Origin of the sequence: Streptomyces sp. MBT65 (assembly GCF_016612545.1) — a bacterium.
Taxonomy (GTDB): Bacteria; Actinomycetota; Actinomycetes; order Streptomycetales; family Streptomycetaceae; genus Streptomyces.
In genome coordinates, this window is sequence record NZ_JAENRY010000104.1 from 1 (window position 1) to 46,901 (window position 46,901).

A 46,901-nucleotide genomic window follows, 5' to 3' on the forward strand; every position below is an offset into this window, starting at 1 on the left:
GGTTTGGCGGTACCGGGGCGGGCGGAGGGGGAGGCGTTGGAGGCGGAACGACCGCTGGCCGCAGGACCGTTGGCCGAAGTGACGCCGGCCGAGGCAGCGTTGGCCGAACCGGTGTCAGCCGAGGCGCCGGTCCGTACATCCCCCTCGGCACCCTCATCGTCGCCACCCGAGCGCAGCGCGCCCGCGTCATCGTCAGCGCCCTGGCCCGCAGTGCGCGGTACCGGCACACCACTGCTGCCACCGGCACCGGTGCCGGCGCCAGGCAGGCTGAGCAGCTCCGCGAGCCGCTCCTCCCCCGCCAGTCCCTCGGCGAGGCGCCGCTCCGCGTCGTAGGTCCGCTCGGCCGCGGTCGCCGCGTCGGACGCGCGGGCCGCGGTCAACTCCGCGCGGGACTCGGCGGAAGCCGCCTCGCGGGCGTGCTCGGCAGCCCGCCGGGAGGCCTCACGGGTCGTGTCCCAGGCGGCCACCGCGGTCTTCTCGGCGTCGCTCGCGGCGAGGGCCGCGCGGGCCGGGTCGGCGTCGGGGGCGCTGTCGTCGAGCCAGCCCGCGCGCACCGCCTCGGCGGTCTCCTGCTCGACCTCGGACAGGCGCTGGCGCAGATGCCCGACCTCGCTGCGGGCGCGCTGCGCCTCCGTCGCGGCGGAGGTCGCGTCCCGGTGGGAGGTCTCGCCGACCTCCTGGAGCGCGGCGGACCGCTCCTCGCCCTCGTTGGCCAGGTCCTCGGCGCTCTCGGCGGCCGAGTGCAGGGCCCGTACGAGATCGACGGCGGCCTTGGCGCGGGCGGCGAGCGCCGGTGCGGCGTCCCGCTCGGCCTCGCGGATCGCGACGGCCACGCGCGCGGAGCGGTCGGCGGCGGCCCGGTGGCGCAGGACCGCCTCGGCGGCCTGCCAGGCGGCGTGCAGTGTGCGGGCGTCGGCCAGTTCGCGTTTCTGCGCGGCGGCCGACTTCTCCATCGTGGCGAGCGCCAACGAGGCGTGCCGGTACGCCAGTTCGGCGGCGATCAGCGCGCTGCGCTCCCGCGCCCCCTCGGCGTGGGTGACGGCGTACGCGGCGGCGGTGACCCGCTGGGCGAGGTCGGCGGCCCGCACCCGCTCCTGCGCGCCCCGTGCGGACAGTCGGCGCGCGAGGCTGCGGGTACGGCGCTCGGCACCGGCATGGATGTCACGCGCGCGTGCCCGTGCCTCGGCGGCCTCGACGATCCGGCCGAGCAGGTCCACGGAACCGGCCGTGAAATCCCGCTCGGCGATCAACTCGGCCCGCCGCCCCAGCTTGTTGCCGAACCCGCCGACCAGGTCGGCGAGGCCGTCGGTGTCCCGGGTGTCGGTGACCGCGCGGAGCAGCAGGTCGGTGAAGTCGGAGTCCTTCTTGACCGCGAAGAGACCGGCGGCCTCGCCCTCGTCGGCGTTCATCTCCCGCTGGTAGCGGAAGAGTTCGGGGTCGAGACCGAGGTCGCCGAGGTGCTCGATCCAGCGGTCGTGGATCTCCTCCCAGTGCACTTCGAGGTGCGGATACGCCTTGCCCGCCTCGGTGATGGCGTCCCGGAAGCCCTTCATGGTGCGCCGACGGCCCTGCGCTCCGGACACGCCCTCGACGGGCGGTCGTACGGAAGTGGCCTCGGCGACGGGGAGGTTGTCCAGGCTCAGCCCGGGGCCGGGCCGGAACGAGTACCAGGCCTCGGCGAACTTCCGCGGGTCGTTGGAGACCTGTCGCCCGCGCCACTCGCTGACCTTGCCGACGACCACGCACTCGCCGGTCAGGGTGTGCTGCCACTCCAGGGCGACATGCCCGCAGTCGTCCGCGAGGAGGAACTTGCGCAGCACTCCGGAGCTGGCGCCGCCCAGGGTGTTGCGGTGTCCCGGCAGCATCACCGAGAAGATCAGCTTGAGCAGGACGGACTTGCCGCCGCCGTTCTCCAGGAAGAGCACACCGGCGGGCGCGGGGCGGCGCGGCGGCCCGACGGGCTCGTCCTCGAAGAACTCCGCCTGGGTCGGGGCGGGGTCGGGCACGGGCTGCCCCACGCCTCGCAGGTCAAGCACGGTGTCGGCGTAGCGCGCACCGGCGGGCCCGATGGAGTAGAGGCGGACCCGGGACAGCTCGTACATGGCGGACTCTCGTCGTAAGTCTTCGGCAGGTGTGGGGGGTTCGTAGTTTTTCGGGAGGTGCTGGGGATCAGGAGTGGAACGGCAGCCCGGCGTCGGCCACCAGCTCCAGGTCCTCGGTGTCCTCGGCGGGCAGCAGGCTCGCGGTGCCGTCGGTGACCGGGACGACGCCCAGCTCCAGCAGCTCGGCCATGGCGGCGCTGCCGGCCATGTCGCGCACCTGGAGCTGATAGCGGGCGGTCGTGCGGTAGGTCCCGCCGTTGTCGTCGCCCGTGCGCTGGAGGAAGCCGGAGTCGGTGAGGAAGGCGGCCGCCTTGCCGACGATGCCCGTGGTCGAACCGGCCAGTCTGCGGGCGTCCTTGGTGGCTCCGGTGGCGCTGCGTCTGACCCAGATCCGCCAGGCGGCCTCCAGTCCGGGCGCGTCGGTGGCCGGGTCGGTGTTCATGCCCTGCTCGTCGGCCCGCTCCTCCAGCCGCCGGCAGGCTTGCCGTACGAAGGCGTCGACCCCGTTGACCGTGACCCGCCCGATGTAACCGTCGTCGGCGAGATCCTCGGGCCGCGGGAACGCCATGGCGGCGACGGCGAGATGCGCGAGCCCGTGCAGGAACCGGTCCCCGGAGTCGGCGGCCGTACGGCGTGCGTAGTCCCCCATGCGCACGGCGAACACCGAGTCCTCGGCGGCGGTCACGGCCATCCCCGCGCGCGGGGACACCTCGAGCACGACCAGTCCGAGCCCGGCGGCCACGGCATCGGCGAGCCGCGCGAACGGCGAGTCCTCCCGGTAGCGCCGCAGCAGTTCCGCGTACTCCTGGTCCCGCGCGGGCTGCAACTTCGGCTGCAACCCGAAGGCGACAAGCCGAGCGGCGTCGGCAGCGTCGGCGGGCGTGATGACAGCGGTCACCGCCGGGGCGGCGGCCTCCGGCTCACTCCATTCGACGGTCTCACTCACGACGACAACTCCCTGAACTTGAAAACGAGGGCGAGGACAAGCACCCCTTCAGGGGTGCGGGGCTGTGACATCCGCAGCTCCGCCGCGTGGGCGCGACCAGCCACAACGGACCCGCACCCGAACGACATCCGAACCATCACGCCACCTCACTCCGACCCGCGGCCATCCCCACCGCGTCCAGCAAGGCCATCCCCACGATCAGATCGGCCCCGCCGAACTCGGGATCGTCCAGCTCGGTCCCGTCGTCCACGGCGAACAACAGCTTCTCCTCGCCCTGCCGATAGGCCGTACCGAACGGCGGACTGGCCGCATGCACAGCCAACAACGCCACCAGATAAGGCAGTTCCGCATCCTGCCGACGCGCGTCCGCAAGCAGTCCCGACAACCGCCGAGGCGCGTCCGCGGGCAGATCCAGCAACTCCATCGCCGCCGCCAACTGCTCCTCGCTGAACCGGCTGTCGTCCGGCGTGGCGATGAGATCTGGCTCCGGCATCTCCGCCCCGAGATGCTCCCGTTCGGCGGGCGGGGTGAGCAGTATGTCGACGAGGTCCCCCACCCGGACGGACACCGGTGTACGCAACCCGGTCCCGCGAGCGAAGAACGCGTCCGTGACCCGGATCGCCTGCTCCAGGGGCAACGGCAGGACGGGCGCGACGAGATGGCCGTAGAGGTCGATCCCCGAGGTGGTCATGGGGGTCGCGAAGGCCTGCCGGTCCTGCTCCGCGCGGAACAGCGGCCCGGCCTCCAGGAGGCGCGACTGAAGCTGTGTGTGCCGTCGGATGCAGTCCTTGACGATGTCGACCAACTCGGCGGCACGACGCTTCTGTTCGGGGTCCTCGGACTCGTCACGCGCCTTGCGGATGTTGGTCAGGATCGCGTTCTCGTGCCGGTAACGATCGGCCACGTGGTCGAGGGCCTCGGCGATCATGTCCGGCACGGCGTTGAGCCAGTCCACCGCGCGGACGTTGCGCCGCGTGGCGTCCAGGGCGCGCCGGAGCGTCTCCGAGTACTGCACGGTCCGGTACCGGGCCTGTTCCGCGGCGAGTTGCGCGTCGGCGAGCCGGCCGCGGCTGATCAGCACCTCCAGCTTGACCTCGGCGGCGATCTGCGCGCTGGTGACGTCGGTGTCGAGGGCGCCCACGAGGACGTTGACCGCCTCGTCGGTCGTCCGGAGGTAGACGCTGCCGCCGTAGCCGGGGACCTCTTCGATCAGCTTGAAGTCGTAGTCACGGCGCACATAGGTGCCGTCCTGCGCGAACGTGCCGTAGACCGTGCGGAAGCCGCGGTCGACGCTGCCGACGTTGATCAGGTTCTCCAGGACCCAGCGGGCCACGCGCTCGTGCTCGACGACGGGGCGCCGGGGGGCCTGGGCGGCGATGCGCGGGATGAGCCTGGCCACTATCTGGTCGTGGTCCGCGCCGGTGTCGAAGTCCATGTTCAGGGTGACCAGGTCGATGGCGGCGAGGGCGACCTCGGCCATGCCGTAGACCGAGTACTCGCCGGCGAGATTGGCCTTGCGTGCGTCGAGGTCGTGCAGCGGCGCGGTGCAGGCGAGCGCGCGCAGTCGCCGCGCCAGTCCCTCGTCGGCGGCCGGGCCCGGGGCGGGGCGCGGCCCCGCGCTGAACTGGGGCGGAACGCTGTCCGTCGAAGCAGGCGAAGTCACGCTGCACAGACTAGGTCCTCGGTCTGACAACGACCCAAACGACGCAGAAGCGACTACCGCCACAGCCGTGTGCGCGGGGTCCGCCGAGTGCCGGGCCGTCCTCGGCCGGGCCTCATGCCCTTGCCGGTCGAGCGCCGTGCCGTCCTCAGTCGAGCGCCGTGCCGTCCTCAGTCGAGCGCCGTGCCGTCCTCGCCGACCCGCTGCCGGTAGGCCTCGACGACGCGTTCCAGCGAGTCGTCGAGGTAGACCGCGAGCAGTCTCTCGGCCTCGGCGGCGTCACCCGCCTGGAGTGCCTGGAGGATCAGGCGGTTGCGCTGGAGGTACGGCTCGTGGAGCGCCTTCGGGTCGTCCACGAGGTGGAAGGCGAGCCGGAGTTCGGCGAAGACGCTGCGCATCCACTCGCCGGTGCGGGCGCTGCCGGCGAGGGCGACCAGTTCCCGGTGGAAGTGGATGTTGGCCGTACCCACGCCTTTCCAGTCATCTTCGACGGATGCCAACTGCCCCTCGGTCACGGCCGCGGCGAGTTGTTCGAGGGCGTACGGCGGTTCGCCCAGGCCTCGTACGACGGCGCACTCGACGAGGCGGCGGGTGCGGTAGATGTCCTCGACGTCCTCGACGCTCAGGACCCGGACGAAGACGCCCCGGTTCAACTCGTGGACGAGAAGGCGTTCATGGGTGAGCAGCCGGAACGCCTCGCGGAGTGTGTTGCGCGACACTCCGAGCGCCCCGCCGATGCTGTCCTCCGAGAGCCGGGTGCCCGGCGGGAAATAGCCCTCGGCGATCCGACTTCTGAGGATGTCCGACACGCGCTCCGCGGTGCTCGTACGGCCCAGGAGGGCGCGGTCGTCGGCCAGTCCCGCCATCTGCTCTGCCATGCCCGGAATTCAACCGCAGATACAGGAACGAAACAACATGGGTATTGAAGGATCGTTCAACGATCCTCTAGATTTCTCGGCACGGCGTCTCCCGCTCACCCCGGCGCCGACGGCTTCCGCACGGCACTGCTCAGTCCCAGCACCCTCCGTCCTCCTTCTGCGAGGTGCACATGAGCACGACCCCTCCACCTCAGGCCCTGAACACCGGCGCGCACCCGGACACGGACGAACTCACCGCCGACGACGGCGCGTTGGCCTGGTTCCGCGCGCTCGGTCCGAACGGCCGCCGCGCCTTCGCCGGCGCGTTCGGCGGCTACGGTCTGGACTCCTACGACTACTTCACGCTGCCGCTGAGCATGGTCGCGCTGGCCGCGTACTTCGGCCTGGACAGCGGCCAGACCGGCCTGTTCACCACTGTCACGCTGGTCGTCTCCGCGGTCGGGGGCGCCATCGCGGGCGTCTTCGCCGACCGGGTGGGCCGTGTCAGGGCCCTGATGATCACGGTGGTCACGTACGCCGTCTTCACCGTGGCCTGCGGCTTCGCGCCCAACTACGAGACCCTGTTGGTCTTCCGTGCCCTCCAGGGGCTCGGTTTCGGCGGCGAGTGGGCGGTCGGCGCGATCCTGGTCGCCGAGTACGCGAGCCCCAGGCACCGCGGCCGTACGCTCGGCGCGGTCCAGAGTTCCTGGGCGGTCGGCTGGGCGCTGGCCGCGGTCGTCTACACGCTGGTCTTCTCGTTCCTCGGCGACGACCTGGCCTGGCGGGTGATGTTCTGGACCGGCGCGCTGCCCGCGCTGCTGGTGCTCTGGGTGCGTCGCCGGGTGCACGACGCCCCGGAGGCGACGGCCGTGCGCGAACAGAACGCCCAGAAGGGGTCGTTCGCGGCGATCTTCAAGCCGGGTACGGCGCAGGCACCGGGCCTGCTGCGCACGACGGTCTTCGCGGGCCTGCTCTCGACCGGCGTCCAGGGCGGCTACTACACCCTCGCCACCTGGGTGCCGACCTACCTCAAGACGGAGCGCGGCCTGTCGGTCGTCGGCACCGGCGGCTATCTGACGTTCCTGATCTCCGGCGCCTTCCTGGGGTACCTCACCGGCGGCTATCTCACCGACGTGCTGGGCCGTAGGCGCAACATCTGGCTCTTCGCGCTGCTCTCGGCGATCTGCATCCTGGTGTACACACACATCCCCAACGGCGCCAACACCCTTCTCCTGGTGCTCGGTTTCCCGCTCGGGTTCTGCATGTCGGCGATCTTCAGCGGCTTCGGCTCGTACCTGAGCGAGCTGTACCCGACGGCCCTGCGCGGCACGGGACAGGGCTTCACGTACAACACCGGCCGCGCGGTCGGCGCCGTCTTCCCGACCCTGGTGGGCTTCCTGGCCGACAGTTGGGGTGTGGGCGGAGCGCTCGTCTTCGGGGCGATCGGATACGGCATCGCGGCTCTGGCGCTCCTGGGGCTGCCGGAGACCCGCGGAAAGGAACTGGCGTGAACCGTACGGAGGATCGTCCCCTGACCCTCGTCGACGAGCACGCGCACGCGTGGAGCCCGCGTTCCGCCCGGGCCCGGTTCCGGGCCGGGCTGACGGGTCCCACGGCAGGGGTCGCGGCGGGCCACACCCAGGTCAACCTGATCTCGGTGCCCGCCGACTGGGCCTACGACATGCTCCTGTTCTGCCAGCGCAACCCGAAGCCCTGCCCGGTGCTCGATGTCACGGACGCCGGTTCGTGGAAGACGGTTCTCGCCGACGGCGCGGACCTGCGCACCGATCTGCCGCGCTACCGGGTGTGGCGGGACGGCGAGTTGGTGGACGAGCCGACGGATGTACGGGCGCACTGGCGCGACGACCTGGTGTCGTTCCTGATCGGGTGCAGCTTCACCTTCGAGTGGTCCCTGAGCGAGGCGGGAGTCCCGATCCGCCATATCGAGCAGGGCCGCAACGTCCCGATGTACGTGACCAGCCGCCCGTGCCGTCCGGCGGGGCGGCTGCACGGCCCGACGGTGGTGTCGATGCGCCCGGTGCCGCCGGAGCACCTGGCGACGGCGATCCGGGAGACCGCGCTCCTCCCGGCGGTGCACGGCAGCCCCGTACACTGCGGCGATCCCTCAGGGCTCGGCATCGCCGACCTCGGCCGTCCGGACTTCGGTGATCCGGTGGACGCCGCGCCGGACGACATCCCGGTGTTCTGGGCCTGCGGAGTGACCCCGCAGGCCGCGGTGATGGCCTCCCGCCCGCCGTTCGCCATCACCCACGCGCCGGGCCAGATGTTCGTCACCGACGCCCGCGACGAGCAGTACCGCGTCGCCTGACCAGGAGAGATGATGATCGATCTGAACGCCGACCTCGGCGAGGGCTTCGGCCGCTGGAACCTCACCGACGACGAACAGCTCCTGTCCGTCGTCACCAGCGCCAATGTGGCCTGCGGCTTCCACGCCGGGGACCCGGTCACCATGCGGCGGGTGTGCGAGCTGGCGGCCGAGCGCGGGGTGCGGGTCGGCGCGCAGGTGTCCTACCGGGACCTGGCGGGCTTCGGGCGGCGCGCGATGGACGTGCCGTCCGCCGAGCTGGCGGCCGAAGTGGCGTACCAGATCGGCGCCTTGGAAGTGTTCGCCCGGGCGGCGGGCACGCGCGTGTCCTACGTCAAGCCGCACGGAGCGCTCTACAACCGGGTCGTGCACGACCCGGAGCAGGCCGCCGCGGTGATCGAGGGCGTGCTCCTGGCCGGCGGCTCGCTGCCCGTGCTCGGGCTGCCCGGCTCGGTCGTGCTCGACCTGGCCGCGAAGGCCGGGCTGCCGGCCGTCACGGAGGCGTTCGCGGACCGCGCCTACACCGACGAGGGCACGCTCGTGCCGCGCGGCCGGGACGGCGCGGTGGTCACCGACCCGGAGGCCGTCGTGGAGCGCTCGCTGAGCCTGGCCCGCTCCGGGACGGTGGAGGCGCTCTCCGGGGCCCGCATCGAGGTACGGGCCCGCTCCCTGTGTCTGCACGGGGACACGCCCGGCGCGGTCGAGCTGGCCCGCAGGGTCCGTGAGCGGCTCGTGGAGTCGGGCGTCCGGGTGGAGGCCTTCGTATGAGGGCCCTGCTCGTCGGCGAGGACGCGCTGCTCGTCGAGGTGGCCTCCGGGGAGGAGGCCGAGGCCGTTCACGCGGAGCTGCTGCGCCGCCGCGCGGAGGGCCTGCTCACCGTCCGCGAGATCGTCCCGGCCGCCCGCACGGTCCTCCTCGACGGCCTCGCCGACCCGGCCCGCCTGGCCTCCGAACTCAGTACCTCCGACGTACCCCCCGCTCCCCCACGCGCGCGTGAGGCGATCGAACTCCCGGTGCGCTACGACGGCCCGGACCTCGCCGACGTCGCCGCCCTGTGGGGCGTCCCCGAGCGGGAGGTGGCCCGCATCCACGCGGCCACCGAGTTCCGCGTCGCCTTCTGTGGGTTCGCCCCCGGCTTCGGCTACCTCACCGGTCTCCCGGCCCGCTACGACGTCCCGCGCCGGGCCACCCCGCGCACGGCCGTCCACGCCGGCGCCGTGGGCCTGGCGGGCCCGTACACCGGCGTGTATCCCCGTGCCTCGCCCGGCGGTTGGCAGCTCATCGGCACGACGGACGCGGTCCTGTGGGACCCCGCGCGCGAGCCGGCCGCGCTGCTGTCGCCGGGCACGCGCGTGCGCTTCGTCCCGGTGGCGGACGTATGACGGACCGCGCCTTCGCCGTCGTACGGTCCGGGGCCCTGACCACCGTGCAGGACCTGGGGCGGCCCGGACACGCGCATCTGGGGGTGCCACGTTCCGGGGCGCTCGACGGGCCCGCGGCGGCGCTCGTGAACCGGCTGGTCGGCAATCCGTCGGAAGCGGCCGTCCTGGAGACGACCCTCAACGGCTGTGCCGTACGGCCTCGTTCAACGATCCTCGTGGCCGTTGGCGGTGCCCCCTGCCCGGTCACGGTGAACGGACGGCCGGCCGCCTGGGGCGCACCCGTGCAGGTGCCGGCCGGGGCGCTCCTGGACATCGGAACGGCCGTCTCCGGAGTGCGGAGTTACATCGCCTTCGCCGGTGGGGTCGGCGTCGAGCCGGTGCTCGGGAGCCGGTCCACGGATCTGCTGTCCGGGCTCGGTCCGGCGCCGCTCACGAACGGCGCCATACTGCCGGTGGGATCCCCGATGACCCACCACGCGTACGTGGACGTCGCTCCGCAGCCGGCTCCCCCGGTCGAACTCGTCCTGCGGGTGACCTTGGGGCCGCGCGAGGACTGGTTCACCCCGGAGGCCGTACGCGCGTTCACGTCACGCGCCTACCAGGTGTCCTCGGCGAGCAACCGCATCGGGCTGCGCACCGAGGGGCCCGCCCTGGAGCGGGCCCTGACCGGTGAACTCCCCAGCGAGGGCATGGTCCTCGGTGCCGTGCAGGTGCCACCGGACGGCCGCCCGGTGGTGTTCCTCGCCGACCATCCGACCACCGGCGGGTACCCGGTGATCGCCGTCGTCCGCCCCTCGGACCTCCCGGCGGCCGCCCAGGCGGTGCCGGGCACCCCGGTCCGTTTCGTGGCCGTACGGCGCCGCTGAGGCCCGTGACGCCCTATGCGGCGTCCGGCTGCTCCTGCTGCACCGACAGGGAGGCCAGTGCCATCGACACGGCGTGGGACGCGCTGAGGTCGAGCCGGGCGCTGGTGCCCCGCGCGCGGTGGCGCATCTCGTCGGCGGCCAGCCTCAGGAGCTGGGGCAGCAGGTCGGTGCAGCGGCGGGCCACCCAGCCGGTGCCCGCGGTGGCCAGCCACCACAGGCTGGCCGACTTGGTGGGGACCGGGAACTCGGGCTCGGGCGAGGGCGCGACCCCCGTGGCCACACCCTCCTCGGCGAGCAACGCGTGGAACCGCAGGGCCAGTTGGCGGTGGCCCCGCTCCCCGGGGTGCAGCCGGTCCGCGCTCCAGATCGCGCGGTCCATGATCCACTCGCCCTCCGCGGCGTGCAGATGCACGGCCCCGTACCGCTCGGAGAGCGCGTGCACCACGGTGTTGACGGCGCGCTGCCGACGGGCCAGCGGGCGGGCCAGCGCGCCCGGGAGGCCGAGCATCGCGCCCGGGTCGGGCAGACAGGCCGTCAGCAGGACCGCGCCCTGCTCGGTGAAGGCCGCGTAGACCTCGTCGAGCCGGGCGGCCAGGGCCTGGATGTCGAAGGTGCAGCGCAGGGTGTCGTTGACGCCTATGACGACGGACACGATGTCCGGGTTCAGGGCGAGCCCGGCCGGGGTCTGCCGTTCCAGCACGTCCCGTGACTGCGCCCCGCTGACCGCGAGGTTCGTGAACTGCACGGTCTCTTCGGGCTGTTGGACCAGCCCGTCGGCGAGCAGCGCGGCCCAACCGCGCCACGCCTCGCCGACGGGATCGCCCACGCCCTCGGTGAGCGAGTCACCGAGGGCGACGAAACGGACCGTTCTCATGCCACGCCTCCGGGCACGAACCGCCGTACCGGAACATCCGCGTCGTGGGCCCTGAGGAACGCGTCGACCGCCGTGTTCCAGCCGAAACACTCCGCACGCGCGCGTGCGATCTCCCGCCGCTCCACCTCGGAGCGTTCGAGCAGCATGTCCACGGCGTCCGCGAAGGCCCTGCCGTTGTCCGCCGCCGTGGCCCCGGCGGAGCCGATGACCTCGGGCAGTGCGGACGAGGCGCTGGCCACCACGGGCGTGCCGCAGGCCATGGCCTCCAGGGCGGCGAGCCCGAAGGTCTCGGCGGGCCCGGGTGCCAGGCAGACGTCCGCGGAGGCCTGGAGCGCGCCGAGCAGCCGCCGGTCGGAGACGTGTCCGAGGAAGGTGACCGGCAACCCCCGCTCCCGCGCCCGCTGTTCGAGCCGGGCCCGCAGCGGCCCGTCCCCGGCGACCACGAGGACCGCCCGCCGCCCGCGCCGTACCAGCGCCTCCAGGGCGTCGAGCGCGGTGCCGGGCTTCTTCTCCACGGAGAGCCTGGTGCAGGTCACCAGCAGCACCTGGTCCACGCGCGCGTACTCCGCGCGCACGACCGGGTCCCGCAGCGCCGGAGTGCGGCCCACCAGGTCGACGCCCAGCGGTGCCCGTACGACGTTGCGGGCACCGATGCGGACGAACTCCCGCTCGGCGAACTCCGTGGTGCACACCACGCGCGCGTAGGTGTGCGCCGTACGGACGTTGAGGGCGTCGGCGGTGCGCCGGGAGAGGTTCTCCGACAGGCCCCAGGTGCGCAGGACGCCGTCGGCGGTCTCGTGGGAGACCATCACGGCGGGGACGCGGGCCCGCCTGGCCCATTTGCCGGTCCAGCGCAGGGTCGTACGGTCGGAGACCTCCAGGCGGTCGGGGGCGAGCTGTTCCAGGAGGTGGGCCACGCGCCGCTTGTCGGCGAGGACGCGGTAGCCGCCGGTGCCGGGCAGCAGCGGGCCGGGCAGGGTGATGACGCGGCCCTGCTCGGTCTCGCGGTCGGTGTGGCGTTCGCCGGGCACGATGAGGACCGGGTGGTGCCCGGCCTCCTTGAAGCCCTTGCCCAGCTCGCGCAGGGCGGTGCGCAGCCCCCCGGAGGAGGGGGCCACGAAGTTGGCGAGCCGCACGATCCTGAGGGAAGCGGTGTTCATGCCGCCACCACCAGCTTGCGCGCGGCCAGGACATCGCCGTAGTGCGCGATCAGTTGGTCGCCGACGGCCGCCCAGGTGCGGCCCTCGACCATGGCCCGCGCGGCGGTGCCGTACTCGGCCCGGAGCGCGGGATCGGCGGCCAGGGTCCGTACGGCGTCCGTCACCGCGTTCTCGTCGCGCGGCGGGAAGAGGAACCCGGTGCGCCCGTGGGCGACCAGGTCCAGCGGTCCGCCGGCGGCGGGCGCGACGACGGGGACGCCGCTCGCCATGGCTTCCTGGACGGTCTGACAGAAGGTCTCAAAAGGTCCGGTGTGCACGAATATGTCCAACGAGGCGAAGATACGGGCGAGCTCGTCACCGGTACGCCGACCGAGGAAGACCGCGCCCGGCAGCGCCTCGTCGAGGTGCGGCCGGCTGGGTCCGTCGCCGACGACCACGACCTTGACGCCCTCGATGCCGCAGGCTCCGGCGAGGAGTTCGACCTGCTTCTCGGGGGCGAGCCGGCCTACGTAGCCGACGATCAGCTCGCCGTTCGGGGCGAGTTCGCGGCGCAGCGCCTCGTCCCGGTACTCGGGGCGGAAGCGCTCGGTGTCCACACCGCGCGGCCAGAGCCTGACCCGGGGCACGCCGTGTGCCTCCAGGTCGCCCAGGGCCGCGCTGGAGGGCGCGAGGGTGCGGTCGGCGGCGGCGTGGACGGAGCGGATGCGCCGCCAGGCGGTGGCCTCGCCGGCGCCGACGTACGTACGGGCGTATCCGGCCAGGTCGGTCTGGTAGACGGCCACGGCGGGGATGCCGAGCCGGGCCGCGGCGGCCATGCCGCGGACGCCGAGGATGAAAGGGCTCGCCAGGTGCACGATGTCGGCGCGGTGTTCGGTGATGGCCGCGGCGACGCGTCGGCTGGGGAGGGCGACGCGGACCTGGGGGTAGCCCGGGAGCGGTAGGGAGGGGACACGGATGACGGGGCACGGCGACTGGGCGTCGGGCCCGCTACCGGCCGAGGTGGCCGGCGCGACGACGAGCGGATGATGACCGCGATCCACGAGGTGTCGGGCGGTCTGGAGCGCGCAGTGGGCCACGCCGTTCACATCGGGGGGAAAGGATTCGGTCACGATGACGACACGCATACCCGTGTTGTCGCCGCGCTGGACGTGCCCGCGTCAACGTGGATCTATGCGAACGGTGAACGTCCCATGAGCGTTGCGCTGCACACCCGAGCAGGTCAGACGGCGTCCATGCGCGTCTGACCCGCGGGTCATCCCACGTTCACACTGCGGGGGCGTCGGGCCCGATCCGGCTCCGTACGGCTGTCTGGACCTCCGCTTCCTCGGCCGGGTCGGCGGCGAGCCTGCGGAGCTGTTCCACGACGCGGGCGTCGGCGGTTTCTGCGTGCCGGGCGGCGATCTCCCGGGTGGTCTCCTCGCAGTCCCAGAGGCACTCGACGGCGAAGCCGGTGGGGTACGAGGGGTCGGTGGCGGCCAGCGCCCGGGCGGCCCGGCCGCGCAGATGGGACGAGGCGGTCTCCCGGTACACATGGCGCAGGACGGGGGCGGCGCAGACGATGCCGAGGCGTCCGGCGCCGTCGACGAGTGTCCAGAGGGTGGGGGCGTCGGGTCCTTCGCCCATGACGGCCTCCCGCAGTGCGCCGAGGACCAGGTCGCTGTCCTGCGTTCCGCCCCGGCAGGCGAGCATCCGGCCGGCGGCGGCCCCGAGCGGATCGGGGCGGCGGGCCCAGCCGCGGGCCCGGTCGACGGCGGCGACGGAGCGCATCCGCTCGAAGGCATCGACGGCGGCCTCCACGACGGGCGCCGGGCCGGTGGCGACCGCTCGTTCGATCAGTGGGAGGGCTTCGGGATCGTTGCTGTCGGCGAGATAGCGCAGGGCGGTGCAGCGGGCGCCCTCGCCGCCGTCCTTGGCGGCCTCGACGATCTCGGGCCGGTCCTCGGGTCCGGCCACCGCGGTGAGGCAGCGGGCGGCCGGGACGTGCAGGGCGGCGCCGCGTTCGAGGCCCTGTTGGGCCCATTCGAACACCGCTTGCACGCTCCATCCCGGACGGGGCCCGGTCGGTCGCATCTGGCGTTGCCAGAGGTCGAAGCAGCCGGCCTCCTGGGCGGCACACACGCGCGTGCCGATCGATTCGCGTGAGTCCTCGGCCCACAGTCGCCAGGGCCGGGGTTCGAAGGCGTCCCGCACGGCGGTGGCCAGTTCGGCCTCGCCCTCGGGGTCGGCCGGGAAACGCGCCAGCACGGGGGCGGCGAGGGCGCGCAGGCCCGCGTCGTCGTCCCTGAGCGCCAGCTCGTCCAGGGCCCAGGCCCAGTTGCTGCCGGTGGCCGCGTACCTGCGCAGCAGTTCGAGCGCGTCCCGCCTGCCGTAGGAGGCGAGGTGCCCGAGGACGGCGAGCGCGAGGCCCGTGCGTGACTCCTCGGTGTCGAGGACGTCCTCGGCATCGAAGAGGTGGGCCTCGACGGTGTCCAGGTCGCCGCCCAGGTCGAGGTACAGGCGGGCGTAGTACAGGGAGCGGTTCTCCACCTGCCAGTCGTGGCGGGGGTCGCGCAGCACACAGTGGTTCAGTGCCGCGAGTGCCTCGGCACGGGGTGCGGTGAGCGCGTGCAGTGTGCCGTCGCCGCGGCCCCGCTGAAGCAGGCCGAGCAGCGTACCGCTGGGCGCTATGACCGGATCGAACATGGGAAACAGCCTCACATCAAGCGTCGACGCAACCGGGGGACGTGCACTACCTGGCCGCGTGACAACACGTCGGGGCGCCCGCCGTTTCCTGCTTGCTGTAGACCATTTTCCTCTGCCTCTCGTTGGTGGCCCATGCGGGCCGCAACTACGGCCCGCGCGGTGCGGCAACACCTGCCCAGCCATCGCGTCCGTAAATCACGACGTCATGATGACCCGGCAGTTCTCGATGCCGCGACCGAAATTTCGGGCGGCGCCGTGCTGCCTTCCCCCGTTTTCCCCCGATTTCCTTGTCGTACCTGGTCAGAAGGCCCGCCCCGACTGCCGACGGGCCACCCGTCAGTGCGCGCCGAACAGCTCGAGCAGCTCGGCCTTGGCGAACATCCGGGCCGTGTCGACCGCCGACGGGGTGCCCGCGGCCGGATCGGCACCGGCCTCCAGCAGGACCTCGATCACCTCTTGCTCGCCCTTGAAGACGGCTCCGGCGAGCGGCGTCTGGCCCCGGTCGTTGATCCGGTCGGCCTCGGCGCCCCGCGCCAGCAGGGCCCGTACGGCGTCGGCGTGCCCGTGATAGGCGGCGAGCATCACCAGGGAGTCGCCGCGGTCATTGGTGAGGTTGGCCGGGACGCCCGCGTCCACGTACGCGACCAGCGCCTCGGTCCCGCCCTTGCGGGCCAGGTCGAAGATCTTGGTCGCGAACTCCACGACCTCGGGGTCGGGGGCTTCACTCATCGGCCTGACCGCCTCTCACTAGTACGGGTGAATCGCCAGCGTACTGGCTCCGCCGAGACATGACCGGCCCCCTCCGAGGCAAAGATCACCACGGGCCCCGACATGGGTGAAACCCCTGCTCAGACAGCCCGAATGCGCTCCGCCATCCGAGGGAAATTCGCCGAAATTCACCCACTTGCACCTTTTATCGTATGGATACATCCTGTGATCCTGGAAGAACTCATGGTGACTGTCCCCACGAACCAGGAGAGCTCAAATGATCTTGTCCATGTCAGGCGTCGTCCTTCTCGGCATCATCGTCTTCCTCTTCTTCAAGAAGGACGGGCTCAAGGCCTCCCACGCCCTGGTGGCCGCACTCTTCGGCTTCTACATGGCCAGCACGGCCATCGCGCCGAGCATCAAGGCCGGCGGCGAGAGCCTGGCGAGCCTCCTCGGCGGCATCAAGTTCTGACGTCCCCACCCGTACGCACCTTCAGGAGACAGCAGTGGCCCGGCGCCCCCTCCCCCGCATCCTGAGCAACGGCACCGCCCAGATCGCCCGGAGCCGGGAGCTGGCCCGGACGGCGGCCGACAGCGCCACCGATGTCCTCCATCCGCTGATCACGGTCACACGCGGTCTGCGCCGGCTGGCATCCGCCGGGCGGCGCAGATGGGCCGACACCCCCAAGGACAAGCGCGGGCCGCTGCTGTTCCTGGTGGCCTCGGTGATCCTGGTCGTCGCTCTGGTGCCGTACGGCCCGCTGCTCGCCGCCATCACACTGATGGCGGCGGCGGCATGGCAGGGCCGGGACCGCACCCCGCCGGCGCCCGAAGGGCCCGACGAGTCCCAGACCCAGCGCCTCCAGTCCCTCTACGAAGCGCTGGTGCCCTACTTCTCGGCCGCCGAGGACCCGGCACCCCTGTTCGCCCACGGCGGAGACTGGGAGAAGGCCTTCCCGGCCTACGAGTTCGACGGCGGGGGCCGGATCTCCCATCTGGTCGTCCGCTATCCGGCGTACTTCACCGACGGCGAGGCCGACTCCCGCGCGCGGATCGAGCAACTGCTCACCGCGAAGTCCGGCCGCAGCCGGGAGTACCACTTCACCTGGGACGAGGAGGGCAACCAGCTCACGGTCGGCGTCCTCGCCCCGCTCCCCACCGACATCGCCGCCCAGCGCTTCGTCACCGCCCCCGGCGAGACCGTCCTGGGCTTCACCGACCCGACCCAGGTCCACCGCACGCTCCCACTCACCCACGGCGAGGAGCGGCGCGACGTACCGCCGGTCGTCTGGCGCACCGGCGTCCGCTCCACCGAACCGAACCTCCTGGTCATGGGCCAGCCCGGCAGCGGCACCTCCACCCTGCTGCGCTCGATCGCCCTCCAGGCGCTCCAGTACGGCGACGTCCTGATCGTCGAGGGCGGCGGCACCGGCGAGTACGCGTGCCTCACCGGCCGGGACGGCGTCCTCGCCGTCGAGTGCGGCCTGGCAGGCGCGCTGGCCAGCCTGGAGTGGGCCTCCCAGGAGACGGAACGCCGGCTGATCGCGGCCAACCGCGCCCGCCAGTCGGGCCACCCGGCACCGGACGACACCAGGCGCCCCCTGTGGATCATCCTGGACCGCCCGAGCGCCTTCGCCCACGTGGCGACGGCCGACGGCTACCAGGACCCCCAGTCCCTGCTCCAGGTCCCCCTGCGGCACGGCCGCGCGGCCCATGTGACGGTGGTGGTGGCCGAGCAGTTCGACAGCGCGGACGCGCTCAGCGACGCCGTACGACAGCACACACGCGCGCGTGTCGTCCTCGGCCCCGCCGGCGCCGGCCAGTTGGAGGCGGTCCTGGGCGCTCCCCCGCACACCACGCCGATCGCCCAGATCCCCCCGGGCCGCGGCTACGCCCGCCTCGGCAACGGCCCGGTGCACCGACTCCAGGTCCCGGCGACCCCGGACCCGTACGACGACGCGACGAACGACGCGCACCGCCAGGCGGTCCTGGCGCTGCTCCCGCCGCGCACCACACCGGCGGACGCGGCGGAGACCATGCCGACCGAGGTGGTGCCCGCCGAAGCGGCGGTGGCCGAGACCTCGTAGCGGATCGGGGTCGGTGCGGACGACCGCGCCGACCCCTCGTGCAGCCCCTCGCCCGCTACGCCACGAAGGTCCGCGGCGACTCGCCGCCGCCCCCGCTGACACCGTTCTCCACCAGCCGGGCCGCCGCGGCCAGCCGAACGGCCGCCTCGTCGGCCACCGCGCCGCCCACGGTGAACGGCAGCCGCACATACCCCTCGAAGGCCCCGTCGACGCCGAAACGCGGCCCGGACGGCACCCGCACCCCCACCCGCTCGCCCATCTCGGCGAGCCGTGAGCCCGACAGCCCGCCCGTGCGCACCCACAGCGTGAGTCCGCCCTTGGGCACCTCGAACTCCCAGTCGGGCAGCTCCCGTCGTACCGCCGCGACGAGCGCGTCCCGGTTCTCCCGGGCCTGGGCGCGGCGGATGTCGACCGCCTGCTCCCAACCCCCGGTGCTGAAAAGCCAGTTGACGGCGAGCTGCTCCAACACCGGGGTGCCCAGGTCCGCGTAGGCGCGGGCCGCGACCAGGCTGCGGATGACATCGGGTGCCGCGCGGACCCAGCCGATGCGCATGCCCGCCCAGAAGGCCTTGCTGGCGGAACCGACGGTGATGACGGTCGAACCGGCCGGGTCGAACCCGCAGACAGGGCGCGGCATCTCGACGTCGTCGTCCAGCCACAGCTCGGTCATCGTCTCGTCGGCGACGAGCACGGTGCCGGCCGAGCGGGCCGCGTCCACGAGCTGGCGCCGCTGGTCGTCGTCGGCGAGGGCGCCGGTCGGGTTGTGGAAGTCGGCGACGACGTACGCGAGCCGGGGGGCCGCGTCCCGCAGCACCTGCCGCCAGCGGTCCATGTCCCAGCCGGAGAGCCCTTCGGCCATCGCCACGGGCACCAGCCGCGCACCAGCCTCCCGCATCAGCTGAAGGATGTTGGCGTACGAGGGCGACTCCACGGCGACCCGCTCACCGCGCCCGGCGAAGAGATGGCAGATGGCGTCGATGGCACCCATCGCACCGGTCGTCACCATGATCTGCTCGGGCATGGTCGGGATCCCGCGCAGCGTGTACCGCTCGGCGATCATCGCGCGCAGCGCGGGCAGCCCCGCCGGATAGTCGCCATGCGTGTGGGCGTACGGCGGCAGCTCCTCCAGGGCGCCCTGGACGGCCCGGGTGAGCCACGGCTCGGGCGCGTGCAGGGCGGCGCAGCCGAGGTCGATCACCGAACCGAGGGCCTCCGGGGGCAACGGCTCCAACCCGCGCGCGGGGAGCGGGTTTCCGGCCGGTACGGAGGTCCAGCTGCCGGCTCCGCGCCGGGACTCCAGGAACCCCTCGGAGCGCAGCGCCTCGTAGGCGGCCGCGACCGTGGTCCGGCTGACGGACAGCGCCAGGGCCAGTTCCCGTTCGGCGGGCAGCCGGGCGGCCACGGGGACGCGCCCCTCCAGCACGAGCAGCCGGATGCCGTCCGCGAGCGCGCGATAGGCGGGCGGCCGGCGGGTGCCGGGCCCGGCCGGCCGGTCCTGCTGGGAGTTGAGCAGCCGGGCTAGCTGAGCGGCGCCCATCGCCGAGGTCCACTGCGCCATGGAAACCAGTCCACCTTCCCGGAATTGGCCATGGATGACGTCCGTTCTCAAGCCACAGAGTGCCATGTGTCAGGCCACTACCACCACCAGGGGGCACCTCTTGTCCACACGGAACCGTCTCGGGCGACGGTTGGTCCAGCTGTACGCCGGACTCGCGCTCTACGGCGCCAGCTCGGCGCTCCTCGTGGTGTCGGGGCTGGGCCTGGAGCCCTGGAACGTGCTGCATCAGGGGCTCGCCGAACTCACCGGCCTGACGATCGGTGTCGTCTCGATCATCGTGGGCGCGGCGGTGCTGCTCCTGTGGATCCCGCTGCGCCAGCGCCCCGGCCTCGGCACGGTCTCGAACGTGTTCGTGGTCGGCCTGGCCATGGACGGCACCCTCGCGCTGGTGCCGGACGCGCACGGCCTGGCCGTACGGATCCCGCTGCTGCTGGCGGGCATCCTCCTCAACGGGGTCGCCACCGGGCTCTACATCTCGGCGCGCTTCGGACCGGGCCCGCGCGACGGCCTGATGACCGGGCTGCACCAGCGCACCGGCCGCTCCATCCGCCTGATCCGCACGGGCATCGAGGTCGCCGTCGTGGCCACCGGCTTCGCGCTGGGCGGCACAGTGGGCATCGGCACACTGCTCTACGCCCTGGCGATCGGCCCGCTCGCCCAGCTCTTCCTTCGCGTCTTCGCCGCCCCCTCGGCATCCGGCGGCAGCACGGTCGTAGCCACCGGGTCACCGGAACGGGCGATACTGCCCGGGTGACCACGCTCATACGGCATCCCTACCTCGACCATCCCGGTCCGATCCCCTTCGCCCACCGGGGCGGCGCGGCGGACGGCCTGGAGAACACCGTGTTCCAGTTCCGGCGCGCGGTCGAGCTGGGCTACCGGTACATCGAGACCGACGTCCACGCCACGGCGGACGGGAAGCTCGTCGCCTTCCACGACGAGACCCTGGACCGGGTGACCGACGGCGCGGGCCGGATCGCGGACCTGTTCTGGTCGGACGTGAGCCAGGCGCGCGTGGCGGGCAAGGAACCGGTGCCCCCCTTCGAGGAGTTGCTGGAGACCTTCCCCGAGGTGCGCTGGAACGTCGACATCAAGGCGGAGCCGGCCCTCCGCCCCCTCCTGGACCTCCTGGAGCGCACCGACTCCTGGAACCGCGTCTGCGTCGGCTCCTTCTCCGAGAAGCGCGTGGTCCGCGCCCAGCACCTGGCCGGGCCGCGCCTGGCCACGTCGTTCGGCACGCGCGGGGTGCTGAACCTGCGGCTGCGCTCCTGGGGCGCGCCTCTCCCGGTGCGCCGTTCGGCGGTGGCCGCACAGGTGCCCGAGGAGCAGTCGGGCGTCCCCGTGGTCGACCAGCGCTTCATTCGCGCCGCACACGCGCGTGGAGTGCAGGTCCACGTGTGGACCATCAACGAGGCCGATCGCATGCACCGGCTCCTTGACCTGGGAGTCGATGGCATCATGACCGATCACATCGACACACTGCGCGAGGTCATGGTGGAGCGGGGCGTCTGGGCCTGAGCCCCCGGAGTCGACGCGTTCACGGGGAAGCGAGGGCACGGGTGGGTACCGACACCCTGCGGTCACAGCCGGCCGACGAGGCCGCCGAGCGGCGGCGCGAACAGCGCGGCTGGTACTTCTACGACTGGGCCTGCTCCGTCTACTCGACGAGCGTGCTCACCGTGTTCCTGGGCCCCTATCTGACCTCGGTCGCGAAGTCGGCGGCGGACCCGGACGGCTTTGTGCATCCCCTGGGGATACCGGTCCGGGCGGGTTCCTTCTTCGCCTACACCGTCTCCGCGTCCGTGATCGTGTCGATCCTCGTCATGCCCCTCGCGGGCGCGGCAGCGGACCGTACGGGCCGCAAGAAGCCCCTCCTGGCGCTCGCCGCCTACGTGGGCGCGACCGCGACCACGGCCCTGTTCTTCCTGGACGGCGACCGCTATCTGCTCGGCGGCTTCCTGCTGATCGTCGCCAACTCCTCAGTGGCCGTCTCGATGGTGGTCTACAACTCCTACCTCCCGCAGATCGCCCCTCCGGAGGAGCGCGACGCCGTCTCCTCCCGAGGGTGGGCCTTCGGCTACGCGGCCGGCTCCCTGGTCCTGGTCGCCAACCTGATCCTGTTCACCGCCCACGACTCCTTCGGCCTCTCCGAGTCGATGGCCGTCCGCATCTGTCTGGCCTCGGCCGGCATCTGGTGGGGCGCCTTCACCCTCGTACCGCTGAAACGGCTGCGCGACCGCGGCCGTACGGCGTCCGAGGCGCCCACGGCGCAGGGCTGGCGGCAGCTCGCCGCGACCGTCCGGGACATGCGCGGCAAACCGCTCACCCTGTCCTTCCTGTTCGCCTATCTGATCTACAACGACGGCATCCAGACGGTGATCTCCCAGGCATCCGTGTACGGCTCCGAGGAACTGGGCCTGAGCCAGTCCACGCTCATCACGGCCGTCCTGATGGTCCAGGTGCTCGCGGTCGCGGGCGCGCTCGGCATGGGGCGACTCGCCCGGACCTACGGGGCCAAGCGGACGATTCTCGGATCGCTGGTGGCGTGGACGGTGACGCTGGCCGCCGGGTACTTCCTGCCCGCCGGCGCGCCCGTCTGGTTCTTCGTGCTGGCCGCCGGGATCGGCCTGGTGCTGGGCGGCAGCCAGGCGCTGTCCCGGTCCCTGTTCTCCCATCTGGTGCCGCCAGGGAAAGAGGCCGAGTACTTCTCGGCGTACGAGATGAGCGATCGGGGCATGAGCTGGCTGGGACCGCTTCTGTTCGGGGTGACCTACCAGCTGACCGGAAGTTATCGGGACGCGATCATCTCTCTGGTGGTCTTCTTCGTCGTGGGGTTCGTGCTGCTCGCACGGGTTCCGGTGGCGCGGGCGATCACCGACGCGGGGAATCCTCTTCCCGAGAGGATTTAGCGCTCAAGGCGAAAGGGCGGTAGTGTACGCGTTTGGCCTGCCTGGCGTACCGTTACTGCGCGTCAAAGATGACGAATCGCTAGGTGACATCTGCTAGTAGATGTGACAAACCGGGCGCTGGTGGGTACAACAAGGGGCGGCTACGACGGCGACGCATGACCCCGTACGGGAATCTTTACCGCCGACCGGACGTTGACCGGATGACGACGACAGCGACACCTGTCCTGTGGGCGACAAGCCCGGGAGGCACGATTCATGAGTGAGCGAGCTCTTCGCGGCACGCGCCTCGTGGTGACCAGCTACGAGACGGACCGCGGTATCGACCTGGCACCACGCCAGGCCGTGGAGTACGCATGCGAGAAGGGCCATCGCTTTGAGATGCCCTTCTCGGTCGAGGCGGAGATCCCGCCGGAGTGGGAGTGCAAGGTCTGCGGGGCCCAGGCACTCCTGGTCGACGGCGACGGCCCTGAGGAAAAGAAGGCCAAGCCCGCGCGTACCCACTGGGACATGCTGATGGAGCGGCGCACCCGCGAGGAACTCGAAGAGGTCCTCGAGGAGCGTCTTGCCGTTCTCCGTTCCGGCGCGATGAATATCGCGGTTCACCCGAGGGACAGCCGCAAGTCGGCCTAGTCCCGAAGGTCCGGAGCGGTTCTACCGCACGAACGAGTGACACAAGCAAGTAACCGCGGGCGCCGTACGAACATGTACGGCGCCCGCGGTTTTGTGAGTCCCGATGTCTTCGCGTGTCCCGGTGTCAGCTGGTGAGCGGCGGGCGCGGGCCCTGTGGCGCGTCGCTGCCGGGCTCCTGCCGGATGACCTCGCCCTGGACCACCTTGCCGTCCGGGCGGCGGATACGGGCCTGCTGGAAGGCGTCTCCCAGGGTGCCTGGGGCGGCCTTGCCCAGCTTCCGCTCGACCGTGCGCTCCGCATAGCGCGCCAGGGCCTTCTGGACCGGCGGAACCAGCAGGAGCAGACCGGCCACGTCCGAGATGAGACCGGGGATCATCAGCAGCAGGCCGCCCAGCATCATCAGGCCGCTGCCACCGCCGCCGGCCGGGGCGGTGCCCTGCTGCACGGCCTGGCTCAGGTTCTGGAAGGCCCGCCGGCCCGCCCGCTTGATCACCACGGCGCCGAGCACGAACCCGGCGAGCAGCAGCAGGAAGACGACCAGCCCGCTCGACGCGCCCGCGACCACCGTCAGCAGCCAGATCTCCAGCACCAGCCACGCGGCGATGCCCAACGGCAGATACGTACGCAGCCGGGAACGCGGAGGCCGGGCGGCGGAGGAAGGGGTGGGTGCGCCAGTCGTCATACGTCCAGTGTGCCTGGGCCCGGCTCAGTGCGGGATAAGGGGACGATCAACGAGGCCTGTGCGGCCGTAGGGCTACGGCTGTGGAGGCCTTCCCGGGTTCGTCCGGCCGCGGAGCTTGCCGACCCGCTCCCCCACGCCCCAGGTGGTGACCCGCCACAGGGCCTCGACGAGGATGTCGCGGCTCATCTTGGAGTCGCCGAGTTCGCGCTCCACGAAGGTGATGGGGACCTCGACGACGTGGTAACCGGCCTTGACGGCGCGGCGGGCCAGGTCGACCTGGAAGCAGTAGCCCTGGGAGGCCACGCCGTCCAGACCGAGGCCTTCGAGGGTCTCGCGGCGGAAGGCCCGGTAGCCGCCCGTGATGTCGCGCAGCGGCAGGTCGAGCGCCACGCGCGAGTAGAGGCTGCCGCCCCGGGAGATGAACTCGCGGGACTTGGGCCAGTTCACCACCCGGCCGCCGGGCACCCAGCGGGAGCCGAGCACCAGGTCCGCGCCCTTGAGCGCGGTGAGCAGCCGGGGCAGCTCCTCGGGCTGGTGGGAGCCGTCGGCGTCCATCTCGATGAGGACTCCGTAGCCGTTGTCGAGGCCCCAGTGGAAGCCCGCGAGATAGGCGGCGCCGAGGCCCTCCTTGCCCTTGCGGTGCAACACCTGGACCTGTTCGTCCTCGGCCGCCAGCTCGTCGGCCAGCTTGCCCGTGCCGTCGGGGCTGTTGTCGTCGGCCACGAGGACATGAGCCTCGGGGACCGACTGCCGCACCCGACGGACGATGGACTTGATGTTCTCCGCCTCGTTGTAGGTCGGGATGATCACCAAGGCCGTGCCGAGCGGGCCGAACTTCCGCCCCTGGGCCTGTGCCGCGAGGGCTCCGTCGCCGTCGTTCACTGCTGCCCCTTCATGTCCGTACGCAGACGTCCACCATAGTGGCCGCGGCCTGGGATGACGTGCCACGTCGTTCGTACGGTGGTGTCGATTCGACAAGAACGGGGTAAGACTGCCCTTTTTGGCACCCGCGTACTGCGGATGGGGGCCCGGCGCCCTTCGGGCCGACCTGGGACCCGCCGGCTGCGGGTCGACCAAAGCCGTTGTCTACTGGACGTCCGGGCCCCACCCGGGTCACACCAGCCGACCGGCCGGAACGTTCCCTCGCCGTGGCGCGGGCGCTGAGCCTGGCTCCCAGTGGCGGTGCCCGGTGCGGCACACCGTCCCTGACCCAGCGGCGCTTCGGCGATTGTTCGGAGGTTCCCCGGTCGGGCGTCCGGTGGTGGACTCGGACGAACCTACCGGCCCCCTGCGCCCAACTGTCAACAGCCGCCTGACCTGTGCTTTCCTCATCAACTGGCTGGTCAGGGCAGAGGATGCGCAGGTCGCGCGACGGGGCGTCGGGCGCGGATCGGGGGCGCGCCACCCCGGGAGATCACTCGCCCGGCCGTACGAACACCGTTCGTCCGCCCACGACGGTCCGCAGACAGACCGGGAGCTCGCCGCCCGGGGTCAGGTCGGGCAGTCCGGGTGTGCCGGAGCGCGGGTCGGTCGACCAGCGCGCGACCCGGTCGTCGGGCGCCTGCACCACCAGGGCGTCGGTCCGCCAGACGGCGTAGTCGGCGGGCGCGCCCGGCACCAGGACACCCGCGTCGTCCCGTCCTACGGCCCGCCAGCCGCCCCGCGTATGCGCGGTGAACGCGGCCCGCACGGAGACGCGGTGTTCAGCCGTCCGGTGGAAGGCGGCGGCGCGGACCGTCCCCCAGGGGTCCACCGGGGTGACCGGGCTGTCCGAGCCGAAGGCGAGTGGCACACCGGCCCGCAGCAGGGCCGCGAAGGGGTTCAGGGCACGCGCCCGCTCCCGGCCCAGCCGCTGGGCGTACATGCCCTCCTCGCCGCCCCACAGCGCGTCGAAGGCGGGCTGCACGGAGGCGGTCAGGCCCAGTTCGGCGAAGGCCGCGATGGTCTCCGGGGTGAGCATCTCGGCGTGTTCGACCCGGTGCCGGGCGGCGCGGACGCGGCCCAGGCCGACCTTCTCCGCGGCTGCACGGACGCCGTCGACCACCGAGGTCACGGCGGCGTCCCCGATGGCGTGGAAGCCCGCCTGGAGCCCCGCCTCGGTGCAGGCGACGACATGGGCGGCGACGGCGTCCGCGTCGAGGTAGGCGATACCGGTGTGTCCGGCATCGCTGTACGCCTGATGCAGGCAGGCGGTGTGCGAGCCGATGGAACCGTCGACGAAGAGGTCCCCGGCCGCTCCTACGGCGCCCAGCTCCCGCGCCTTCGCCACGTCCTGCTCGGCCCAGTAGCCGACGACCCGCGGCCCGGGCTCCTCCGCTGCGAGCCGCAGCAGACCCGTGAAGTCGTCCTCGGAGGAGATGTCGGGCCCGGCGCACTCGTGGACCGAACCGACACCCAGAGAAGCCGCGTGGGCCAGGGCGGTGCGCTGGGCCTCGACGCGCTGTTCCGGAGTGATGGCGGCGAGCGCGGTGGCGCGTACGGCGTGATGGGCGTCGGCGGTGAGGGGGCCGTCCGGCGCCTCGAAGCCGGGGACCAGGTCGATCAGGGCAGTGGTGACGACCGCCGAGTGGACGTCGATGCGGGAGAGGTAGAGCGGGCGTCCACCGGTCGCCGTGTCGAGTTCGGCGCGGGTCGGCGGGCGGCCCCCCGGCCAGCGGGCGGCGTCCCAGCCGTGGCCCAGCAGCACCCGGTCGGCCGGGCGAGCGGCGGCGAAGTCCCGGACGAGGGACAGGGCCGCCTCCAGGGAGGGCGCATCGGACAGGTCGAGGCCGGTGAGCGCGAGGCCGGTGGCGGTGGTGTGCACGTGTGCGTCGGTGAACGCCGGGGTGACCAGTCCGCCGTCCAGGTCGACCACCTCGTCGACACCGTCCGCGAAGGCGTCGGCGGCACCTTCGGAGCCGACCCAGGCGACCTGGCCGCGCTCGACGACCATCGCGGTCGCGAACGGGTCGGCGGGGCTGTGGACTTCGCCGCGGCGGAGCAGGACGGTGGTCGGTTCGGGGGTGCGCTCACTCATGGGGAACAGTCTCGCGCCTCGCCGGCGCCGCCCCGCACGCAGGTCGGTCAGATGCGCGGCGGGCGGGCCTCGTACGGCGTCGACAGCACCACGGTGGTCCGCGTCGAGACGCCCGCCAGGCCGCGCAGCCGGGCCAGCAGCTCCTCCAGTTCGTGCGGGGTGGAGACCCGCACCTTGAGGATGTAGTTCTCGTCGCCCGCGACGCTGTGGCAGGCCTCGATCTCGGGGACGTCGGAGAGGCGGTCCGCGATGTCGTCGGGGGCGCTGGGGTCGAACGGTTTCACCGAGATGAAGGCGGTCATGGGCAGGCCCACCGCCTCCGGGTCGACGACCGCGGCATACCCGCGGATGACGCCACGCTGCTCCAGCCGGCGCACCCGTTGGTGCACGGCCGACGTGGACAGGCCCGTGGCCTTGCCCAGGTCTGTGTAGCTCATCCGCCCGTCCTTGACGAGCAGCTGCACGATTTGTCGGTCCAGCTCCTCCATGGCGCAAGAACTTACATGGCGGCTGATCTCCTCCGATAGCTCAGCGGCGCAGGTCATACCCGGTTCGTGATGTTGCCGGGAGTGGCCTGTGCGTCAGCCGTGGACAAATCCGCCGCCGCGGGCATCTGCGAGCGGCATGTGACGAACGCCACAGGTCTCGAACGGTCTCCGTGATGGTCTCGTGATTACCGCGGAGACGGGACGGGAAGTGCTTGCTGTGGTCGAGGCCGCAGCGCCTTCACGGCCCAGCCCAGTAGGGGGAGAAACCCATGCAGAGTGTCAAGCGCCCTGGACGCACCGCGCCCAAGCGGCCGCAGCTCGTCGTCGAGTTCGATCCGGAGGGCCTCGATTCCGAGGGTCCCGACGGCTTCGAGGCCGATGAACCCGACGCGTACGACACCTTCGAGATGTACCGGGTGATCTGCCCGGACTGCGTGCAGCCCATCGCGCTCCTCGCGGACGAGGAGGTCCTGCCGGAGCACGCGCTGTGCGCCTCGCCGTGGAACCCGTTCGGGCTGACGGTCTGCGCCGGTACGGGGCGCGAGGCGGCCGACGCCCGTTCCGCCGACGAGTCCGCGGACCCTCAGGAGCAGGACACCGCCCTGCTGTTGACGCTCCCTCAGGGCCTCGACTGGCGGACCCAGCCCTTCTCGCACGTCGGCGGCCCCAGCTCGCGCCCGATCCGGGTGCCCGACATGCGCCGCGCCGCCTGAGCGCACTCGCTCAACCCCAGTAGCTGCCCTGCACCATGGCCCGCAGGCTGCCGTGGTGCAGGATCAGTGTGTCCGGGTCCGCCGGGACGGCCACCTCCCCGAAGTGCGCCTGCCGATAGGCGACGCGCAGCATCACGATCGCGTGCCGCAGGGCGGCGTACAGGGTGTAGAAGTCCATGTCGCGCGGGGTGTGGCCGGTGAGTTCGGCGTACCGGGCCTCCACCCGGTCCCGGCGGAAGAACTCCGGCAGACCGCGCTGCCCGAAGGCGACCGTCAGGTCCTGGAAGAAGCGGTGCAGATAGACGGTCCAGCCGAGGTCCACCTCGCGCGGGGCCAGGGCCGCCATCTCCCAGTCGAGGACGGCTACGGGGTCGAACCCGTCGTAGACGACGTTCCCGATGCGCGCGTCGCCCCAGTTGAGCACCGTCTCGCCCGGGTCGGCCGGCCAGAGTTCGGTGAGCCGGTCGAAGGCGCTCTCGATGAGGGGTGAGCGGGCGAGCCCGTCAACGACCCATTCGTAGTAGGCACGTTGGGACGCGACATGGCGGTGGAGGGCGTCGCCGTCGCCCGGAAGGGTGAGGAACTCGGCCTCCCCCAGCGGGACCTGGTCGTGCAGGCGGGCTATCAGTCCGATCGAGGCAGCCTCCAGATGCCCGCGCTCCGCTTCGGTCGCCGCGTGCAGCCAATTGCCCTCGTACGTATAGGGCATGACGTCCGGCGGTACGCGTCCCTCGGCTCGCTCCATGACGAAGAACGGCGCGCCGAGCGGGCCGGGATCCTCCTCCAGCCAGCGCACCTCCGGCACCGGCAGATCCGTCCGGTCGGCGACCAGGCGCATGGTGCGGTACTGGCGCGGGATGTCGTAGACCGGGAAGACGGTGTACGCCGCCGGGTCGGCCGCGAGTCTCAACGCGCAGGCGCGGAGCGGGTGTTCGGGGTGGTCGATGTCGAAGAGCAGGGTCTCGCTGGACATGCCGTTCGACGCGGGGACCCGGATGTCGACGGCCTTGGCGCCGGGCAGCCGGGTGTCGAGCCAGGCGGTGAGGCGGTGGGCGAGTTCCTCGGGGTCGCGGGTGGTGGTGCGGGGGCGGGGTGCCGTGGCCATGTGTCAACTCCCTTGCGATGCCGCCGAGATGGCGTCTCTTCTCGCGTGCGCTGCCTTCCGGACGTCGCCCCGGCTCCGGTGCGCCGCCACCGGGACGCCGTCCCGACTCCGGCACGCCGCCGCCATCCGGACGCCGACCCAACTACCCTCCGGCGCCATCCGGGCTCCGCCTCAACTCCCCTACGGCGCGACCGAGTCGAAGCCCGTGAAGCCGCTCGGGTCGTGGCGGCCGAAGGAGCCGTGTTCGAAGATGCCGTGGCCGATCTGACCGTCCAGACGGAAGCGGGCCGCGTGGTCGGTGACCCCGTAGGCGGCGAGCGGAGCGGGCTGGGTGAGGTCGTAGGTGCGGCGGTCGAGCCACTCGCGGCCGCGCCAGGTGCCGTGCTGCCAGTCGTCGGCGGGTGGGTAGCCGGCGCCGATCGCCAGCGGTGAGGAGGTCAGGATCTCGACCTCGAGTTCCTGCGGCTTGCGGGTGTCGCCGAGGTGGACGATGGCGCGCTCGGGGTGGCGGGTGCCGGGGCGGTAGGTGATCTCGGCCTGGGGCCAGCCGAGTTGGCGGTCGCGGTGGCCGGGGCGGACGACGGTCGCCTCGTTCAGGGTGCGGTGACCGTCGGCGTCCTCCTGGACGATCACCATGAGGAAGCGGTCCTCGAAGCGGACCGGGCACCAGATCCAGTGGAAGCCCTCGGTCGGGTGATCCTCGGCGAGCCGGCCGCCCTCCTCGCCGGGGATGGGCCGCACGCCCCAACTGCGGTCCCGGGTACCGGTCCAGCCGTCGGCCGTGACCCGGAACTCCTCGTCACCCGCGCGGATCACCCCCTCCACCCCGCCCGCCTGGACGAACCGGCGCCCTTCGAGGGTGAGCCGGTCACCGCGGTACTGGACGTGGTGGGGTTCCCAGAGGGCCGGGAACTCGGCCGTCCACGTCAGGTCGTACGAGAGGGAGTTGTCCTCACAGCGCAGGCGCAGCCTGTGCAGTGGTTCCTGCACCTCGATGCGCAGCGGGCCCACGGCGAGGTGCATGCGGTCGTCGCCGAGGGCGTCCGAGGCGCGGACCGCGTGCAGGGTGTCGCCGGTGCGGAGGGTCGCGTAGGCGTCGATCACTCCGACGTTGGGGTAGACGCCGAGTCCGAGGATGAGCAGGGCGCGGCCCTCGTGGTCGAGGACGTGGAAGATGCAGCGGTCGTAGGCGTTCCGGTCGCCGGTCGCGACGTGCTTCATCGACAGGGGGACCTGGTGCACGGGGTACTCGTCGAGGGGCACGGGACGGTCGTCTGCCACGGCTAACCTCCCCTGGGGACAGTGGAGGTGACGGTACGTCAGGTCAGGTGCGGTAGCCAGACCCGCGACCTGTACGCCGGTGAACTCACGCTCGATTTCCCGCGCCGGTGACCTGGGGAAGCGTCCTCGCGTTGCCCCGGTATGACCCCCACATATGCGCCGACCGGGCGTCAGCGCCGGATCTTCGTCCCCGTACCGGCAGAATCGGTTCCGCCTGCGCCGCCGCAGCCTCAGGATCCGCCCATCTACCGTGATCTCATGCGGAGTTGGGCCGACCGGGGCCGCGCCCTGCCGGGGCGTCACGACCCGGAGTGGGCGCGGCTGGCGGCGCCGCCGCTGGGCCTGTCCGGCGGGTCGGGCCGGAGGGAGTCGACGGCGCCCGATCGGCACTGGTGAGCGGGGCGCGGAGCATGCGGCCGCGGGGCGGAGGAGACATCGACCTCAGCGGCTGCCGCGAGACGCTGTCGCCGGGAGAGCCCTGAGGAGCATCCGGGTCCGCGCCCTTGGGGCGCGCGATGTGGAGGCGTGGTCCGTAGGCCGCCGCGAGGCCGAGCGCGTTCCCGGCGTGACAAGGCCCCCTCCCGCCCCGTGCGGCCGGGGGTGCGCTCCGCCCGGCGCCCGCAGCACGAACCACCGGGCGGAGCCCCGGCGTCAGCCGGTTCGGTGGGCTTCCGGACCCGCCAGGTGGCGGGCGATGACCATGCGCTGGATCTGGTTGGTGCCCTCGACGATCTGCAGGACCTTGGCCTCGCGCATGTAGCGCTCGACCGGGAAGTCCGCGGTATAGCCGTAGCCGCCGAGGATCTGGACGGCGTCGATGGTGGCCTTCATCGCGGTGTCGGTGCAGTGCAGCTTGGCCATCGCGGCCTGTTTCGCGAACGGGCGCCCCGCGTCGCGCAGTCGGGCCGCCGCGAGGTAGAGCGCGCGGCCCGCCTCGATCTGGGTGGCCATGTCGGCGAGCATGAAGCGCAGGCCCTGGAAGTCGGAGATCGGGCGCCCGAACTGCTGCCGGCCGCTCGCGTACGCCACCGCCTCGTCCAGCGCGGACTGGGCCAGGCCGATCGCGCAGGCCGCGATGCCGAGCCGGCCGGAGTCCAGCGCGGACAGGGCGATCGCGAAGCCCTGGCCCTCCTCGCCGAGGCGCCGCTCATCGGGGACACGGACGCCGTCGAAGTGGACCTGGGCGGTGGGCGAGCCCTTCATGCCCATCTTCTTCTCCGGGACCGCGCCGCTCAGACCGGGCGCGTCACCAGGCACCAGGAAGGCGCTGATCCCGCGCGGGCCGTCCTCGCCGGTGCGGGCCATGACCGTGTAGAAGTCGGCGATACCGCCGTGCGTGATCCAGGCCTTGGTGCCGTCGATCACCCAGTCCTCGCCGTCGCGGACCGCCTTGGTGCGCAGGGAGGCCGCGTCCGAGCCGGAGGCCGGTTCGGAGAGGCAGTAGGCGCCGAGCAGTCCGCCGCCGAGCATCGCGGGCAGGTGCTCGACCTGCTGCTGCTTGGTGCCGTAGTTCGCCAGCGCGTGGCAGGACAGCGAGTGGACGCTGACGCCGAGGCCGACGGTGAGGCGGGCCGCCGCGAGCTCTTCGAGCACCTGGAGGTAGACCTCGTAGGGCTGGTCGCCGCCGCCGTATTCCGAGTCGTACGGCAGGCCGAGCAGTCCGGTCTCGGAGAGCAGGGTGAAGATCTCGCGCGGGAAGTGTCCGGCGTCCTCTTCCTCGGCCGCTCTCGGGGCGATCTCGCGCTGCGCGATGTCGCGGGCCAGCGAGATCAGATCCCGGGCCTCGTCCGTGGGCAGTTGCCGGTCCACCGGTTGCGGGGCGCGGTCGGGCATGGCGACGCTCTCCTCCCTGTCGGGCACTTCGGCGGGCGTACGCCTTGGGTCGAGGCGACGTCGCCGGGTACCGCACGGATGCGGCCGCTGTTCCGCTCCCGGGTCTCGGAAGCGGCTGACCAGCGGCTCTGCGCTGTGAGTATGCCCGATCGGAGGTCTCTCGTCACCAGTTAACGACCGCTTACTTCAAGAATAGCCCGGTCGTCCGGAACGAGGCGGGACGGTTGATTCAGCCGTCCCGGCGGGCCGGCTTCGGCGCCGGGTAGGAGGGGTCGAGTTCCTCGATGGCGCGCAGGGTGCCGCCGAGGGTCTTCACGAGGATCTCGCGCATCGTCTCGCGGGAGAGGTCGGAGGTGCTGATCCACTCCAGGGTCGCGCCCTCGACGCTGCACACCCAGCCGAAGAGGCCCATGCGCGCGATCCGGGAGATGTCGGTACGGCCGTAGGCCCCTTCGGCGATGGTCGCGACGATCGCCGCGCGCACCCCGTCGCGGATGGCGTGCACCTCGGTGTCGAAGCCGACGCCGCCGCTCACGATCGTGCGGTACGCGGCCTGGTTGTGCTCGGCCCAGCGCAGATAGCTGTCCATCGTCCGCTGCACGCGGTCCAGTTGGGGCAGTTCGAGGCCGCTCGCCGCGAAGGTCACCAGGTCGGCGACCGAGTCGTTGATGATCGCCAGGTAGTAGCCGCGCTTGGACTGGAAGTAGTAGTAGATCAGCCCCTTGGCGACATGGGCCTGGCGCGCGATGTCGTCCATGGACAGTGCGTCGTAGGACGTGTCGGCGAACAACTTCCGGCCAATGGTGATGAGTTCGGCGCGGCGCGCCAAGGAACGCTCGGTACCGCGCGCCCGAGGACGTGCGACGTCACGCTGCTGACTGATTTCCAATTTCGACTCTGGCTCTCCAACTGGGCTGGGTCAACCGCAGTATGGCAGGTCGAGTATGCGTCAGGTCACAGCAGGCCGATTTGGGTCACGAGCATCGCGATCACCACGACGAGGGCCCAGCCCATGATGTGCTCGGCGATCTTCGGGCCGTCGCTCCTGGGGCCGCCGGTGCGGGTACGGGCGCGGGCGGACGTGGCTGAGTGTGCGGTCATGGTGGCTCGCAGAGGTCGGATGTGTGGTGGACTCCCCCCTTCTGTCCACCTTGCCATCCCTGTCGTCTTTTGCGCCGGAGACCTTGGTCACAGGGCACCTCGGTCACAGGACACCTCGGTCTCCGGGTCAGGGGTCAGCGCACGCCCACCGCCGCGAGTGCCTCGCGCTGGGCGGCGGTCGGGTGCGCCGGGAAGTAGAGGTAACAGACGCCGCCGGTACCGGAGGCGACCTTGCCGGCGGCGTTGTACCGCTTGGTGCGCAGCCAGATGTTCTCGAACTCGCGCCGGTCGTAGACGCGGCGGACGGCCGGATCGCTGGGCGAGTTGGGGTCGTTGGCGATCACGTCGCCGTCGGCGGTGAAGCCGATCACCGTCATCAGGTGGCCGGAGGTGCCGTAGCCCGCGCCGGTCAGCTCGTTGCTCAGGAACGACTGTGACGTTATGGCCGGGATGCCCGCCGCGATCAGTGTCTCCAGGTCGGTGAGCGAGCCGAGCCGGGTGATCACGCCCTGGAGGTCCTTGTACGTGGCCGCGTAGGCGGCGTTGAACGGCCAGTTGCCGCAGCCCTTGTACTGGTGGTCGTAGGTGAAGCGGGCCGCGTTGTCGACCTGCGGGTCCGCGTAGCTCGGGTCGACCCAGGCGAGTTGCCCGGGGGTGAGTCGGCCGCCCCAGTACTCGATGATCATCTGCGAGGAGGTGGGGCTGCACCAGGCCTCGCCGCCGTTGTCGTACTCGGGGTACTGGCCGACGTGGATCTCCTGCGAGTAGCGCGGGACGGTCAACTCCCTTGCCAGGGCGGGAGTCGAGGCCGGGACGGTGAAACGGTCCGGGACGTCGGAGCCCATCGCGCCGAGCCGCCACACGGTGGGGGTGACCTTGGTGCCGGGCTTGCGGTAGAGCGTCAGACGCAGTCGGTACGACGCGAGGCGCAGCCCCGTGGTCGCGTCGTCGATCGCGAAGGTGTCCGTCCAGATCGTGGACTTCCCGTCCGTCTGGTCGTCGACGGAGGTCCGCTTGATGTCCTGGTCGCCGGCCGCCCAGCGGCCCATCACGTACCAGGGGGTGTCCGTGCCGTCGGAGTACGTGCCGCGCAGTTCGACCTGGATCCAGGTGCCGGCGGGGGTGTGGGCGTTCCAGGAGGCGATGGTCTCCGTCGCGGGGATAGAGAGCCTGTGGACGGGGGACGTCCAGGTCGCGTACTCCCAGGCCGCGGTCCGGCCGGTGTGCGGGTCCGTGTAGTCCACACTGCCGAGGGCGGCGCCGATCGCCAGGCCCGGGCGGGAGCCCGCCACGGCGCGGGTGCCCTGGGCGGTGCCGAGGCACCAGTCGGCGTAGGTCGTCCACGCGTGGTAGTCGACCTGACCGGTCGGGGCCCCGTCCGTCTCGGCGGGCCCGGCGGGCACACCGGCGGTGTCGGCGGCCGCGGGGACCGCGCCGCTCACCACCGCGGCGGCGACCGCGGCTGCCAGGAGGGTCCTGCGCGAGGGCTGTTCGGCCCGTCGGGACGGCTGTTCGGCTCTGCTCATGGGCGGAAGACCCCCGGGTGTTCCGAGTAGGGACAGATCCAGTGCACGGCTGTGCGCCCACTATGGGCACGGACAGCACGTCCCTGCCAGCACTTCGGGCCGCGCCACACCCACCAATATTGGTCTCGACCACTGGCATGACCTGGGAGGGGAGCCATCGCTCCCTAGACTGCCCTGGCACCCTCCGGCCTCATCCACGACCTTTCGGGACCAGTCATGCACGACCTCGCCCACCGGCTCCGCCGACTCCCGCCGTCCTGCGGCCCGGTCCGGATCGTCGCCGTCGACGGGCACGCCGGGTCCGGGAAGTCCACGTTCACCGGACAGTTGGCGAAGGCCCTCGACGGCGCCCCCGTCCTGCACCTGGACGACCTCGCCACCCACGAGGAACTGTTCGGCTGGACCGAGCGGCTACTGACCCAGGTGATCACCCCGCTCGGCCGCGGCGAGACCGCCCACTACTTCCCCTACGACTGGCACGCCCGCCACTTCGGACCTCCCCGCGCGCTGCCGCCCGCGCCCGTGGTCCTCGTCGAGGGGGTCGGTGCCGGGCGCCGGGCGCTGCGCCCGTTCCTGGCGGGGCTGTTGTGGATGGAGTTCCCCCGCGAGGAGGCCTGGGCGCGGGGTCGGTCGCGGGACGGGGCGGAGCAGCGGGACTTCTGGGACGGCTGGGTCGAGGCGGAACGCGAACACTTCGCCAAAGACCCTTCGCGCCCCCATGCGGACTTCCTGGTACGGCAGTTGAGGGAGGGGTACGAGGTGCTCACGGGGCCCTCAGGGACGGTTGGACCGGACCACGGAGTGACCCACGGTGACGGACCGCCCGCAGTGTGCTGAACTTGTGAAGACCCTTCCGCCCGAACTTCCGTGAGTGCCTCAACTCGGCTTGACCCAGGGGCCGTACAGGTCTTACGTTCTGAATGTGCGGCCGGTTCGAAGCCGCCCAGAGTCGCGAAGCCCCCGGTTGTTCCCCCGTGATCGGGGGCTTCGTTCTGCTCCCAGCCCGTTTTCCGGCCATTACGAGCCGTGATTTGCTCACCCTGGGTCACCGTCCGGAGTGCGCCCCATCTGCTCCCACCTCGCCAAACGGCCTGTGCGGCACCCTTCGATGGGCGACTGCCCCGCAGGTACGATGCCCAGGGTGCGACCGACGGACGGCTGCTTCGCGCACCAGGGCAACTCCCGTCCGCGGCACAGCGGTTCGACCCAGACTGCCGACGGGCGCCGGCCCGGCGGCGAATCAACGGGGGCACGGTTTGTGGGGGGACGTGATGGACTTCGGCACGCAGGGCCCCGAGGCCCCGGCCGACCTCGCGTGGCTGCGAGGCGTGGACGCCTACACGATGGGCGCTTATCCGCAGGCGGAGGAGGAGTTCCGCAACGCGGTACGGATGGATCCCGGGATGGCCGACGGCTGGCTCGGACTGCACGCGCTGCGCGTCGAGACGACGACCGCGCTGCTGCGGATGTACCGGCACCGGGAACGCTTCGGGGAACAGCGCACCAGGCACCGCCGTACGCTCAACTCCTGGTACTGGCTGGGCTGGTGGGTCCAGCCCGTGCTGGAGAGCCCGCGTGATCTGCTGCTCGCGCACGCCTCGCACTGGCTGGACGGCCGCCATGTGCCCGAGCTGGACCGGGCGTTGGCCGGGCTGCCGCCCGTGGACACCGACCACCAGGTCCGCTTCCTGCACGCGTGCCGCGCCTATCTGGTCAAGGACTGGGAGCAGTTGGTCCGGCACACCGACCCGCTGATCAACGACCAACTCCTCGGCATCGAGGCCGGGTTGTTCGGCGGGATGGCCCGGGTCCGGCTGGAGATGTACGGCCAGGCCGAGCCGCTCCTGTCCTCCGCGCTGATGCGCTGCCGCAGCGAGCAGCCCCAGCGCAAGGAGTTGCGGTACTGGTTGGCGCGGGCCCATGAGGGCACCGGGCGCAGTGCCGCCGCGCTGCCCCTGTACCGGGCGGTGCACCGGGTCGACCCCGCGTTCATGGACACCTCGGCGCGGCTCGCCGCGATCACCGACTCCGACGGGTACGACGGCGCCGAGGACGTGACCGACCTCGCGGCGATCACGCTCTCCGGCGGGCAGGACGCGCTGGAGGGGCCGGACGGGCTCGATCCGCTGTTCGGCGCGGAGGGGCGCGACCTGAAGCTGTCGGAGCCCGGTCTTCCGCCGACCGGGCCGCTGCCCTCCGCGGCCGACTCCGTGCGCGAGAAGACCGCGAATCCCGTCCTGCCGCTGCCGACCGGGCCCACCGACCCCGTCCTGCTGGAGGAGGCGCTCAACGAGCTGGAGCGCATGGTGGGGCTGGAGCCCGTGAAGCGCCAAGTCAAGGCGCTCTCCGCCCAGTTGAACATGGCACGGCTGCGGGCCGGGCAGGGGCTGCCGGTCCAGCCGCCGAAGCGGCACTTCGTCTTCTCCGGGCCCTCGGGCACCGGCAAGACCACCGTGGCCCGCATTCTGGGGCGGGTCTTCTACGCCCTCGGGCTGCTCGGCGGCGACCATCTCGTCGAGGCGCAGCGGGCCGATCTGGTCGGTGAGTATCTCGGTCAAACGGCCGTGAAGGCGAACGAGTTGATCGATTCCGCGATCGGCGGTGTCCTCTTCGTCGACGAGGCGTACTCGCTCTCCAACTCCGGCTACGGGAAGGGCGACGCGTACGGCGACGAGGCCTTGCAGGTGCTGTTGAAGCGGGCCGAGGACAATCGCGACCACCTCGTGGTGATCCTGGCGGGCTATCCGGAGGGCATGGACCGACTGCTCGCCGCCAACCCCGGGCTGTCGTCCCGGTTCACGACCCGCGTCGACTTTCCCTCGTACCGGCCGCTTGAACTCACCTCCATCGGCGAGGTGTTGGCGGCGGAGAACGGTGACGTGTGGGACGAGGAGGCGTTGGACGAGCTGCGGTCCATCGCCGGGCATGTGGTGGATCAGGGGTGGATCGACGAGCTCGGGAACGGGCGGTTCCTGCGGACGCTGTACGAGAAGAGCTGTGCGTATCGGGATCTGCGGTTGTCGGTGTATCCCGGGATGTTGTCCCGGGATGATCTGTCGACTTTACGGTTGCCGGATCTGATGCAGGCGTATGGCGAGGTGTTGTCGGGACGGGGGCCTGCCGGCGGTTGAGCGGTATGCATGCGGTTGGGAAGGATCTGTTGATTAGCGGTGCGGGTGCGCTGTCGCTGGGTGCGCAGTTCCCCGCGCCCCTAGAGGTGGGGACAGGGAACGTGCGCCAGGCAGGTCCGTCAGCTTGGGACTGTTTCCTTTAGTTCTGCTGTTCTCGGCTGGGCCGGGACCTCTCTGTGGGCCGGGTCAGTTACCTCGCCCACCAGGAGTTCCAGGACGTCCTCCAGAGCCACCAGGCCGAGCACCTTGCCGGAGGCATCCGCCACCTGGGCCAGGTGGGTTGCCGCTCGGCGCATGACCGTGAGGGCGTCGTCCAGGGGGAGTTCGGAGCGGAGGGTCGTCATGGGGCGCCAGATCTGTTGCGGGACCGCCCGTTCGGACTCCTCCAGGTCGAGTACGTCCTTGACGTGGAGGTAGCCCATGAAGGCGCCGGTTTCCGCCGCGATCGGGAAGCGGGAGTAGCCGGTGCGGGCGGTCAGCGCGACGATCTCGCCCGGGGTCACCGAAGGGCTGACCGTGACCAGGTTCTCGCGGCGCAGCAGGACGTCGGTGACCGGGCGGGAGCCCAACTCGAGTGCGTCCTCCAGGCGTTCCTGTTCCTCGGGGTCGAGGAGGCCGGCCTGGCCGGAGTCCTCCACCAGACGGTTGAGCTGTTCGCTGGTGAAGACGGCCTCGACCTCGTCCTTGGGCTCGACGTGGAAGAGCCGCAGGATGGCCTGGGCGACGGCGCCGAGGGCGATGGTGATCGGCTTGCAGACCCGGGCGAAGGCGACCAGGCCGGGGCTCAGCCACATCGCGGCCTTCTCCGGCGCGGCCATCGCGAGGTTCTTCGGGACCATCTCGCCGATGACGAGGTGGAAGAAGACGACCGCGGCGAGCGCGAGGACATAGCCGAGGGGGTGGATCATGCCCTCGGGCAGATGCATCCACTCGAAGACCGGCTCCAGTACGTGCGCGACCGTCGGCTCGGCGACCGCGCCCAGCGTCAACGAGCAGACGGTGATGCCGAATTGGGCCGCCGCCATCATCTGCGGGAGCCGCTCCAGGCCGTAGAGGACCTGGCGGGCGCGGGCGGTGCCGAGGGGTTCGATCTGGCTGCGGCGGACGGAGACGAGGGCGAACTCGGCGCCGACGAAGAAGCCGTTGGCGAGCACCAGGAGTACGGCGAAGAGGAGTTGGAGGACGGTCATCGGGCCGCCTCCATGACGTTCACGGCGGGAGCCGTGCGGACCAGGCGGACGCGTTCGGCGCGGTAGTGGCCGACTTGGCGGACCGACAGGCGCCAGCCGGGGAGTTCGGCCTTGTCGCCGGGGGCGGGGATGCGGCCGAGGAGGTCGGCGACCAGTCCGGCGACGGTCTCGTACGGGCCCTCGGGCACGTCCAGGCCTATGCGCTGGAGGATGTCGACACGGCAGCTGCCGTCCGCGTCCCAGGCCGGCTTGCCGTCCTCCGGTGGCGCCACGGCGAGTTCGGGTACGTCCTGGCCGTCGTGCTCGTCGCGGACCTCGCCGACGAGTTCCTCGACGATGTCCTCCAGGGTGACCACTCCGGCCGTACCGCCGTACTCGTCGACGACGACGGCGATCGGCTGCTCGCTGCGCAGCCGGGCCAACAACGGTTGCACGGGCAGGGTCTCGGGGACCAGCAGCGGGGACTTGGCGATGCTGGTGACGGGGGTGCGGAGTCTGGCGTGCGAGGGCACGGCCAGGGCGTCCTTGAGGTGGACCATGCCGACGATCTCGTCGATCTTCTCGCGGTAGACGGGGAAGCGGGACAGACCCGTGGCCCGGGTCAGGTTGACCACGTCCTCGGCGGTCGCCGACGACTGGAGGGCACTGACCTTCACGCGCGGGGTCATGACGTGCTGCGCGGTCAGCTCGCCCAGCGACAGCGTCCGTACGAAGAGATCGGCGGTGTCCTGCTCCAGCGTGCCGGCCTGCGCCGAGTGCCGGGCCAGGGAGACGAGTTCGCCGGGGGTGCGGGCCGAGGCCAGCTCCTCGGTGGGCTCGACGCCCAGGGCGCGGACGAGGCGGTTGGCGACGGTGTTCAGCGCGGAGATCACCGGGCGGAACAGCCGGGCGAACGCGTGCTGCGGTGCGGCGACGAAGCGTGCGACCTGCAAGGGCCGCGACACCGCCCAGTTCTTGGGCACGAGCTCGCCGATCACCATCTGCACGGCGGAGGCGAGCAGCATGCCGACGACCACGGCGACACCGGAGACGGCGCCCTCGGGGATGCCGATCGCGCTGAACGGGCCGTGCAGCAGTTGTGCCAGGGCCGGTTCGGCGAGCATGCCGACGACCAGGGAGGTGATGGTGATGCCGAGCTGGGTGCCGGAGAGCTGGAAGGACAGCTCCTTGAGCGACTCGACGACCGTGGCGGCCCGTCGGTCGCCCTCGGCGGCGGCCTTCTCGGCCTCGGGACGCTCCACGGTGACGAGCCCGAACTCGGCGGCCACGAAGAAGCCGTTGGCGAGAATCAGCAGGATCGCCGCTCCGAGGAGCAACAAGGGGATGGTCATGCCGCCGCCTCGATATGTCGGGAGGGGGCGGCGCAGGTACTACAGGACGATCCGTCCATCGCTGGAGGGAGTCACTCCTCGGGTCGCAGGGTGCCTCTGAGAACAGGGGGGAACCTCGGTGGCGGAGGCGGGAACGAAAAACGCCACCGACAACAGATTAATCAAGACATGGCCATCTACGGCAGATCCCTCTGGGACCGGTCCTCGGCGAGCGCCCGCAGAGTGCGCGCGTCGGCGATGGCCCGCTCCTTGGCGATGCCCGGCTGGATGCCGAGCACGGGGAGGCTGGTGCCGTCGCTGAGGTTGAGGAAGACCCAGGGGTCGCCGGGCCGCAGATTCACCTGGAGGATCTCCGCCCACTCCAGATGGCGCCTGCTGGCGATGTTCACGACGGTGACACCGGTCTCGTCAGCGACGACCTTCACGCGCGCGAGCAGCGCCAGCACGGCGAAGAGAAGGGCACCGGTGAAGACGAAGCTGAGCTTCTCCCCCGGGCCGAGCTGTTCCAGGAGCAGTGCGACGGTCGTGATGACGACGAAGATCGCGATGCCCGCGGTGAGCAGGACGGCCCGGGTGCGGCCCGGCCGGAACGTGACCGGCAGGGCGGGGAGTTCGGACATGGTCGGCGTGATCCTCGGCCTGTTCCTCGACGTGATCCTTGGCGTGTTCCCGGACGTGTTCCTCAGAGACGGCAGGCGTGGATGGCCGTCGTCAGGATGGCCCGGGCACCGATGTCGTACAGGTCGTCCATGATCCGCTGCGCTTCCTTGGCGGGGACCATCGCGCGGACGGCGACCCAGCCCTCGTTGTGCAGCGGGGAGACGGTCGGGGACTCCAGGCCGGGGGTGAGCGCGACGGCCTTCTCCAACTGCTCGACCCGGCAGTCGTAGTCCATCATCACGTACGTCCGCGCGACCAGGACGCCCTGGAGGCGGCGCAGGAACTGCTGGACCTTGGGCTCGACGGTGTCGTCGGTCTCGGCGCCCGTGCGGCGGATGACGACGGCCTCGGACTTCATGATCGGGTCGCCGAAGACCTCGAGTCCCGCGTTGCGCAAGGACGTTCCGGTCTCGACGACGTCCGCGATGACCTCGGCGACACCGAGTTCGATGGCGGTTTCCACGGCGCCGTCGAGGTGGACGACGGAGGCGTCCACGCCGTTGTCCGCGAGGTACTTGGCGACGATGCCCTCGTACGAGGTGGCGACCGTCTTGCCCTTGAGGTCCGCGAGGGTGCTCGCGGCGCCCGGCTTGGAGGCGAAGCGGAACGTGGAGCGGGCGAAGCCGAGCGGCAGGATCGGCTCGGCGCTCGCGCCGGAGTCGATCAGCAGGTCGCGGCCGGTGATGCCGATGTCGAGGCGGCCGGAGGAGACGTAGATCGCGATGTCGCGGGGGCGGAGGTAGAAGAACTCGACCTCGTTGACCGGGTCGACGATCCGCAGTTCCTTGGACTCCCGGCGCTGCTGGTAGCCGGCCTCATGCAGCATGTCCGCCGCAGGTCCTGACAGGGAACCCTTGTTGGGGACGGCGATGCGCAGCATGAGGTCGGCTTCCTTCGCGTGAAAAGGGGTGAACTGTCGGAAACGGTTCTAAAGGGGTTTTACAGGTGGGCGTAGACGTCGTCCAGCGAGATTCCGCGGGCGACCATCATCACCTGGACGTGGTAGAGCAGCTGCGAGATCTCCTCGGCGGCCGCCTCCTTGCCCTCGTACTCGGCGGCCATCCAGACTTCGGCGGCCTCTTCCACGACCTTCTTGCCGATGGCATGGACGCCCTTGCCGACCAGCTCTGCGGTGCGGGAAGTGGCGGGGTCGCCCGTGGCGGCCTTCTGCTGGAGCTCGGTGAACAGCTCCTCGAACGTCTTATTGGACATGATGCTGTCCACCCTATGGCAAACAATCGTGGGCTTAACGCCACGGTTCAGATACTGAGCGGAGCGTGGCCGCCGTCGCCACGGCCGCCGTCACCGCCTCGTGTCCCTTGTCCTCGTTCGAGCCCTCCAGGCCGGCCCGGTCGAGGGCCTGCTCCTCGGTGTCGCAGGTCAGGACGCCCATGCCGACGGGGACGCCGGTCTCGACCGAGACTTGAGTGAGGCCCTGGACCACGCCCTGGCACACGTACTCGAAGTGCGGGGTGCCGCCCCGGATGACGACGCCGAGGGCGACGATCGCGTCGTAGCCCCGGCCCGCCAACACCTTTGCCACGACCGGGAGTTCCCAGCTGCCGGGGACCCTCAGCAGGGTCGGCTCGTCGATCCCCAGGTCGTGCAGGGCGCGCAGGGCGCCGTCCACCAGACCGTCCATCACCTTTTCGTGCCACTGTGCCGCGATGACGGCGACCCGCAGGTCTCCGACGTTGCGTACGGACAGTTCGGGTGCGCCCTTGCCGCTCACGTTCTCTTGTCTCCTAGAGGTCTGGTAGAGGTCTGGTTACTGGTTGCCGCAGGTGGACACGGGGGCCGCGTCCAGCCAGGGCAGGTCGTGGCCCATGCGGTCCCGCTTGGTGCGCAGGTAGCGGAGGTTGTGCTCGCCCGCTGTCACTGGCATCGGCTCCCGGCCGGTGACCTTGAGGCCGTGCCGGACGAGCGCGTCGGTCTTGTCGGGGTTGTTGGTCATCAGGCGCAGGCTGTGGACGCCGAGGTCCTCCAGGATCTGCGCGCCGGCGCCGTAGTCCCGGGCGTCGGCGGGCAGGCCGAGTTCGAGGTTGGCGTCGAGGGTGTCCCGGCCGCGCTCCTGGAGTTCGTACGCCCGGAGCTTGGAGAGCAGGCCGATGCCGCGCCCCTCGTGTCCGCGCAGGTAGACCACCACTCCCCTGCCCTCCTCCTGGATGCGCTCCAGGGAGGCCTCCAGCTGGGGGCCGCAGTCGCAGCGCAGGGAGTGGAAGACGTCGCCGGTGAGGCACTCGGAGTGGACGCGGACCAGGACGTCCTCGCCGTCGCCGATCTCGCCGTGGACGAGGGCGACGTGCTCGACGCCGTCGACGGTGGAGCGGTAGCCGTAGGCGGTGAACTGGCCGTGGCGGGTCGGGAGTTGGACCTCGGCCTCGCGGCGGACCGTGGGTTCGGCGGTCTGCCGGTAGGCGATCAGGTCCTCGATGGAGATGATCGTGAGGCCGTGCTTGCGGGCGAAGGGGATCAGCTCGGGGAGGCGGAGCATACGGCCGTCCTCACCCGCGATCTCGACGATCGCGCCGGCCGGGCGCAGCCCAGCGAGGCGGGCGAGGTCGACGGCGGCCTCGGTGTGGCCGTTGCGGACCAGCACGCCGCCGGAGCGGGCGCGCAGCGGGAAGATGTGGCCGGGGCGGACCAGGTCGTCGGCATGGGCGCTGCCGCTCGCGAGGACCTGAAGCGTGGTCGCGCGGTCGGAGGCCGAGATACCGGTGGTCACACCGTGAACGCCGGATGCGTCCACGGAGACTGTGAACGCGGTTTTCATGGACTCGGTGTTGTCCTCGACCATCTGCGGGAGCCGGAGCCGGTCCAGCTCTTCGCCCTCCATGGGGGCGCAGATGAGGCCACGGCACTCGCTCATCATGAAGGCGATGATCTCGGGGGTGGCCTTCTCGGCGGCGATGACGAGGTCGCCCTCGTTCTCGCGGTCCTCGTCGTCGACGACCACGACCGGGCGGCCGGCCGCGATGTCGGCGATGGCCTGCTCGACCGGGTCGAGCGAGAAGTCCTCGAAACCGTCGGTGCTGTACAGGATCGGTGCCGCTGTCATGCCGGCGCTCCTTCCAGGACGGGCTGCGGGGCCTTGCGGGAGCGCAGCCACCAGTCGCGCATGCCCCACAGGACGAGTGCGCCGTAGATGACGTAGACGAAGCCGGAGAAGGCGAAGCCGTTGGCGAAGTTGAGGGGGACGCCGACGAGGTCGACGAGGAGCCAGGCGAACCAGAACTCGACCATGCCGCGGGCCTGGGCGTACATCGCGACGATCGTGCCGACGAAGATGTAGGCGTCGGGCCACGGGTCCCAGGAGAGCGAGGGGTACGCCTTGAAGAGGGCGGCCACCGCGACCGTTCCCACGGCGGCCGCGCCGACCAGGATCGCGCGCTCGCGCCAGGTGGCGAAGCGGGGGGTGATGTGGCCGTCGCCGGACTCGCCCTTGCCGCGGTTCCACTGCCACCAGCCGTAGACCGCGACGACCATGACCACGATCTGCTTGCCGGCACTGCCGGAGAGGTGGGCGGTGGCGAAGGCGGCGAACAGGATCACGCCGGAGACGAACTGGGTGGGCCAGCTCCAGATCGAGCGCCGCCAGCCGAAGGCCAGGGCGATCAGGCCGACGACGTTGCCGATCATGTCCGACCACTTGATGTGCTGGTCGAACAGGACGAACGCCTCGGAGTTGAGCCAGTTCACGGGGTCACCTCGCGTGAACCCATCAGCCGCTCCACGTACTTGGCGATGACGTCGACCTCGAGGTTGACCGGGTCGCCGGGCTGCTTGAGGCCGAGGGTGGTCAGGTCGAGGGTGGTGGGGATGAGGCTGACCGTGAAGTAGTCGGGGCCCGCGTCGACGACGGTGAGGCTGATGCCGTCGACGGTGATGGAGCCCTTCTCGACGACGTAGCGCGTGAGGTCGGCCGGGAGGGAGATCTTGACGAGCTCCCAGTTCTCGGACGGCTTGCGCTCCAGCACGGCGCCGGTGCCGTCGACATGGCCCTGCACGATGTGGCCGCCGAGGCGGGCGCCGAGGGCCATCGGGCGTTCGAGGTTGACGCGGGAGCCGACGGCGAGGACGCCGAGGCTGGAGCGGTTCAGGGTCTCGGCCATGACGTCGGCGGTGAACTCGTCACCCTCGTGCTCGACGACGGTGAGACAGACGCCGTTCACGGCGATGGAGTCGCCGTGCTTCGCGCCCTCGGTGACGATGGGGCCGCGCAGACGAAAGCGGGACGCGTCGTCGAGACTCTCGACGGCGGTGACCTCACCCAGCTCTTCGACGATTCCGGTGAACACTTCCCGGGTCCTCCTGCCTCATAGGGCACGGACTCCGGGGCCTGTCGAAGACGACAGAATGAAACGAACGGAAGCACCGAGGGCGACGCCGGACAGAACCCGCCCACGCAGGACGAGCCGATACGGCGGCGCGCACGAATGCCCGCCCGCCGCGCACTGCCTCCCATCCGGACTTTAACCGTCGGTCCAGGAATTCCACCTGGTCAACCGGCCGCTGAACTACACGGACGGGTCGCGGACTGTAACCGCCGGTTCGGACTTTCACCGACCCCGGAGTGCGCTGCTTCTGGTACACGGCCAGTGTGCCACGCCCGGCAAGGGTCCATCCAGGTGAATGGTGTGGGCTGGCTCACAGACGGTGTCGATGGACTTCTCAAGCGGCCCCTACCTGCTGAATCATATGGTCTAGTCCTTTTTGGATCTCCGGAGGGGACACTCCTGGACCGGTCCGGCGGTGGTGACGACGGCCCTTGCCCACCGCCGGGCCACTCAGCGGGCAGCCCCCTGCGGTGGTGGGCGGCCCGGCTTCTGTCAGGCTGGACGCATGACGATCGCCGACGAGTTCGAGGCGCATCGGCCGCGGTTGTTCGGCCTGGCCTATCGCCTGCTCGGTTCCGCCGCCGAGGCGGAGGACACGGTCCAGGACGCGTATCTGCGGTTCGACGCGGCCGAGCGGACCGAGATCGAGTATCCCGGGGCCTGGCTGGCGAAGGTCGTCACCAATCTCTCCCTCACCCGGCTGACCTCGGCCAGGGTCCGCCGCGAGCAGTACGTCGGCACCTGGCTGCCGGAGCCCGTGATCACCGCGGACGGCACCCTCGGCCCCTTCGAGTCGGCCGAGCAGCGGGACGCCGTGTCCATGGCGATGCTGGTCCTGCTGGAGCGCCTCACCCCGGCCGAGCGCGCGGTGTACGTGCTCCGGGAGGCGTTCGCCTACGGCCACCGCGAGATCGCCGGCGTCCTGGACCTCACCGAGGCCAACTCCCGCCAGCTGTACCGGCGAGCGGTCCAACGGGTGGGCGAACCAGACTCCCGCTTCGACGCCGAGCCCGAGCACCAGGAGGAGCTGGTCGCGTCGTTCATCACCGCGGCCCGCGAAGGCGACCTGACCACCCTGGAGAAGGTCCTGGCCACCGACGCGACCTGGTGGGCCGACGGCGGCGGCAGGGCCAACGCGGCCCGCCACCCCGTGGTGAACCCGGAGAAGCTGGGGTTTGTCCGGGGGCAGCTGGCGGGAGTGTAGGGCCGTCAAGAAGCAGCCGGCGCACGGGAGTTGACGACCTCGCGGGGTGCCCCGTCGGCTAGCCGAACAGGTCGTTCCGTGCGCTGTCCTGTGCGGTCAGGAGTGCCCCGCGCAGGACGGCCGCGCCGCCGAGGGCGCTCGGGCGTACCTCTGCGGGGAGGGGGGACATCCTGACGATCCGCTCGGCGACCCGTACGGCGAGTTCGTCCCCGCCGGCCTGGCCGACCTCGCCGCCGAGCACCACGCAACCGGGGTCCAGCAGCGCGACGACGGAGGCGACACCGAGGGCGAGACGATCGGCGAGGGTGTCCAGGAAGCGGGCCGCGGGAGCGGTGTCGGTGGTGAGTCGGGGGTCGCCGCGGGGGGTTGTGTCTCGCGCGGGGGGCGATTGACTGGCGTCGGTGGGCCCGGGGTTGGGGCTGGAACTGCCGGTCCTGGTGTCGCCCGGTGCCCCAACTGCGCCGCCCGCTCCACCAGTTCCAGCCTCCGCATCCCTGGCCCGCACGGCCCGCTCGACCTGCCCGGCACCAGCAGAGGCATCCCCGACAACACCGTC

At 71.4% G+C, this 46,901-nt stretch carries 45 protein-coding genes, 1 pseudogene and 1 riboswitch; of the genes and pseudogenes, 16 read left to right on the plus strand and 30 right to left on the minus strand.

From position 1 onward, the window contains the following. From JHN63_RS23740 to JHN63_RS23755, 4 genes and pseudogenes are all read right to left on the minus strand, one after another. Nucleotides 1-2,102, minus strand: a pseudogene (locus tag JHN63_RS23740) (hypothetical protein); the annotation flags it as partial. Between the two features lie 67 nt (nucleotides 2,103-2,169). Then, complete coding sequence (locus tag JHN63_RS23745; protein ID WP_200683724.1) at nucleotides 2,170-3,048, minus strand: hypothetical protein; 879 nt, start codon at nucleotides 3,046-3,048, stop codon at nucleotides 2,170-2,172. Nucleotides 3,049-3,184: 136 nt separating this feature from the next. Then, nucleotides 3,185-4,711, minus strand: a complete 1,527-nt coding sequence (locus tag JHN63_RS23750; RefSeq protein ID WP_200683726.1) for a hypothetical protein — start codon at nucleotides 4,709-4,711, stop codon at nucleotides 3,185-3,187. 167 nt (nucleotides 4,712-4,878) lie between these two features. Beyond that, on the minus strand, nucleotides 4,879-5,586 hold the full coding sequence (locus JHN63_RS23755) for a GntR family transcriptional regulator (protein WP_200683728.1): 708 nt from the start codon (nucleotides 5,584-5,586) through the stop codon (nucleotides 4,879-4,881). Between the two features lie 170 nt (nucleotides 5,587-5,756). Between JHN63_RS23755 and JHN63_RS23760 the strand changes: the two genes are divergently transcribed. Genes JHN63_RS23760 through JHN63_RS23780 form a run of 5 tightly spaced genes read left to right on the plus strand, consistent with a single transcriptional unit; the run spans nucleotide 5,757 to nucleotide 10,139 of the window. Next, the gene (locus JHN63_RS23760) at nucleotides 5,757-7,076 is read left to right on the plus strand and encodes an MFS transporter (RefSeq protein ID WP_200683730.1); all 1,320 of its coding nucleotides are present in this window, start codon (nucleotides 5,757-5,759) and stop codon (nucleotides 7,074-7,076) included. Next, nucleotides 7,073-7,894: a putative hydro-lyase gene (locus JHN63_RS23765; protein WP_200683732.1), complete on the plus strand. Its 822-nt coding sequence runs from the start codon at nucleotides 7,073-7,075 to the stop codon at nucleotides 7,892-7,894. Before JHN63_RS23760 ends, JHN63_RS23765 begins: the two co-directional genes overlap by 4 nt. Nucleotides 7,895-7,906: 12 nt before the next feature. Further along, on the plus strand, nucleotides 7,907-8,659 hold the full coding sequence (locus JHN63_RS23770) for a LamB/YcsF family protein (RefSeq protein WP_200683826.1): 753 nt from the start codon (nucleotides 7,907-7,909) through the stop codon (nucleotides 8,657-8,659). Further along, nucleotides 8,656-9,273, plus strand: coding sequence for an allophanate hydrolase subunit 1 (locus JHN63_RS23775; protein WP_200683734.1), 618 nt, complete (start codon nucleotides 8,656-8,658; stop codon nucleotides 9,271-9,273). Before JHN63_RS23770 ends, JHN63_RS23775 begins: the two co-directional genes overlap by 4 nt. After that, nucleotides 9,270-10,139 carry a biotin-dependent carboxyltransferase family protein gene (locus JHN63_RS23780; RefSeq protein ID WP_200683736.1) on the plus strand — a complete coding sequence of 290 codons (870 nt, stop codon included), beginning with the start codon at nucleotides 9,270-9,272 and terminating at the stop codon, nucleotides 10,137-10,139. The genes JHN63_RS23775 and JHN63_RS23780 overlap by 4 nt, the downstream gene beginning before the upstream one ends. Nucleotides 10,140-10,152: 13 nt before the next feature. On the opposite strand, the gene JHN63_RS23785 is transcribed toward JHN63_RS23780, so the two are convergent. From JHN63_RS23785 to JHN63_RS23805, 5 genes are all read right to left on the minus strand, one after another. Continuing rightward, on the minus strand, nucleotides 10,153-11,013 hold the full coding sequence (locus JHN63_RS23785; protein ID WP_200683737.1) for an SGNH/GDSL hydrolase family protein: 861 nt from the start codon (nucleotides 11,011-11,013) through the stop codon (nucleotides 10,153-10,155). Further along, nucleotides 11,010-12,173, minus strand: coding sequence for a glycosyltransferase (locus JHN63_RS23790; protein ID WP_200683739.1), 1,164 nt, complete (start codon nucleotides 12,171-12,173; stop codon nucleotides 11,010-11,012). Before JHN63_RS23790 ends, JHN63_RS23785 begins: the two co-directional genes overlap by 4 nt. Then, entirely contained in the window at nucleotides 12,170-13,297 is a 1,128-nt protein-coding gene (locus JHN63_RS23795; protein WP_200683748.1) for a glycosyltransferase family 1 protein, read from the minus strand. Before JHN63_RS23795 ends, JHN63_RS23790 begins: the two co-directional genes overlap by 4 nt. 139 nt (nucleotides 13,298-13,436) lie before the next feature. Beyond that, nucleotides 13,437-14,855 carry a HEAT repeat domain-containing protein gene (locus JHN63_RS23800; protein ID WP_200683750.1) on the minus strand — a complete coding sequence of 473 codons (1,419 nt, stop codon included), beginning with the start codon at nucleotides 14,853-14,855 and terminating at the stop codon, nucleotides 13,437-13,439. A 336-nt stretch (nucleotides 14,856-15,191) separates the two neighbouring features. Next, a complete protein-coding gene (locus JHN63_RS23805; protein WP_200683758.1) occupies nucleotides 15,192-15,584 on the minus strand; it encodes an ankyrin repeat domain-containing protein in 393 nt (130 codons plus the stop codon). A gap of 256 nt (nucleotides 15,585-15,840) precedes the next feature. Here JHN63_RS23805 and JHN63_RS23810 point away from each other — a divergent pair, with 256 nt between their 5' ends. Then, entirely contained in the window at nucleotides 15,841-16,035 is a 195-nt protein-coding gene (locus JHN63_RS23810; RefSeq protein WP_019059657.1) for a hypothetical protein, read from the plus strand. Between the two features lie 34 nt (nucleotides 16,036-16,069). Further along, the gene (locus JHN63_RS23815) at nucleotides 16,070-17,650 is read left to right on the plus strand and encodes a hypothetical protein (RefSeq protein WP_200683760.1); all 1,581 of its coding nucleotides are present in this window, start codon (nucleotides 16,070-16,072) and stop codon (nucleotides 17,648-17,650) included. 55 nt (nucleotides 17,651-17,705) lie between these two features. On the opposite strand, the gene JHN63_RS23820 is transcribed toward JHN63_RS23815, so the two are convergent. Beyond that, a complete protein-coding gene (locus JHN63_RS23820) occupies nucleotides 17,706-19,208 on the minus strand; it encodes a PLP-dependent aminotransferase family protein (protein ID WP_200683762.1) in 1,503 nt (500 codons plus the stop codon). Between the two features lie 64 nt (nucleotides 19,209-19,272). On the opposite strand from JHN63_RS23820, the gene JHN63_RS23825 reads away from it, so the two are divergent. The 4 genes from JHN63_RS23825 to JHN63_RS23840 all read left to right on the plus strand — a co-directional run bounded on the left by JHN63_RS23825 (nucleotide 19,273) and on the right by JHN63_RS23840 (nucleotide 22,747). Continuing rightward, nucleotides 19,273-19,962 carry a YitT family protein gene (locus JHN63_RS23825; protein WP_200683764.1) on the plus strand — a complete coding sequence of 230 codons (690 nt, stop codon included), beginning with the start codon at nucleotides 19,273-19,275 and terminating at the stop codon, nucleotides 19,960-19,962. Next, nucleotides 19,959-20,726 (plus strand): glycerophosphodiester phosphodiesterase, encoded by a 768-nt coding sequence (locus JHN63_RS23830; RefSeq protein WP_200683766.1) that lies wholly within the window; start codon nucleotides 19,959-19,961, stop codon nucleotides 20,724-20,726. Before JHN63_RS23825 ends, JHN63_RS23830 begins: the two co-directional genes overlap by 4 nt. A gap of 41 nt (nucleotides 20,727-20,767) precedes the next feature. After that, complete coding sequence (locus JHN63_RS23835; protein WP_200683768.1) at nucleotides 20,768-22,117, plus strand: MFS transporter; 1,350 nt, start codon at nucleotides 20,768-20,770, stop codon at nucleotides 22,115-22,117. A 255-nt stretch (nucleotides 22,118-22,372) separates the two neighbouring features. Next, nucleotides 22,373-22,747: an RNA polymerase-binding protein RbpA gene (locus JHN63_RS23840; RefSeq protein ID WP_003977404.1), complete on the plus strand. Its 375-nt coding sequence runs from the start codon at nucleotides 22,373-22,375 to the stop codon at nucleotides 22,745-22,747. A 124-nt stretch (nucleotides 22,748-22,871) separates the two neighbouring features. Here the strand turns inward: JHN63_RS23840 and fxsA are convergent, their stop codons facing one another. The 4 genes from fxsA to JHN63_RS23860 form a co-directional block, all read right to left on the minus strand. Continuing rightward, on the minus strand, nucleotides 22,872-23,429 hold the full coding sequence (gene fxsA / locus JHN63_RS23845) for an FxsA family membrane protein (RefSeq protein WP_200683770.1): 558 nt from the start codon (nucleotides 23,427-23,429) through the stop codon (nucleotides 22,872-22,874). A 72-nt stretch (nucleotides 23,430-23,501) separates the two neighbouring features. Continuing rightward, the gene (locus JHN63_RS23850) at nucleotides 23,502-24,311 is read right to left on the minus strand and encodes a polyprenol monophosphomannose synthase (protein WP_200683772.1); all 810 of its coding nucleotides are present in this window, start codon (nucleotides 24,309-24,311) and stop codon (nucleotides 23,502-23,504) included. 532 nt (nucleotides 24,312-24,843) lie between these two features. Beyond that, the gene (locus JHN63_RS23855; RefSeq protein WP_200683774.1) at nucleotides 24,844-26,445 is read right to left on the minus strand and encodes an amidohydrolase; all 1,602 of its coding nucleotides are present in this window, start codon (nucleotides 26,443-26,445) and stop codon (nucleotides 24,844-24,846) included. Between the two features lie 47 nt (nucleotides 26,446-26,492). Next, nucleotides 26,493-26,933, minus strand: coding sequence for an Lrp/AsnC family transcriptional regulator (locus JHN63_RS23860; RefSeq protein WP_026150833.1), 441 nt, complete (start codon nucleotides 26,931-26,933; stop codon nucleotides 26,493-26,495). 269 nt (nucleotides 26,934-27,202) lie between these two features. Between JHN63_RS23860 and JHN63_RS23865 the strand changes: the two genes are divergently transcribed. Beyond that, nucleotides 27,203-27,646, plus strand: a complete 444-nt coding sequence (locus tag JHN63_RS23865; RefSeq protein ID WP_200683777.1) for a hypothetical protein — start codon at nucleotides 27,203-27,205, stop codon at nucleotides 27,644-27,646. Nucleotides 27,647-27,656: 10 nt separating this feature from the next. Here JHN63_RS23865 and JHN63_RS23870 read toward each other — a convergent pair whose 3' ends face one another. Beyond that, entirely contained in the window at nucleotides 27,657-28,751 is a 1,095-nt protein-coding gene (locus tag JHN63_RS23870) for a phosphotransferase family protein (RefSeq protein WP_200683779.1), read from the minus strand. A gap of 180 nt (nucleotides 28,752-28,931) precedes the next feature. After that, nucleotides 28,932-30,032, minus strand: coding sequence for a hypothetical protein (locus JHN63_RS23875; RefSeq protein ID WP_200683781.1), 1,101 nt, complete (start codon nucleotides 30,030-30,032; stop codon nucleotides 28,932-28,934). A gap of 258 nt (nucleotides 30,033-30,290) precedes the next feature. On the opposite strand from JHN63_RS23875, the gene JHN63_RS52935 reads away from it, so the two are divergent. Further along, nucleotides 30,291-30,428 (plus strand): hypothetical protein, encoded by a 138-nt coding sequence (locus JHN63_RS52935; RefSeq protein WP_234477594.1) that lies wholly within the window; start codon nucleotides 30,291-30,293, stop codon nucleotides 30,426-30,428. A gap of 255 nt (nucleotides 30,429-30,683) precedes the next feature. Here the strand turns inward: JHN63_RS52935 and JHN63_RS23885 are convergent, their stop codons facing one another. The 4 genes from JHN63_RS23885 to JHN63_RS23900 form a co-directional block, all read right to left on the minus strand. Next, nucleotides 30,684-31,865, minus strand: coding sequence for an acyl-CoA dehydrogenase (locus JHN63_RS23885; protein WP_200683828.1), 1,182 nt, complete (start codon nucleotides 31,863-31,865; stop codon nucleotides 30,684-30,686). 229 nt (nucleotides 31,866-32,094) lie between these two features. Next, on the minus strand, nucleotides 32,095-32,754 hold the full coding sequence (locus JHN63_RS23890) for a TetR/AcrR family transcriptional regulator (RefSeq protein ID WP_200683785.1): 660 nt from the start codon (nucleotides 32,752-32,754) through the stop codon (nucleotides 32,095-32,097). Between the two features lie 65 nt (nucleotides 32,755-32,819). Beyond that, complete coding sequence (locus JHN63_RS23895) at nucleotides 32,820-32,966, minus strand: SCO1431 family membrane protein (protein WP_200683794.1); 147 nt, start codon at nucleotides 32,964-32,966, stop codon at nucleotides 32,820-32,822. A gap of 134 nt (nucleotides 32,967-33,100) precedes the next feature. Beyond that, the gene (locus tag JHN63_RS23900; protein ID WP_200683797.1) at nucleotides 33,101-34,492 is read right to left on the minus strand and encodes a peptidase C39 family protein; all 1,392 of its coding nucleotides are present in this window, start codon (nucleotides 34,490-34,492) and stop codon (nucleotides 33,101-33,103) included. Between the two features lie 216 nt (nucleotides 34,493-34,708). Between JHN63_RS23900 and JHN63_RS23905 the strand changes: the two genes are divergently transcribed. Both JHN63_RS23905 and JHN63_RS23910 read left to right on the plus strand, forming a co-directional pair. Continuing rightward, nucleotides 34,709-35,329, plus strand: a complete 621-nt coding sequence (locus tag JHN63_RS23905; RefSeq protein WP_200683799.1) for a uridine kinase — start codon at nucleotides 34,709-34,711, stop codon at nucleotides 35,327-35,329. A gap of 434 nt (nucleotides 35,330-35,763) precedes the next feature. Then, complete coding sequence (locus tag JHN63_RS23910; protein ID WP_200683808.1) at nucleotides 35,764-37,623, plus strand: AAA family ATPase; 1,860 nt, start codon at nucleotides 35,764-35,766, stop codon at nucleotides 37,621-37,623. Between the two features lie 119 nt (nucleotides 37,624-37,742). Here JHN63_RS23910 and JHN63_RS23915 read toward each other — a convergent pair whose 3' ends face one another. The 9 genes from JHN63_RS23915 to JHN63_RS23955 all read right to left on the minus strand — a co-directional run bounded on the left by JHN63_RS23915 (nucleotide 37,743) and on the right by JHN63_RS23955 (nucleotide 45,102). Continuing rightward, nucleotides 37,743-38,813 (minus strand): hemolysin family protein, encoded by a 1,071-nt coding sequence (locus tag JHN63_RS23915; protein ID WP_200683810.1) that lies wholly within the window; start codon nucleotides 38,811-38,813, stop codon nucleotides 37,743-37,745. Further along, nucleotides 38,810-40,144: a hemolysin family protein gene (locus tag JHN63_RS23920; protein WP_200683812.1), complete on the minus strand. Its 1,335-nt coding sequence runs from the start codon at nucleotides 40,142-40,144 to the stop codon at nucleotides 38,810-38,812. The genes JHN63_RS23915 and JHN63_RS23920 overlap by 4 nt, the downstream gene beginning before the upstream one ends. A 176-nt stretch (nucleotides 40,145-40,320) precedes the next feature. Beyond that, nucleotides 40,321-40,764 (minus strand): PH domain-containing protein, encoded by a 444-nt coding sequence (locus JHN63_RS23925; RefSeq protein WP_200683814.1) that lies wholly within the window; start codon nucleotides 40,762-40,764, stop codon nucleotides 40,321-40,323. Nucleotides 40,765-40,826: 62 nt separating this feature from the next. Continuing rightward, the gene (gene hisG / locus JHN63_RS23930) at nucleotides 40,827-41,684 is read right to left on the minus strand and encodes an ATP phosphoribosyltransferase (RefSeq protein ID WP_200683816.1); all 858 of its coding nucleotides are present in this window, start codon (nucleotides 41,682-41,684) and stop codon (nucleotides 40,827-40,829) included. Nucleotides 41,685-41,743: 59 nt separating this feature from the next. Further along, nucleotides 41,744-42,016: a phosphoribosyl-ATP diphosphatase gene (locus JHN63_RS23935; RefSeq protein ID WP_018534786.1), complete on the minus strand. Its 273-nt coding sequence runs from the start codon at nucleotides 42,014-42,016 to the stop codon at nucleotides 41,744-41,746. A 34-nt stretch (nucleotides 42,017-42,050) separates the two neighbouring features. Further along, on the minus strand, nucleotides 42,051-42,536 hold the full coding sequence (gene ribH, locus JHN63_RS23940) for a 6,7-dimethyl-8-ribityllumazine synthase (protein WP_019059681.1): 486 nt from the start codon (nucleotides 42,534-42,536) through the stop codon (nucleotides 42,051-42,053). A gap of 36 nt (nucleotides 42,537-42,572) precedes the next feature. Then, nucleotides 42,573-43,862: a bifunctional 3,4-dihydroxy-2-butanone-4-phosphate synthase/GTP cyclohydrolase II gene (locus JHN63_RS23945; protein WP_200683818.1), complete on the minus strand. Its 1,290-nt coding sequence runs from the start codon at nucleotides 43,860-43,862 to the stop codon at nucleotides 42,573-42,575. After that, nucleotides 43,859-44,503 carry a nicotinamide riboside transporter PnuC gene (pnuC, locus tag JHN63_RS23950; protein ID WP_200683820.1) on the minus strand — a complete coding sequence of 215 codons (645 nt, stop codon included), beginning with the start codon at nucleotides 44,501-44,503 and terminating at the stop codon, nucleotides 43,859-43,861. Before pnuC ends, JHN63_RS23945 begins: the two co-directional genes overlap by 4 nt. Further along, nucleotides 44,500-45,102: a riboflavin synthase gene (locus JHN63_RS23955; protein ID WP_200683822.1), complete on the minus strand. Its 603-nt coding sequence runs from the start codon at nucleotides 45,100-45,102 to the stop codon at nucleotides 44,500-44,502. Before JHN63_RS23955 ends, pnuC begins: the two co-directional genes overlap by 4 nt. A gap of 149 nt (nucleotides 45,103-45,251) precedes the next feature. Continuing rightward, nucleotides 45,252-45,385: riboswitch (FMN riboswitch) on the minus strand. A gap of 261 nt (nucleotides 45,386-45,646) precedes the next feature. On the opposite strand from JHN63_RS23955, the gene JHN63_RS23960 reads away from it, so the two are divergent. After that, on the plus strand, nucleotides 45,647-46,345 hold the full coding sequence (locus JHN63_RS23960) for a sigma-70 family RNA polymerase sigma factor (protein WP_200683824.1): 699 nt from the start codon (nucleotides 45,647-45,649) through the stop codon (nucleotides 46,343-46,345). Between the two features lie 58 nt (nucleotides 46,346-46,403). Here JHN63_RS23960 and JHN63_RS52940 read toward each other — a convergent pair. Further along, nucleotides 46,404-46,901: ROK family protein (locus tag JHN63_RS52940; RefSeq protein ID WP_234477595.1), on the minus strand; the 498-nt coding region annotated here is incomplete at its 5' end.

Bases quoted from the DNA above. Each gene is read 5' to 3' on its own strand.
- JHN63_RS23755 (WP_200683728.1), bottom strand. From the start codon at position 5,586: ATGGCAGAGCAGATGGCGGGACTGGCCGACGACCGCGCCCTCCTGGGC.
- JHN63_RS23760 (WP_200683730.1), top strand. From the start codon at position 5,757: ATGAGCACGACCCCTCCACCTCAGGCCCTGAACACCGGCGCGCACCCG.
- JHN63_RS23770 (WP_200683826.1), top strand. From the start codon at position 7,907: ATGATCGATCTGAACGCCGACCTCGGCGAGGGCTTCGGCCGCTGGAAC.
- JHN63_RS23775 (WP_200683734.1), top strand. From the start codon at position 8,656: ATGAGGGCCCTGCTCGTCGGCGAGGACGCGCTGCTCGTCGAGGTGGCC.
- JHN63_RS23780 (WP_200683736.1), top strand. From the start codon at position 9,270: ATGACGGACCGCGCCTTCGCCGTCGTACGGTCCGGGGCCCTGACCACC.
- JHN63_RS23785 (WP_200683737.1), bottom strand. From the start codon at position 11,013: ATGAGAACGGTCCGTTTCGTCGCCCTCGGTGACTCGCTCACCGAGGGC.
- JHN63_RS23790 (WP_200683739.1), bottom strand. From the start codon at position 12,173: ATGAACACCGCTTCCCTCAGGATCGTGCGGCTCGCCAACTTCGTGGCC.
- JHN63_RS23795 (WP_200683748.1), bottom strand. From the start codon at position 13,297: ATGCGTGTCGTCATCGTGACCGAATCCTTTCCCCCCGATGTGAACGGC.
- JHN63_RS23800 (WP_200683750.1), bottom strand. From the start codon at position 14,855: ATGTTCGATCCGGTCATAGCGCCCAGCGGTACGCTGCTCGGCCTGCTT.
- JHN63_RS23805 (WP_200683758.1), bottom strand. From the start codon at position 15,584: ATGAGTGAAGCCCCCGACCCCGAGGTCGTGGAGTTCGCGACCAAGATC.
- JHN63_RS23810 (WP_019059657.1), top strand. From the start codon at position 15,841: ATGATCTTGTCCATGTCAGGCGTCGTCCTTCTCGGCATCATCGTCTTC.
- JHN63_RS23820 (WP_200683762.1), bottom strand. From the start codon at position 19,208: ATGGCGCAGTGGACCTCGGCGATGGGCGCCGCTCAGCTAGCCCGGCTG.
- JHN63_RS23825 (WP_200683764.1), top strand. From the start codon at position 19,273: ATGTGTCAGGCCACTACCACCACCAGGGGGCACCTCTTGTCCACACGG.
- JHN63_RS23840 (WP_003977404.1), top strand. From the start codon at position 22,373: ATGAGTGAGCGAGCTCTTCGCGGCACGCGCCTCGTGGTGACCAGCTAC.
- fxsA (WP_200683770.1), bottom strand. From the start codon at position 23,429: ATGACGACTGGCGCACCCACCCCTTCCTCCGCCGCCCGGCCTCCGCGT.
- JHN63_RS23855 (WP_200683774.1), bottom strand. From the start codon at position 26,445: ATGAGTGAGCGCACCCCCGAACCGACCACCGTCCTGCTCCGCCGCGGC.
- JHN63_RS23860 (WP_026150833.1), bottom strand. From the start codon at position 26,933: ATGGAGGAGCTGGACCGACAAATCGTGCAGCTGCTCGTCAAGGACGGG.
- JHN63_RS23865 (WP_200683777.1), top strand. From the start codon at position 27,203: ATGCAGAGTGTCAAGCGCCCTGGACGCACCGCGCCCAAGCGGCCGCAG.
- JHN63_RS23870 (WP_200683779.1), bottom strand. From the start codon at position 28,751: ATGGCCACGGCACCCCGCCCCCGCACCACCACCCGCGACCCCGAGGAA.
- JHN63_RS52935 (WP_234477594.1), top strand. From the start codon at position 30,291: ATGCGGAGTTGGGCCGACCGGGGCCGCGCCCTGCCGGGGCGTCACGAC.
- JHN63_RS23885 (WP_200683828.1), bottom strand. From the start codon at position 31,865: ATGCCCGACCGCGCCCCGCAACCGGTGGACCGGCAACTGCCCACGGAC.
- JHN63_RS23895 (WP_200683794.1), bottom strand. From the start codon at position 32,966: ATGACCGCACACTCAGCCACGTCCGCCCGCGCCCGTACCCGCACCGGC.
- JHN63_RS23900 (WP_200683797.1), bottom strand. From the start codon at position 34,492: ATGAGCAGAGCCGAACAGCCGTCCCGACGGGCCGAACAGCCCTCGCGC.
- JHN63_RS23905 (WP_200683799.1), top strand. From the start codon at position 34,709: ATGCACGACCTCGCCCACCGGCTCCGCCGACTCCCGCCGTCCTGCGGC.
- JHN63_RS23910 (WP_200683808.1), top strand. From the start codon at position 35,764: ATGGACTTCGGCACGCAGGGCCCCGAGGCCCCGGCCGACCTCGCGTGG.
- JHN63_RS23915 (WP_200683810.1), bottom strand. From the start codon at position 38,813: ATGACCGTCCTCCAACTCCTCTTCGCCGTACTCCTGGTGCTCGCCAAC.
- JHN63_RS23920 (WP_200683812.1), bottom strand. From the start codon at position 40,144: ATGACCATCCCCTTGTTGCTCCTCGGAGCGGCGATCCTGCTGATTCTC.
- JHN63_RS23925 (WP_200683814.1), bottom strand. From the start codon at position 40,764: ATGTCCGAACTCCCCGCCCTGCCGGTCACGTTCCGGCCGGGCCGCACC.
- hisG (WP_200683816.1), bottom strand. From the start codon at position 41,684: ATGCTGCGCATCGCCGTCCCCAACAAGGGTTCCCTGTCAGGACCTGCG.
- JHN63_RS23935 (WP_018534786.1), bottom strand. From the start codon at position 42,016: ATGTCCAATAAGACGTTCGAGGAGCTGTTCACCGAGCTCCAGCAGAAG.
- JHN63_RS23945 (WP_200683818.1), bottom strand. From the start codon at position 43,862: ATGACAGCGGCACCGATCCTGTACAGCACCGACGGTTTCGAGGACTTC.
- JHN63_RS23960 (WP_200683824.1), top strand. From the start codon at position 45,647: ATGACGATCGCCGACGAGTTCGAGGCGCATCGGCCGCGGTTGTTCGGC.